Here is a 55,667-nt window from a genome sequence, read left to right as displayed (position 1 = left end):
AACCATGGTGGCGGCGTGACAGTCGATCAGCAGGCGGTCGGCCTTCATCGGCTCAGGTCCTTGGCGTGGGCGGAAGAGAAAAGCGCGACCAGATCATAGCGATCCCCTGGGAACAGCTGACGAACCCGCGTCACGCCCTGGCCGTCGCGCCAGGTCCGCCTTTCGACAGACAGACAGGCCGCGCCGGGCTTGATCTGCAGCAGACGCGCGGTCACGGCGTCGGCCTCCATGGCGCCGATCCGGTTCTCCGCCTCGGTCCAGGGCTCATAGTCCAGAAGCCAGGTTCCAGGCGGAGTAGATTGAAAATCCACCCTTATCGCTTGGGGAGCCACGGCCAGAGCGATCAGTCGATGCTCCAGGGCCAGAGGGATCGCGTCGGCGCTATGCAGACAGGTCAAGGCCAGGAGCGGACCGCCGGCGGCGAGTTCGATTTCAGCACCGCCGTCCGGATCGCGTTCCATCTGGTCCAGCAGCCTGTAGCCATAGGCCTGGCCCCGCTCCATCACCTCGGCTCGCAGATCGGGGATGGCCAGGAAGGCGGCATGGGCCTTGGGCTGGGCGACGAAGCTGCCGGCGCGCCGCCGACGTCTGACCAGCCCCCTGCCCGCCAGTTCCGACAGGGCCTTGGAGACGGTGGCGCGCGAACAGCCGTATTGGGCGGTCAATTCGTGTTCGAAGGGAATGCGTGCGCCCGGCGACAGCTCGCCCGAGAGGATGCGGCCTTCGAGGTCCGCGTAGATTCGGCGGTGCAGCGGCTCCGGCGTCATCCCAGCACCGTGTTCAGGGCCTTACGGTACCGTGCCTCGATGGCGTCGCGCGCCACATGCCGCCCGTTCCGCACCACCTGCCGCCCCGCCCGCCAGACCGAGGCGACGGCGCCCGCCGGCGCGCCGAAGATCCAGCTGTCCAGCAGGGCGTCGCCCGAACGGCCATGGAAGCCCGCGCCGCGCGTATCCAGGCAAACCAGATCGGCCGATCCGCCGATGACCAGGTCGTTCGCCGCGCCCCCGGCCTGGCGCCCGCCCGCCAGCACGCCTTCGAACAGGGCGCGTCCTGTCGAGCGATCCGCATCCGCCATGACCGAACGGCGCCTCAAGGCCAGCCGCTGGCTGTATTCCAGCATCCGCAGTTCCTCGGCCACGCCGATCTGCACATTGGAGTCGGTCCCCACGCCGAACCGCCCGCCCGCCCGCGCATAGGCGGCGGCCGGAAAGACGCCGTCGCCCAGATTGGCCTCCGTGATCGGGCACATGCCGACGACCGCGCCCCGTTCGATCACGCCCCGCCACTCCGCCTCGGTCACATGGGTCGAGTGGATCAGGCACCAGCGCGGATCGACCGGGGCGTTGGCGAGCAGCCATTCCACCGGCCGGGCGCCGGACCAGGCCAGACAGTCTTCGACCTCCTTAGTCTGTTCGGCCACATGGATATGGATGGGCCCATCGCCTGCCAGACCGGGCATGGCGGCCAGCTCAGCCGGGCTGACAGCCCGCAGGCTGTGCGGCGCGACCCCCACCACAGCGTCCGCCATATCGGCGGTCAGGCGGCGGCAACGGTCGGTCAACTCCGCGAATCCGTCCAGATCGGTGATGAACCGTCTCTGCCCCCGGGTCGGCGCCAGGCCGCCAAATCCGGCGTGGGCGTAGAAGACCGGCAGCAAGGTCAGGGCGATTCCGGTCGTCTGGGCCGCCGCGACAATCCGCGCCGCGATCTCTCCCCGGTCCGCATAGGCCGCGCCGGACGGGGCGTTGTGAAGATAGTGGAACTCGGCCACGCGGGTGAAGCCGCCCTCGAGCATTTCGGCGAAGGCCAGGGCGGTGATGGCCTCGATCTCTTCGGGCCCGCCCCGATCAAGGAAGCGGTACATCAGGTCACGCCAGGACCAGAAATCATCATCGCCGTGTTGGCCCTGGGGTCCACGCGCCTCGGTCAGACCGGCCATGGCGCGCTGGAAGGCATGGCTGTGGACATTGACGACGCCCGGCAAGGCCACGCCGTCTCCTTCGTCCGCGGGTCCGCGGGATACGCCGGTCTCGAGGCTTGAAATCCGACCCCTCGCAATGCCGATCCGCACATCCCGCGCCCAGCCGTCCGGCAAGAGGGCGGCCTCGAACCAGAGGGTGCGATCCACAGGCTGCGGCTCAAGGCTCACTGGACAGGTCCGTCTTGTTGCGATCAATATGTCTAGACATACCACGACGGATGGATTTGGCGAGGGAGGCCGAGATGACGCGTGACTGGCTGACCGTCCATGAAGGCTCGGGGCCGCTGGTGATCGGCTTGCCGCACACGGGGACCGAAATCCCGGACGCCCTGATGGCGCGGTTTCGATCCCCCTGGCTGGCGCGCAAGGACGCCGACTGGTGGGTGGACCGGCTCTATGATTTCGCCGTGGATCTGGGCGCCACTCTGGTGCGCACCGCAGTTTCTCGCAGCGTCATCGACGTGAACCGCGATCCATCCGGCGTGTCCCTGTATCCCGGCATGACCACCACGGGCCTCTGCCCGGTCGAGACCTTCGACGGCGAGCCCCTGTATCGGGCCGGCGAAGCGCCCGATGCGGCCGAGATCGCAGAGCGTCGCGCGACCTGGTTTGATCCCTATCATGCCCAGCTGAAGGCCCAGATCGACCGGCTGCACGCCCGTGGCCCCGTCGTCCTCTATGACGCCCATTCGATCCGTTCTGTCGTCCCGCGGCTGTTCGCCGGCGAGTTGCCCCAGTTCAACATCGGCGACAACGACGGGACCACCTGCGCCCCCGAACTGACCCAGGCCGTCGAGGCCGCCTGCGCGATCAGCGGCTCCAGCCTGATCGTCAACGGCCGGTTCAAGGGCGGCTGGACCACGCGTCACTACGGCCGGCCCCACGCCGGCGTTCACGCTATCCAGATGGAACTGGCGGACCGGGGCTACATGGGCGACCCGGCGAGCCCTTTGTCGCCCGACAACTGGCCCAGTCCCTATGAGCCGGAGCGGGCCGAGGCGATGCGTCGAAACCTGCACCGCGTCCTGACCGCCTGTATCGCCTTCGCCGAGAGCCAGACATGAACCAGCCCAACGCTCGCGTCATCCGAAGCCCGCGCGGATCGGAAAGGACGGCCAAGACCTGGGCGGCCGAGGCGGCCATGCGAATGTTGATGAACAACCTTGATCCCGAAGTGGCTGAACGCCCTCAGGATCTTGTCGTCTATGGGGGCATCGGCAAGGCGGCGCGCGATTGGGCCGCCTTCGACAGGATCGTGGAGACCCTGAAGACGCTGGAGGCCGACGAGACCCTGCTGGTCCAGTCTGGCAAGCCGGTCGGGGTCTTCCGCACCCATGCCGATGCGCCCCGGGTCCTGATCGCCAACTCCAACCTCGTGCCCAAATGGGCGACCTGGGAGCATTTCTCGGAACTCGATCGCAAGGGCTTGATGATGTACGGCCAGATGACGGCCGGATCCTGGATCTACATCGGCACCCAGGGCATCGTCCAAGGCACGTATGAGACCTTCATGGAGGCGGGCCGCCAGCACTACGGCGGCGACTGGTCCGGAAAAATGGATCCTGACGGCAGGCCTGGGCGGCATGGGCGGGGCCCAGACCTTGGCCGCGACCATGGCGGGGGCGTCCTGCCTGGCGGTGGAATGCCAGCAAAGCCGGATCGAGATGCGGCTGAAGACACGCTATCTTGATGTGGCGGCCCAGAGCCTGGACGAAGCCCTGGCCCTGATCGAAGACGCAAATCGGACTGGAAAACCCATATCTGTCGGCCTGTTGGGAAACGCCGCTGATATCTTGCCTGAAATGGTCAAACGCGGCGTGCGGCCGGATCTGGTGACGGACCAGACCAGCGCCCATGACCTGGTGAACGGCTATCTGCCGGCCGGCTGGACCGTCGCCGAGTGGGAAGACAAGCGGGTCAGCGAACCCGCCTCGGTCGCGGCGGCCGCCCGCCCCTCCATCGTGGCCCACGTCCGCGCCATGCTCGACTTTCAGTCGGCCGGGGTTCCTGTCGTCGATTATGGCAACAATATCCGTCAGGTCGCCTTTGACGAAGGGGTGACGAACGCCTTCGACTTTCCCGGCTTCGTCCCCGCCTATATCCGCCCCCTGTTCTGCCGCGGGATCGGACCGTTCCGATGGGCGGCCCTGACCGGTGATCCGGACGATATTCGCAAGACCGATGCGGCGATGAAGCGGCTGTTCCCGGACAACGCAGGTCTGCATCGCTGGCTCGACATGGCCGGCGAACGTATAGCCTTCCAAGGACTTCCGGCGAGAATCTGCTGGATTGGATTGGGAGAGCGCCACCGGGCGGGCCTGATGTTCAACGACATGGTGGCGTCCGGAGAACTGTCGGGACCGATCGTGATCGGCCGGGACCATCTCGACTCCGGCTCGGTCGCCAGCCCGAACCGTGAGACCGAGGCCATGATGGACGGATCAGACGCGGTTTCGGACTGGCCCCTTCTCAACGCGCTTCTGAACACAGCCTCGGGCGCCAGCTGGGTCTCGCTGCACCACGGCGGCGGGGTCGGCATGGGCTATTCCCAGCATTCGGGCGTCGTGATCGTCGCCGACGGCACGCCGGAAGCGGCGCAGCGGCTGGAGCGGGTCTTGTGGAATGATCCGGCGACGGGCGTCATGCGCCATGCCGACGCCGGTTACGACATCGCCCGCGCCGCGGCCCGCGAACACGGCCTGAACCTCCCCAGCCTGAAGGCCTGACCTCCATGACGACCCTGACCCTCGGCCGTTCGCCCCTGACCCTGGCCCAGTTGCGCAGCGTCCTGGACGGCCCCGTGACGGTCGCCGTCGCCCCTGAAGCCTGGACCGATGTGGACAGGGGCGCCGCGACCATCGCCGCCATCGTGGCCGAGGGGCGCACCGTCTATGGCGTCAACACCGGCTTCGGCCTGCTGGCCAACACCTCCATCGCGCCCGCCGACCTGGAGACCTTGCAGCGCAACCTGGTGCTCAGCCATGCGTGCGGTGTCGGCCCCTTGCTGCCGAACAGCGTGACGCGGCTGCTGATGGTGCTGAAGATCGCCTCCCTGTCACGCGGCGCCTCGGGCGTTCGGCGCGAAACCCTCCAGGCCCTGATCGCGCTCGTCAACGCCGACATCCTGCCCTGTATCCCTTCCAAGGGCTCGGTCGGGGCCTCGGGCGACCTGGCCCCTCTGGCCCATATGAGTTGCGTCCTGATCGGGGTCGGCGAGGCCCGGTGCAAAGGCCAGACTCTGGAGGCCGAGGCCGCACTTGAGCGGGCCGGGCTCAAGCCTTTGGTCCTGGGCCCCAAGGAGGGACTGGCGCTGCTGAACGGGACACAGTGTTCGACCGCCCTGGCCCTGGCGGGTCTGTTCGCAGCCGAGGCGGTCTTCGCCGCCGGCGTGGCGGCGGGGGCCCTGTCGGTCGACGCCCTGAAGGGATCGGACGCGCCGTTCGACGCCCGCATCCACGCCCTTCGGGGTCAACCCGGTCAGATCGCCGTGGCCGCACGGCTCAGGACCCTGATGGCGGGTTCGGCCATCCGTGACAGCCACCGCGACGACTGCGCCAAGGTGCAGGATCCCTATTCGCTGCGCTGCCAGCCTCAGGTCATGGGGGCGGTGCTGGACGTCCTGGCCACGGCGGCCGCGACGCTGGAGCGCGAAGCCAACGCCGTGACGGACAATCCCCTGGTCTTCATCGAGGACGGCGATGTCATATCCGGTGGAAACTTCCATGCTGAACCCGTTGCTTTTGCAGCCGATCAGATCGCCATGGCCCTGTGCGAGATCGGCAATATCTCCGAACGCCGGACCGCCATCCTGGTCGATCCGAAGATGAGCGAACTGCCGGCCTTCCTGGTCAAGGAAAGCGGCCTGAACTCGGGCTTCATGATCGCCCAGGTCACGGCGGCGGCCTTGGTGGCCGAAAACCGGATGGTGGCCCATCCGTGCAGCGTGGACACGGTTCCCACCAGCGCCAATCAGGAAGATCATGTCTCGATGGCGACCCACGGCGCTAGGCGGCTGCTGGACATGGCCGAGAATACGGCGACCGTGGTCGGAATCGAGTTGCTGGCGGCGGCCCAGGGGCTGGAATTCCATCGTCCCCTGACCAGTTCGCCCCTGCTGGAACAGGTCGTCACCGTCGTGCGTGAAGCGGCCGCGCCCTACGCCAGCGACCATTATTTCGCGCCGGATATCGCCAGGGCCACCGACGGCGTGCGCGCGGGACGGTACCGCCTCTTCGCGCACGACCTGCTGCCGTCCGCATAGGTCGCTGACCTCTATTCGTCCAGCGGCTGAAGCGGGGCCCGGCGCAGGGCTGAAAGATTAGCGGAATTCGTGCAGAAGCAGACGGTTCTCAACTGGCGCATGACCAGTTGGAAGTGGGCGACCACCGCCTCCGTGGACACCATCGCCGCCGACAGGACGCCGGCGGCCTGACCCGCGATGTCGGCCCCAAGGCGGATCGCGCGCGCGACGTCCAGACCGTCGCGCACGCCGCCCGAACCGATCACGACCGCGTCTGGACAGGCCCGGCGCACATCAACGATGGCCCGCGCGGTCGGCATGCCCCAGTCGCCAAAGGCGGCGGCGTGGGCCCTGTCGGCGGGATCCGTCGCCCGCTCGCCCTCGATGAGCGCCCAGTTCGAACCGCCCGCGCCGGCGATATCCACGGCCGCGGCGCCCATGTCGATCAGACGGCGCGCGGTTCGGCCCGACAGGCCGGCTCCGGTCTCCTTGACCACCACAGGAACCTCGACCCTGCGGATCAGAGCCTCCAGTGCGGCGCCGACGCCCCACCAGTCGCGATCGCCTTCGGGCTGACAGGCTTCCTGAAGCGGGTTCAGATGGACGATCAGGGCGTTCGCCCCGATCATGTCGATCACCCGCCGCGCCTCGTCCAGACCGAACCCCCGCGTCAGTTGCGCCGCGCCGATATTGGCCAGGATGGGGGTATCGGGCGCCCGGTGGCGCAGCCCCATGTCCAGGCCGCCGCTGGCCCCCTCTTCCAGAGCCGTGCGTTGGGACCCGACCGCCAGGGCGATTCCCAGGTGCTGGGCCGCCTCGGCCAGACGGGCGTTCACGGCCTCGGCCCGCGCCGGACCGCCGGTCATGGCGCTGATCAGCAGGGGCGCCTTCAATCGGCGCCCCAGGAAGTCGGCGCCCAGGTCGATTTTGTCGTGATCCAGATCCGGCAGGGCCTCGTGCACGAACCGGATCGCGTCGAACCCGGCGTCGCGGGCGTGCCGACCACGCCCGGACAGCACCACGTCGAGGTGCTGATCCTTGCGGCCTGGAGCGCCGGGCGAAATAGCGTCGGTCATTCGGCTCGCCTAGGACCGGATCGTGGCCCGCATGGGGCGGTCAGGGCTGGCGTTCGACGGTCAGGGCATAGGCGCCCGTCTCATTCGGACCCAACGACCGGGCTCGGACGACGAACCAGCCGTCTTCCGGCGCGGTCCAGTCCAGCTTGGCGTGGGTGTCCGAAAGACCGTCGTCGTCGGCGGCCAGGCTGGTGAAGTCCTCGCCGTCCTCGCCCAGGTCGATGAAGGCGTCGAAGGCGTTGGAGACCAGGGTGATCCGCAGTTTCTCGTCCTTCTTCGCCTGGAACCGATAGGCGTCGTAATAGGCGCCCCCGTCGATCAGGGCGTCGGAAAGGCTCAGCGTGCCGCGCGCCGTCGCGCCGACCAGAATACTGCCCGGCTTGGGCTCCGGGCCGCGATCGATCAACGCCAGCGAATAGAGCCCCTTCCCCTCGTTCGACAGCGGAGAGGCCCGCAGGATGTAGTCGCCGGACGACGGCAGGGTGAAGTTCAGACGCGAATCCGTGCCCTCGCCCAGGCCGTCGTCATCGCTCGACAGGGCGGAAAACTCGCCGTCGGCGGCGCTGATCTCGAGATAGGCGTCGAAATCGCCGGATCGCAGAACGGCCTGGACGCGCTGGCCTTCCTGGCCGGTGAATACATAGGCGTCATAGTGTTTGCCCTCGTCGTTCTGGGGCTTTTCGGGCGTGATCTCGCCTTCCACGGTCTGACCAAAGGTGATCGCAGACGGCGCAGGGGGCGGGGCGACTTCGCTGATCTTGAGGGTGAAACGGCCTTCGCCGTCATCGCCCAGGGCGCGCGCCTCGATCACATAGTCGCCGGCTGTCTCCAGCGTCTGGACGATGCGTGAATCCGTGCCCGATCCGGCGCCGTCGTCGTCCTGATCCAGGACCGAATTGTCCGACGCCTGGCGCAGGGTCAGATAGGTGTCGAAATCCTTCGACGACATCTCGATGGCGACGCGCTGGCCCGCCTCAGCCGCGAACCGATAGAATTCGGCGCGCTGGCCGTCGTCGTTCAGTCCCGTCTCATCGTTCAGATTCCCGTCAATGCTGTCGCCGACGGCGATGGGCTTGGCCGGCGGCGCAGGCGGCGCTTCCGACAGGCCCAGGGTGTAGGCGCCCTCCCCATCCCTGATGGCGGTGACTCGAGCCAGATATTCCCCAGCCGTCGGGGCGGTAAAGACGAGGCGCGAGTTCAGTCCGTCGTCGGGTCCATCGTCGTTCTGAGCCAGTTCGGCGAAGTCGGCCCCGTTCATCCGGCCGACGCGAACCAGCGGATCGAAGGCCTCGGACTCCAGGGTGACGATCACCCTCTGACCTGCAGCGGCGCGGAAGCTGTAGGCGTCGTAACGGCCGCCGTCTTCCTGTTCCGGATCACGGTCCGTCAGCGTCCCGGCTCGCTCATCACCGACGCGAAGGCCGACCGGACGCGGTGCGCGCGGGGGGGCTGGTCGTTCGCGCAGGGACAGGCTGTAGTCCCCGCCTTCCAGCCCGGCCAGGGTGCGGGCGCGCAGAACATAGGTCCCGCTGGTTTCCGGCGTGAAGCGCAGCCGGGCGTCCGTGCCTTCGCCCAGGCCGTCGTCATCTTCGGCCAGCGGTTCGTCGCCGCCTTCGGCATAGATGGCCAGATAGGCGTCGAAAGCGTCGGACCTCAGCACCGCCTCCAGCCTCTGCCCCGCACGCGCCTCGAATCGGTAGGCGTCATAACGATAGGCGTCGTCGCCGGTCGTGGCCGCGTCCGTCTCGGTCAATGCGCCATCCACCGCAGCCCCGATGCGCAGGCCCTGTACGTCCTGAGCCAAGGCGGGCGAGGCGGCCCAGACGAGGGCAAGGGCGCTGGCGGCGGCGACGAGGGACGAACGCTTCATCAAGAACACTCCGGAGTTTGTCGCGGATCATAGACGCCGAACCATGACGGCTGTAAATCGCCGCATCCTCATCCCCCCGGAGTCTTCCCCATGTCAGCCAAGCCCGCACGCGCGACCCTGATCGACGGCAAGGCCTTTTCGGTCGACCTGGTGGACCGCGTCGCCGCCGCCGCCGCGCGTCTGGAAGCCAGCCAGGGCGTCAAGCCGGGCCTGGCCGTCGTCATTGTCGGCGAGGATCCCGCCAGCCAGATCTATGTTCGCAACAAGGGCGAGACGACCCTGCGCGCGGGCATGCGGTCCGACACGCACCGTCTGGACGAGACCACGACCCAGGACGAGCTTCTGGCCCTGATCGCCCGTCTGAACGCCGACGCCGGCATCCACGGCGTCCTGGTTCAGCTGCCCCTGCCGAAACACATCGATTCATCGGTCGTGCTGGACGCCATCGATCCCGACAAGGATGTGGACGGCTTCCACGTGGTCAACGCCGGACGCCTGGCGGTCGGCCTGCCGGGCCTGGTCCCCTGCACCCCCCTGGGCAGTCTGATGCTGCTGAAGGACCAGCTGGGCGATCTGACGGGCCTGAACGCCGTCATCGTCGGCCGGTCCAACATCGTCGGCAAGCCGATGGCGCAACTGCTGCTGGGCGAAAGCTGCACTGTCACCATCGCCCATTCCAGGACCCGCGACCTGCCTGCCCTCTGCCGCACCGCCGACATCCTGGTCGCCGCCGTCGGCCGGCCGGAGATGATCAAGGGCGACTGGATCAAGCCGGGCGCGACCGTGATCGACGTCGGCATCAACCGCGTTCCCTCGGCCGACCCGGTCAAGGCGGCGGAAGGAAAGACCCGCGTCGTCGGCGACGTCGCTTTCAAGGAAGCCGTCGAGATCGCCGGACGCATCACCCCCGTCCCCGGCGGCGTCGGCCCCATGACCATCGCCTGCCTGCTGGCCAACACCTATTCGGCGGCCTGTCGCTCGATCGGCGTCGAACCGGAGCCATTGGACGCTTGAAGCGTTGCGGTCCTGAGGCGATAGTCGCCGCACCGGCGCAATCGCCGACAGGGGAAAATCCATGGCTCGCTTCAACGCTCGCGCTCTGGCTCTGACGACCGTTCTCGTCGCGGCGCCCGCCGTCACCGGCTGCGGCTACAACACTATTCCGACCAAGCAGGAACGGGCCGAGGCGGCCTGGGCCGATGTCCAGGCCCAGTACCAGCGTCGCGCCGACCTGGTGCCCAATCTGGTCGCCACCGTCCAGGGCGCGGCGATCCAGGAACGCACCACCCTGACGGACGTGATCAACGCCCGCGCCCGCGCCACCTCGGTCAATGTCTCGGCCGCCGACCTCAGCAATCCGCAGGCCTTCCAGCAATATCAGCAGGCTCAGGGCCAACTGTCCGGCGCCCTGTCGCGCCTGCTGGTCTCGGTCGAGGCCTATCCCCAGCTTCAGGCCAATCAGAATTTCCTGACTTTGCAGTCCCAGCTGGAAGGCACCGAAAACCGGATCACCATCGCGCGCCGCGACTACAATGAGGCCGTGCGCGACTACAACACCACCCTGCGCACCTTCCCGAACGTGATCTGGGCCAAGACGGTGCATAGCGGATCGCAACCGATGCAGTTGTTCACCGCCACGGCGGAGGCCCAGTCGGCGCCCCAGGTGAACTTCAACCTGAACGGCGCTCCGGCCGCCACGCCCGGCGGCGGCGCCGCGCCGGTCGCGCCGGGCTCGACCCCGCCCGCCCCGTGAGCCTTCGCCCCGTTCGGACAGGACGTCCAGCGGGCGTCGTCGCCAGTCTGTTCGGTCTGATGGCCGTCCTGCTGTTCGCCTTGCCGGCGACGGCGCAGACGAAGCTCGACTTTCCGCCCCTGTCCGGACGCGTGGTCGATCAGGCTGATCTGCTGGATACGGCGACCGAACAGGCGCTGACCGACAAGCTGGCCGCGTTGGAAGCCCGATCCAGCGACCAGTTGGTGGTGGTCACGGTCCGCAGCCTGCAGGATCAGGAGATCGAGGACTATGGCTATCAGCTGGGCCGGGCCTGGGGCATCGGACAGAAGGAGGGCGACAACGGCGCCCTGCTGATCGTCGCCCCGACCGAACGCAAGGTGCGGATCGAAGTCGGGTACGGGCTGGAGCCGATCCTGACCGACGCCTTCTCGTCCATGGTCATCCGCGACGACATCCTGCCGGCCTTCCGCGACGGCGACTATCAGACAGGCGTCGTCAGGGGCGTGGACGCCTTGATCACCCAGCTGGAGCTGGATCCGGCCGAGGCCCAGGCGCGGGCGGCCGCCGCGGCGACCGAACCAGAGGGCGCGGGCGGCGCGGTGATCCTGCCTGTTGTCATCATCGGCTTGATCTTCACCATCTTTTTGGTCGGCGTGATCGGTTCGGGCGGACGCGGGCGTCGTCATCGTCGCGACGGCGTCACCCCCATCCTGATCTGGGCGGCGTCGGAGGCTTTGAGAAACGCCGGTCGAGGGGGCGGCGGGGGCGGCTTCGGCGGCGGCGGCGGAGGATTTGGCGGCGGCGGAGCTTCGGGAGGATGGTGATGCGGTTTACCGAAGACGACCGCGCGCGGGTCGCCGACGCCATCGCCTCGGCCGAGCGCGGCACCTCGGGCGAGATATTCTGCGTCGTCTCGCGCGGGGTCTCGTCTTACGCGGATGTCAGCCTGGCCTGGGCGGCCGCCGCGGCCCTGCTGGCGCCGACCGCGCTCATCCCGCTGGGCTTCACCCTGTCCTGGCCGGTCGGAGACGGTTGGGAAGCCGCCCACGTCACGGCCCAGGCCGTCGGCGTCGGTCAAGCCCTGGCCTTCTACGCCCTGGTCCAGGCGGTGATCTTCGTCGCGGTCTTCCTGCTGACCCGCATCCCGCCGGTGCTCCGTTGGATCACGCCGCGCAGTCTGCGTCAGGCCCGTGTGCGCAAGGCGGCCCTGCAGCAGTTCCTGGCGCATGGCGTCCACGTCACGCGCGAGCGAACCGGGGTGCTGATCTTCGCCGCCCTGAAAGAACATCAGGTCGAACTGATCGCCGACGAACTGATCCACCAGAAGGTCGATGAAGGGGTGTGGGCCGACGCTGTCGCCGCCCTGACCCGTCAACTGAAGGCCGGCCGACCGGTCGCCGGGTTCGAGGCGGCCATCGACCAGTGCGGCCGGGTCCTGGCGGCCCATTTCCCGCCCCGCGCCGACAATCCCAATGAACTGCCGGATCATCTGGTCCTGCTTTGATCGTCGCACAGGGGTCGCAATCGGCGGCCAAAAGGCCTAGCCGTCCGCTGGATTCGGACACGTCCCTGGGAAATCATGCCCCGCCTTCTGACCTATAACGTCCATCGCTGCGTCGGGACGGACAAGCGTCTGGATGTCGATCGCATCGTCGCCGTGATCGGCGAGCACGAAGCCGACATCGTCTGCCTTCAGGAGCTGGACGTGGGCCGGGCCCGTACCGGCAAGGTGGATCAGGCCGAAGCCATCGCCGAAAGCCTGGCCATGACCTCGCGGTTCCATCCGGCCATGAGGGTCGAGGCCGAACTGTATGGCGACGCCATTCTGACGCCGCATCCGGACAAGCTGATCCGCGCCGACGCCCTGCCCACGGTGCGCGGCATCCCCGGCCTGGAGCCGCGCGGCGCCATCTGGTCCGAGATCCAGATCGAGGGCGTCGGGGTCAATGTGCTGACCACCCATCTGGGCCTGGTCCCGCGTGAACAACGCCTGCAGGCGGCGGCCCTTGCGGGCGACGGCTGGTTGGCCGGCTGCACCGGCCCCACCCTGCTGGCAGGCGACTTCAACGCCACTTCGATCACCCGGCCCTACCAGACGCTGGCGCGCCGATTGGGCGATTGTCAGCGCCTTTTGAACCTGAAGCCGTCGGTCAAGACCTTCCCCTCGGGCTTCCCCGCCATCCGTATCGACCATTGTTTCGTCAGCCCGGAGATCCGCATCACAGGGGTCAAGGCGGACTTCTCGCCCCTGGCTCGGGTCGCCTCGGATCACCTGCCGCTGATCATCGACTTCGAGATCGTCCAGCCGTCCCGCTAGGACGAGGCCCCTAGCCGGGGGCCTGGCCGCCTTCCGACGCGGGCCGCGTGCGGTGCGAACGGTTCAGCCTTTTCCAGGGCCGCCAGGCGTCGGTCGATGAGGTGGGGTCGCCCAGTTGCCATTCGGCGAAGATCCGCTGGATCCGCGTCGGCGGATCCGAACCCAAGGACTTGAGCCGGTCACTGCCGAAACTGCTGATGGCCGCGCCCGTCGACCCCAGCACCCCCTCCACAGCCGCAAAATCCTGAGCTGGGACGCCGATCCAGTGACCGATGGTGCGATGGCGATGATGGACGATGACCGCGCGGCCGGCCGCATCGGTCGGCTCGACCGCGACGTCGCATTCGGTGTCCAGCCCCATCGACCGGTTGTTCAGATTGGACGATCCGATCCGCAACAGCCGATCATCGATGATCGACACCTTGGCGTGAACGATGATGCGGTCGCCCTCCGCCGTCAAAGGCGCGAAGGCGAAGAACCGATTGTATTTGTCGGCCTGTTCAAGCCGGTACAGCACCTCGGCGCGGGCCGTATCCATGGTCATGCTGTCGAACCAGCTGGGGCTCTTGCCGGTAGAGACGACAACCACTTCCGGACCGTCGACCTCGGCCAGTCGCTCGGCCAGGGCGGCGGCGATGATCGGCGAGGTGAAATACTGGTTCTCGAAATAGATCAGTCGTTTCGCCCGCCGGATCGCCTCCAGGTGCAAGGCCTCGTTTTCGCGCACCTCGTGGCGGCCGCTCCACTTGGGTTCGGTGCGGGCGATGCCGACCGGCGCCTCGGTCATCTGCACCGGCACGCCGTCAGGCCAGGGATCGCTCTCCACCTCGTCCGGCACGGTCCGTTCCCAGGTCGCCTTGAACCAACGTTCGCGCGCCAGATCGCCAAGAGCGCGCGCGGCCGGCCCATCCATCACACACATCACCTCATGGCGGGCCTTGCAGATCACGCCGTTCGGCAGGGCGCGACGCGGATCTCCGTCCAGATGTTCGACGGAATCCCAACGATCCGTCGAGATGTCGCCCCCGCCGCAGAAGGCGACGCGGTCGTCAATGACGATGACCTTCTGGTGGTGACAGGCCCCGATGGGGCCAGGCGCGTCCATGCGGAACTCGACCATCCGCTTGCGGAACCAGCGCTGGGCGCGGTGGGGATAGAAGCCCTGGGACGCCGCAATCAGCAACGGGGACTTCCAGATCAGCAGCCGGACGTCCAGGTCCGGCTTGCGCTTCACCAGCATGCGCAACTGGTGGCCGATCTCATGCTGTCTTTCGCCGGGCCGGGTCTCCGGATCCAGGTGGGTGCGGGGGTCGAACTGCCAACCCAGGACGACGATCGACCGTTCAGCTTTCTGGAGGGCGGAGGACAGCGCGTCGAAATAGGTTTCGTTCTCCATCAGGATGGAAAACCTGTGCGCGATCTCGCTGCGCCAGACGCCCGCTCCGGGGGTCAGCAGACTGCCGTCATAGCTGTCGCCGTCTTGGGTCATTCAGCCTGCCTGCCCGATTCGCATGACACCGCGATGCGGACGCCCTCCTCTTCTCCGTTTCATGCACGCCACGCCCGGTCAATCTTTACGCGGCGGGATTGTGACGTTCGCCAAACAGGCGCATAAAACAATCGGCCATGGGGGCTGTTGGAGACGCCGTCTATGCAGGCGCTGGTGGAACTGATCGCTGGCTTCATCGCATTGCTGGCGGCTGCCGTACTGTCGCAGTTCGGCGTCGACATCCATTCGCCCCAGCCTGCGGAACGCGAAGTCCATCGCAGCGCAGACTGCCGTCCGGACAAGTCCGCCGCCTTCAGCGCAGATACCAGGCGCGATTGCTGATCGCGAACAGTCCACGTCTGTTGAATCTGTACGGCTTGGACCTTGGGTTTTGACCCGCTAGGGTCGAATCGGCGCGTTCTCGCGCGCCACGCGCATGAATCGAGCTCGACGCCTGATGAAATCCCGTAACCGGCCGCCGCTTAAACTGACCAACGACGAGGCCGTCCCGCCCCTCGAGATGCCGGACACGCCTGCGTCTGACGTCGAGATCGAGGTCGAGGTCGGGCCGACGCCCGAGATTGAAGCCGAGCCGCATGCGGAGTTGGAGCCCCTGCCCGTAAGGCCGCCCGAACGGCCCATGTCCGAACGCCGCCGCCGCCGTCTGGCGGAAGAGGCGCGCCAGGCCGAGGAACGCGCCGCCGCCGCTCTGAAACCCAAGCCGGAGCCCCTGCCCGAGGCCGAGCCTGCCCCGCCGCCCGTCGAATCCCTTGACGTCGTCCCGGCCGTCGCGCCGGAGATCGATCCGGAACCGACGTTTGAATCTTCCGCCGCTGTCGAGATGGCCGTGGCCGCAGGCAAGCCCCCGGCGCCGTTCGAGCTGTCGTCGCCTCAAACCCTGAGATCGAGCGTTTCCGCGCGTGCTGCAGCGACCGCGAGCGGCCGGACCGCCTATCTGATCGCCGTCCTGGCCTCGGCCCTGTGGATCGGCGGCGTCGCTTCATGGGCCGCGTATGAGTTCGGCTCCGGCGCGGCGGACCTGGATCCGTTGCGCTTCGCCATCTACGCCCTGATGGCGCTGGCGCCGGCCGGCCTCGCCATAATGCTGGCCCACGCCGTACGTCAGGGCGCCGGTCTGGCCGCCGAGACACGGCGCGCCCGCGATATGGCCGAGGCCCTGGTCGCGCCGACCGCCCTGGCCGCCCAGCAGACCGGCCAGGTGCTGAATTCCCTGCGGACCGATATCGACCACGCAGCCCTCGCGGCCGAACGCGCCCGCAACGACATGGTCCTGTTGCGCCAGGCCCTGGCCGAGGAGACGGATCGCCTGAACGCGGCCGCCGAGAACGCCGCCCGCACGGCGCGTCGCCTGACCGAAAACCTCGCTCGCGAGCGTGATCAGATGCAGACCCTGGGCGTCCATCTCGACAGCCAGGCCACAGGCGTCATCGATGCGGTCGAGCGGCAGTCGCGAATGGTCGCCGACGCCTCCGACCTGGCCCAGGCCCAGCTCCGCGAGGCCGAGGCCGCCCTGGCGGCTCGCGCCGCCGATCTGGCCGCCGCGGCCGGCGAGGCCCAGGACGCCGCCCGCGTCGCCGCCGACGACCTGGCCCGCCAGACCATCCGGCTGGAAAACGCCGGCTCCGGCGTGGCCGAACAGATCCAGTCGGTCGAACAGGGGCTGAGCCAGCAGCGGGCCGCCCTGGTCACGGCCGCCTACGCCCTGCGCACCGATCAGGAAGATTTCTCCGCCCAGGTCGAGAGCCAGCGGGCCCAGTTCGTCGAAAATCTGTCGGCGACACGCACAGCCGCCGATGAAATGGGCCGGACGTCTCAGACCTCGATCGAAAGCCTGCGCGAAATCCTGGAAGCCGCCGGCGACCAGTTCCGCGCCCTGGTGGACATGTCCCAACGCGAGGCCGACGGTTTCGACGCCGCAACCAAGGTTTCGCTGGATCGGTTCGAGGCCCTGGCCGCCGACGCCCGCGACACCCTGATGGAGGAAACCCGCCGGGCGCTGGAACAGATGCGCGCCACGGCCGAAGATTCCCGCGCCGCCGCCGCCGACGCCGCCGAACAGGCGCGACTGCGCGCCGACCGGCTTGGCGAGGCCCTGTTCGAGGCGGCCCAAAAGGCCGATCAGGCCGCCGACGCCCGTATAGAGGACGCCCGTCGCATCGTCGGCGAGACCTCGGGCCTGGTGGACGAGGCCGGCGAGCGGATGGTCAAACGGCTGGAAAACCTGGTGGACCGCCTTAACTCCGCTCTGTCCGAGATCGACACCGCCGTCGCCGATGTGGACGAACGCGCCGCGCGTCTGCCGGAACAGGCGCGCGCCCGCGTCGACGCCGTCCGCGCCAGCGTGGAGGAAGGCCTGGCCTCCCTCGCCGCCGCCTCGCGCAAGGCCGCCGAAGACACGGAGGCCCTGGATGTCGGCTTCCAGGAACGGGTCCGCCGCAACTATGACATGCTGACCGAGGCCGTGCGCCTGATGGGGGTGGTCTCGGGCGACGCCCCGACCGGCCGGATTCGCGAGCTTCCGCCTGAGCCGGAACGCCATCGGCAGCCGCGAAGCGCCACGCCGACCGAGCCCTCGCCGGAAGACAGGGCGGCCGACAGAGGCTTCGGGCTTCGCAATCGTCTGCGTCTGGCCCCGACGGAAACGCCGCGCGCTGCGCCTGCGCCGGACGCGGGCCTCGACTGGAACGATCTGGTGTCCGGCGGCCGCGACGATCCGCCTCTGGATCTGGACACGCCGACGGCCAGCCCTGCGGAAACCGCCGCCCTGTCGGACCGGGTCGCGGCCGCGATCCGCCGCATGGGCGTCGATCCCAATGCGCTCCTGCCCCGTTCACGCGTGGAAGAGGCGGCGCGTCTGCTGGGCGACGGCGACGCCGACGGCGCGCGTCGCATCGTGCGCCGTGTGGCGCCGGCTGCCGTCCGCAGCGTCTCGCGCCGTGTGCTCAGCGACCCCGAACTGCGCGCCGACGCCGAGCGTTATGTGGCCGTCTTCTCTCAGGACATATCCACCTACGCGCGCAGCGGCGACGCTCAGGCCGTGCAGAACCGCCTCGCCTCTGACGGGGGTCGCGCCTTCATGCTGTTGGACGCGGCCGTTGGAGACCTCGGTTGAGGCTTGACGGCGGACCCAAGTTCGAGCCACCTGCCTCGGTCACGAAAACGTCACGCGGTGGGCGGGGTTTAAGGTCGAAATGACGAACGAGACCGAAGGCCCCAACCGGCCTGACCGACGCCCCGGAATTGCGATCTGCACCTATGACGGCGATTCCGGCTGGGATCTGGTCGAGGATCTTTCCGGCGAAGCCTGGAGTCCCCCGGGGGCCCGCACGATCCGGGTGTCCATGGGCGATCCGGACGCCCTGGCCGACACCTTGGGCGCGGATCTGAAAGACGGGCGCTGCCGCGCCGTTCTCCTGGTCGGTCGCACGCACAAGGGCGCCGCCTTCCGCATCCAGATGCGGGCTGAAAACAGGGCCTTGGACCGAAAGGACCGTCTGTCTGTCACCGGTCCGGGCCTGGCCCGCACCACCGCTCCCGTCGCCGACATCCTGCGCGCCCTTCATGCCTCCGGCCTGCCCGCCGAGGCCTCGTCAGAGGCTGAGGACGATGCGGGCTCCTATCTGCTCTATCGCATCCTCGCCGACCTCGACGATGGACCGCACACCCCCGCCGTGGGCCTGTTGCGGTCTCCGGCGTCCGCGGATGAGACGGCGGTGAAGAAGGCGGTCAAGGCCGCCGCCTCGATCATGGCCGGCCATATGGCCCTGTCGCCTCGAACCTAGCCCGAGCAACCAGCATCGGCTTCAAGGCCATGACAGCGATCAGGCCCAATCCGGCCAGGCCGGCCATCGCCAAGTATCCGCCCGCGCCATAGGCGTCGTACAACGGACCGCTCGCCAGGGTAGCCAGACCGATCAACACCCCCGCCGACAGGGTCGAGCTCAGGGTCTGGGCCGCCGTCTGGCTGTCGCGTGGGGCCAGCCGTTCGATCAGTTCGATCCCGGCCAGATAGCTGGCCGCAAAACTGAGGGCGTGCAGCGCCTGGAGCGGCCACAGGATCCACAACGGGGGCGCCGCCGCCATCAGCCCCCAGCGCAGCACGGCCGCCGTCGCAGCGAGCGCCAGCAGCGGCCAGGCTCCAATCCCGCGCCGACGACGCCAGGGATCGACAATCCACATGAAGCCGATCTCGGCCGCCACGGCGAAGGCCCACAACAGCCCCGTCAGATGCGGTTCAATCCCCTGCCCCCGCCAGACAATCGCGGAGAAACCATAGTAGAAGGCGTGGGCTGCCTGCACCGCGCCTATGGCGACCAGGGCCGTCACCAGAACGGGATCTTTCAACAGTCGCCCCATGCCGCGAAACCGATCCCAGCCGGGGATCGGAGGGCCGTCATGCACCGGCTCGGCGGGCAGCACCCGCCAGGCCACGACCGCTATGCCCAGACAGGCCAGGATCACGCCGACGATGACCGCCTCGGGCCCCGTCGCCCGCAGGACGAACCCCACGGCGATATTGGTCGCGACAAAGGCGGCGGAGCCGAAACCGCGCGGCACGGCGAAGCTGAATCCTTCACGACGGGCCAGTCTCAGGGTGAGAACGTCCGTCAGGGGGATGATCGCCGCCGCGCCTGTCGCGCCGATGAACCAGCAGACCGCCCAGGCTGCGAATCCTTCGGACAGACCCGCCGCTCCGTATCCCAGGCCGGCCAGGGCGGCGAGAAGGGCTATGGGCGTGCGGCGATAGCGGAAGCCGTCGGCCCAGACGGCCAGGGCAGGCCCCGTGATCAGCCGTCCCAGCATGGGGGCGGCCAGAAGGACGCCGATCTCCGCCCCGCTCAGTCCCTGGGCGCGCATCCAGAGGCCGGCGTAGGGCAGGCTGACGCCCAATCCGCCGAACATCAGGACATATTGCAGCGCCGCGCGCGATCTGGATCCCAATTCCATCGCCCGCGCATAGCAGACTTCCCGGATTCGTCAGGCTAGGTTCCTTGCATGACACCGAGTCGCAATCTGATCGTCTTCGCCGCCCTGAACGGGGCTCTTGCCGTCGCCCTGGGCGCCTTTGCGGCCCACGGCGCCGGGCCGCAGGTCAAGACGCTGCTGTCCACCGGCGCCCATTATCAACTGGCCCACGCCGTCTTCGCCCTGGCCTGCACCCTGTGGACCGGCGGCGGTCGATGGGCGCGGATCGCCGGCTGGCTGGGCGCGGCGGGCGGACTTGTGTTCTCGCTCGCCCTGGCCTTCGTCGCCCTGCTCAGTCTGCCCGTCATGGGCGCCGTCGCTCCGATCGGCGGCCTGCTCATGATCGCCGGTTGGCTTTGCCTGGGCTTTGCGGCATTTCGTTCCTAACCCTCAGTACGGCCGCATACGGGCCCAATAGAAAGACCTCGCAAGCATGGCCTTCCCCACGCCCGTCGAGCCGCGTCGCGAACTCTACCCCGAGATCGAACCCTTCGCCTCAGGCTGGATGACCACCGACGGCGTCCACGAAATCTATTACGAGGAAAGCGGCAATCCGCAGGGCCGGCCGGTTCTGGTGCTGCACGGCGGACCCGGCGGCGCCGTCAATCCCGGCATGCGCCGCTATTTCGATCCGGCCCAGTATCGGATCATCATGTTCGATCAGCGCGGCTGCGGCCAATCCCGCCCCCACGCCTCGCTGGAAAACAACACCACCTGGACCCTGATCGAGGACATTGAGCGGCTGCGGGAACGGTGCGGCGTCGACAAATGGGTGGTGTTCGGCGGGTCCTGGGGCTCGACCCTGTCCATGGCCTACGCCATCACTCATCCTGAGCGCGTCCTGGCCCTGGTTCTGCGGGGCATCTTCCTGCTGACCAGGAAGGAGTTGCACTGGTTCTATCAGGACGGCGCCTCGATGATCTTCCCGGACGCCTGGGAAAGGTTCGTCGCCCCCATACCCGAAGCCGAACGGGGCGACCTGATGGGCGCCTATTACAAGCGGCTGATCGGTGACGACGTCGCCGACCGCGAACGTTGCGCGGTCGCCTGGTCCAGCTGGGAAGGCGAGACGGTCAGCGTCGAGGGCCCCAACGCCAGGCCGGACAAGTTCGCCGAACCCGAATTCGCGGTCGCCTTCGCCCGGATCGAGAACTGGTTCTTCACCAACGCGGGCTTCTTTCCGGAGGACGGCTGGATCGTGAAGAATGTGGACCGGATGCGCCACATCCCCTGCTGGATCGCCCAGGGCCGGTTCGATGTCGTCACCCCGATCGCCAGCGCCTGGTCCCTGCACCGGGCCTGGCCCGAAGCGAAGCTGGACATCGTCGCCGACGCCGGCCACGCCTCGTCGGAGCCGGGCATCGTCGACAGCCTGGTCCGCGCCACAGACTGGGCCGTCGGACTCTGATCACAGAAACGGGCGAATGACGGCGCCGGGCAGGTTCGTCCCGCCCGGCGCCGTTCGTCGTCAGGCCGCGTCCACCAGCACGACCTCGGCGTCCGAGATCGCCCTGACGGTCACGACATCCTCCTGGGCGATCGCAGCGCCGTCGCGGGCGTTCAGGCGAACGCCATTGACTTCGATCTCGCCCTTGGCCGGAACCAGATAGGCGCGGCGGTTCGATCCCAGGGCGTAGTCGGCGCTGTCGCCGGCGTTCAGGGTCGCCGCCACGATCCGGGCGTCGGTGCGGATCGACAAGGCGTCCGCATCACCTGCAAAGCCCGAGGCCAGGACCACGAACTGGCCCGAACGTTCGCCTTTGGGGAAGGGTTTGGTGCCCCAGCTGGGCGCCTCGCCACGCTTGGTCGGCTCGATCCAGATCTGGAAGATCCGGGTCAGATCGGGCTCGGCGTTGTATTCCGAGTGACGGATGCCGGTGCCCGCGCTCATCACCTGGACGTCCCCGGCCACGGTGCGGCCCTTGTTGCCCAGGCTGTCCTCATGGGTGATGGCCCCGTCGCGGACATAGGTGATGATCTCCATATCGGCGTGCGGATGGGGCGGGAAACCGGTGCCGGCGGCGATTTCATCGTCGTTCCAGACCCGCAGATTGCCCCAGCTCATCCGCTTGGGATCATAGTAGTTGGCGAAGGAGAAGTGGTGCTTGGCGTTCAGCCAGCCATGGTTGGCGCCGCCCAGCGATTCAAACGGTCTACGCTCGATCATCGGTCTATCCTCAGGCCGGGCCGTCCCGGCGTCATTGACTTGACGCCAAGATAGAGATCGACGACCGAACAGAAATAGAAACACCTGAAACTCATCGTTTCCAACGCAGAGGCCGCCATGTCCCGCCTGCCCGACCTCGAGGCCATGGCCATCTTCGCCAAGGTGGCGGAGGCCCAGTCCTTTTCCGGCGCGGCCAACGTAATGGGAATGTCCAAGGCGACCGTGTCCAAGGCGGTTACACGGCTGGAGCAGCAGCTGAAGACCACCCTGCTGCACCGGACCTCGCGCCGCTTCTCCCTGACCGACGCGGGTCGGACCCTGGCGGCGCGCGCGGGCCTGATGCTGGCCGAGGCCGAGGGGGCGGTGTCGGAGGCCCTGGACATGTCGGTAACGCCGCGCGGCCTCGTGCGGGTGGCCGCCCCCATGTCCTTTGGCATGGCCTATGTCGCCCCCGCCCTGCCCGAGTTTCTGGCCACCCATCCCGACGTCTCTGTCGACCTGCATCTGTCGGACGAGGTGATCGACCTGGTCGGCGGCGGATTCGATTGCGCCCTGCGCATCGCCACCCTGCCGGATTCCTCCCTGACGGCGCGTCGCCTGAGGCCTGTCGAGCGCCGGCTGGTGGCCTCGCCGGACTATCTGGCCCAGCGCGGCCGCCCGACCCATCCGCACGATCTGGAGCGTCATGCCTGTCTCGGATACGCCTATATGCCCACCCCCGACGTCTGGCGGTTCATCAATGACGCGGGGGAGGAAGTGTCGGTCCGACCGCGCGGCCCGCTTCGGGCCAACAACTCAGACGCCCTGACCGCCTCGCTTTGCGCGGGCCTGGGAGTCTTCCCTCAGCCGGACTTCATCTACTGGAAGGACGTCGCCGACGGTCATCTGGAGACGGTGATGAGCGAATGGCGACTGGCGCCCATTGCCCTGCACCTGGTCGCGCCGGGGGGCGGGCCGCGACCGGCGCGGGTCACGGCCCTGATGGACTATCTGGCCAGACGGTTCAGCGGCCCCCTGTGGCCCGGTGATACGGTCGGCCGCTGACGCCTCAGCCGCACTTCACCTGCTGGATCACGCCCGACGCCTCGTCATAGACGAAGTTCACCCGGTTCTCGCGATAGTCCATGGTTGCGGCGCAGGTGGTGCACAGGACCCTGAAGCTCTGCCCTTGCGGCGCGGCGGGCAGCGTCGAACGATTGCGCCCGACATAGGCTTGGTAATCCTCGACCTTGCAGGCCTTGAAGGCGGTCTCGCCGCCCGGCGCTGGGGGCGTTGCGGGCGTTTGGGCGCAGGCCGACAGCGCAAGTCCGGCGGCCATCAGGGAACTCAGGATGAAGGCGGTCTTCATGGTCGTCTCCGGGGTCCGTCACGGCCTAGCCGCAGCGGACCTGTTCGATGATGCCGGTGTCGGCGTTGTAGAAGATGTTCAGCCGATAGGCCGAATAGTCCTGGCTGACAGGACAGGTGGTGCAGGTGACGCGGCGGTTCACCACATCCACCGGCACGGGAATCTCGGTCCGGGACTTGCCGACCAGATACTGCATCTCGCCGGCCTTGCAGATGTCGGTCGTCTGGCCGGTCGGCATGCGGCTGCCGACGGGCGGGTTCAGCTGGGCGCGTTCGACTGTGCGGGGCGCCGGCTGGTCGGCGACGGGCGTCGAACAGGCCGCCAGCAGACCCAGTCCCACGAACCCGGCGATCAGGCCGCCTTTTCCCAGCGCCCTTCGTCCGTCTGACGCCAATAGGCCAGATTGGCGCCCTGTTCTTTCAACGTCTTCCAGCGTCCGCGCGCGTGTTGCAGCGCCGGCTCGTCCCGACCGTCGAAAATGATGAAGCATCGTTCAAACCCTTCCGTCACGCCCAGTTCTGCGTCGTCGACGATGAACAGCGCCTGAGCGCCGTTCAGGTTCTCTCCCGATTCGCTCAGCAGCACAGGCTGGCGATCCGCATGGGGCTGATCGGCCCGGCCATGCGGCAGGAAACTCTCATCATGAAAACTCCACAGCCGCTCGTCGACATCGTCCAGCCGATGGGCGTGCGCCGACTTGATCAGGGCGCGCCAGCCCCGCTCGAGGGTCTTCTCGAGCAGGGTCGGCAGCACCTGGTCCAGCGTGGAACGCTCCAGGTGGTAGAACCAGATTTCGGGCTTGCCGCTCATCCGGCTCTACCGTCCGGAACTCAGGCTTCGTAGGCGTCAGCCACCATGCGATCCAGCGTGCGCACGGCGAAGCCGACGCCGCCTTCCGGCACGGTGGGGCTGGGGCTCTTGTTGGCCCAGGCGGTCGGGGCGATGTCCAGGTGGGCCCACGGCACGCCGTTGGTGAAGCGCTGCAGGAACAGGGCGGCGGTGATCGAGCCGCCGGCGCGGCCGTTGCCCGTGTTCTTCACATCGGCGATCTTCGAGTCGATGTGCTGTTCATAGATGTCGGGGATCGGCATCCGCCAGAAATTCTCGCCCACCTTCTTCGACGCCGCCAGGATCGGATCGGCGACCGCGTCCGAGTTGGAAAAGACGCCGGCGTAGTCCAGGCCCAGGGCCACGATCATGGCGCCCGTCAGGGTGGCCAGGTCGATCATGAATTTCGGCTTGAAACGCTGCTGTGTGTACCAGAGGGCGTCAGCCAGGACGAGGCGGCCCTCGGCGTCGGTGTTGATCACCTCGACCGTCTGACCCGACATCGACACGACCACGTCGCCCGGACGCTGGGCGTCGCCGTCCGGCATGTTCTCGACCAGACCCAGCACGCCGACGGCGTTGACCTTGGCCTTGCGGCCGGCCAGGGCGATCATGGTTCCGGTCACGGCGGCCGCGCCGCCCATGTCCCACTTCATGTCTTCCATGCCGTCGGCCGGCTTGATCGAGATGCCGCCGGTGTCGAAGCAGACGCCCTTGCCGACGAAGGCGATCGGCTGGCCGCCGGCCTCGCCGCCGTTCCACTTCATGACCGCCAACTGGCTTTCGCGACGGCTGCCCTGGCCGACGCCCAGCAGGGTGCGCATGCCCAGCGTCTCCATCTCGGCCTCGCCGAGGATTTCGACCTCAAGACCCAGGCTTTCCAGCGCCTTGACGCGCTTGGCGAACTCGGCCGGGTACAGGACGTTGGCGGGTTCGGACACCAGGTCGCGGGCGAAGATCACGCCGTCGGCGACGGCCGACAGGGGCTCCAGCGCGGCCTCGGCGGCGCGCAGGTCCGACGTCACGACGCGGATCGCGGTGATCGACGGGATCTTGTCGGGCTTCTGGGTGGTCCGGTACTTGTCGAACCGATAGGCGGCCAGACGGGCGGCGAAGCCAACGCGGGCGGCCTGTTCCGGCGTCAGGCCCGAGGCGTCGATGGTCAGAACCTCGGCGCCCGACAGTTTCACCGCCGCATAGGCGGCGCCGCCGAAGGCCTCGACCGCCAGGTCGTCCAGCTTGTCCGCAGCCCCGGCGCCGACCAGCAGCACGCAATCGGCGTTCACACCCGACGGCGCGGCGATGCTCAGCGTCTGTCCAGACTTGCCGACGAAACGGCTCTTGGACATGGCTCTGGTCAGGGCGCCGTTGGCCTTGGCGTCCAGTTCCGGGCCTGAACCGGCGAGCGTGCGGTCCTCATGAACCGGCACGGCGAGAATTTCAGCGGCGTCCACGGCAGCGACGAACTCGATCTTCATACAGTGACTCCAGCCAGGCCCCACCCGGCGTTTACAACGGAAGAAAAAGACAAACGGCGCGTCTGCTTGTCGCGGACGCGCCCTCCTGTGCTACTAGATGCGCCTCATTATCGCCGCCTGCAACCGGGCGAAGTCCATCCGCCCATGACCCTGATTCAAAGATACCTTTTCCGCCAGATCTCGCTGCCCGTGGTTGCGGCCTGCGCTTCCTTGGCTGGAATCGGGATTCTGAGCCAAAGCCTCGACCAACTGGAAGTCATTGTCGAACGCGGCCAGAGCGTGTGGGTCATGGTGAAACTGACCCTGCTGGCCCTGCCTCAGCTGCTGGCGGTCATCCTGCCGATCGGTCTGTTCGTCGGCGCCCTCATCGCCCTGACCCGAATGCAGCGCGAGCAGGAACTGACGGCGGCCTTCGCCGGCGGAATGACGCGATGGCAGGTGATCTCGCCCGCGGCGCGACTGGCGTTCCTCGTGCTGATTCTGAATCTCGTGATGACCCTGTTCGCCCAGCCCTGGGCCCAGCGTGAAGCCCGCAACCAGGCTTTCGCCATTCGCACGGACCTGGCGGCCCTGCTGGTCGAGGAGGGCCAGTTCGTCCAGGGACCGGACGGCCTGACCGTCTATGTCCAGCAGATCGAACAGAACGGCCTTCTGAAAAACCTGTTCGTCTACCTCGATGACGGCAAGTCGACTCAGAACTGGAGCGCCGCCGAGGCGCGTTTCGGTCGTGACGCCGCCAATGAACCGGTTCTCACCATGATCGACGGTTCCTGGCAGAAATATTCGTCGCGCGGCGTCCTCGAGACCCTGTCCTTTGACAGATACGACTTCCCCCTGGGTCAGTTCTCCGGCGTGACCGAGCAGATTCGCTACAAGCCGGCCGACCTCTATCTTCGCCAGTTGTTGAACCCCTCGCCCCGCGTGCTGGAGACGGCCGGCTCGCGCGGCGAACTGCTGGCCGAGGCCCACGCCCGCATCGCCGCCCCGCTCTACGCCCTTGTCGCCATGGCCATGGCCCTGGCCGCCATCATGGGCGGATCGTTCAGCCGCACCGGCTATTCGCTGCGGATCGCCAAGGCGGCGGGCGTCTTCCTGTTGGTCCGGGTGATCGGCTACGGACTGGTGGCCGCCAGCGCCTGGAACCCGTGGATGAACATCCTGCAGTATCTGGCGCCCCTGATCGTCGTCGCAGCGGCCGTGCGGCTGCTGTTCCGCGCCCTCAAGCCCCGCAAGCGCCGAAAGTCGCCGGTCATCGACCGGCTGCGCGCGAGATTCGCATGACCATGGCCCTTCTCTCGCCTTCCCGATTGCGTCTGCCTCGGCTGGGGCGGATCGAACGCTATGTGCTGATCCAGCAGCTTCGTTCCCTGGGCGTGGCCCTGGCCGTGATCTCCGCCCTGGTTATGCTTATCGACTTCGTCGAGGTGTCGCGCGGCGTAGGTTCGGATCAGGACCTTTCCGCCCTGCGTATCCTGGGCCTCGTAGCCCTGAAGTCGCCGTCGGTGATCGTTCAGCTTCTGCCCTTCGTCTTCCTGTTCGGAACCTTGGCCGCCTATATCGGCCTGAATCGGCGCAGCGAACTGGTGGCCATGCGGGCGGCGGGCGTTTCGGCCTGGCGGTTCGTGCTGCCGGCTGCAGGCATGGCCTTGGTCCTGGGAGTTCTGACCGTGACCGTTCTGGGTCCGCTCGCTTCGGCCGGCGACGGGCTGTGGCAGCGCGAACGGGCGCGCATCTCCGGAACAGCCCCCGGCGCCAGTTCCAACGACGCCATCTGGCTGCGCGAGGGCGACGACCAGAGGCAGATGATCATTCGCGCCGGGCGGCAGGACCGCGCCAACGCCCGGCTGCTGGATGTCACCTTCTTCATCTACACGACCGATGCAGAGGGCAACCGGGACTTTTCGGAACGGATCGACGCCCGGTCCGCCGCTCTCAGCGCCGGCCGCTGGCGGTTGACCGATGCGGTGGGCGCCAGCATCGGCCAGCGCGCCGTGACCTATTCCAGCCTCGACCTCCTCTCCAGCCTGGCGGATGAAGAGGCCTTCGAGCGGTTCGCCCGCCCCCAATCGACGCCCTTCTGGTCGTTGCCGAATCAGATCCAGCGAATCGAGGACGCCGGCTTCGCCTCCACCGCCTACCGCCTGCGCTTCCAGCAGCTGCTGGTCACCCCGCTGGTGTTCGCGGCCATGTCGATCCTGGCGGCGGCGTTTTCGTTGCGGCTGATGCGCCTGGGCGACCTGGCGAAGATGAGCGTGGCGGCCGTGGTCCTGGGCTTCGCCTTCTTCTTCCTGAACCAGTTTTCGTCCGCCATGGGATCGGCCGAGGTGGTGCCCCCCTTCGTGGCGGCCTGGTTGCCGCCGATATTGACGGCGCTCGCCGCCTTCACCTTGCTGTTCTATACCGAAGACGGCTAAGCGAGCGCCTCGCTCAAGACAGACGGATGGTTCATGCAGGGTGATCGCGATCAGCGTTCGAAGGCCTTCCGGGCGCGGCTTCTGGCCGGCGCGGCCCTGTTCGTCTGCGTCCCCTTCGCCGGTGTCGCCGCAGCGCAGACGACGCCCGCCTCGGACGGCCTGCCTCAAGGCGCCGTCTATGTCGACGCCGCCAGCACCAGCCGCACCGGCGATCTTATCACCGCCGAAAGCAACGGCGGCGACCGGGTCTATCTGCGCGCAGACGGCAATGTGCTGCGTGGCGACAACCTCGCCTATGACCTGTCCAGCGGCGCCGCCTCGGCCAGCGGGCGCGTCGAAGCCGTGTCGGCGGATGGGACCATCGTCTACGCCAGCCATCTGGAAACCGATCGCGACCTGAAGGCGGCCATAGCGGTCGATTTCGCGACACGGTTCGAGAACGGCGCCAGTCTGATGGCGGCGACGGCGGTTCGGCGGAGCGAAAACGTCAATGAACTGAACTACGCCATTTTCACCCCCTGCCCGATCTGTGATGCAAACGGTCCCAAACGGCCCAGCATCTCGATCCAGGCGGAAAAGGTGGTCCAGGACGAAGCCCTGCGCGCCGTCATCTATCGCAACGCCATTTTCCGGGTCGGCGGCGTCCCGGTCTTCTACACCCCGTTCTTCGCCCACCCCGACCCTACGGTGAAACGGGCGTCTGGCTTGCTGGTGCCGATCATCAACTATGATGAAGGCCGGGGCGTCTCGATCGAGGCTCCCTATCTTCACGTCGTGTCGCCGTCCGAGGACTGGCTCATCAGTCCGCAGATCAACACGCGCGTCGCGCCGCTGCTGAACCTGCAATGGCGCCGCCGGTTCGTGAACGCTTCGATCTTTGCGCGCGGCGGCTACACCTACGAACGCAATTTCGGCGATTTCGACCTGAACGGCGACGGCGCCTATGAAAGCAACGTCCGTTTCGGCGACAAGGAACACCGCAGCTATCTGCTGTCCCACGGCGAATACGATCCTGACGGCCCCTGGCGTTTCGGCTTCACGGCGGAGCGCACGTCCGACAAGACCCTGTTCGACCGGTATGACGTGCGCAACACCTATCAGGACAACGGGCTGTATTACGGTGACCGTCGTCGGCTGATCAGCCAGATCTACGCCGAGCGTCAGACCGAGCAATCCTATGTTTCGGTCGCCGCCTTCTCCATTCAAAGCCTGCGGCTGGACCCCGCCTTCGAGGCCAACGACTTCCGCGACGCCTCCGGCTTCAAGGTGTTCGAGGAGGACGACGATCTGCCCCTGGTCGCGCCGCTGATCGATGCGCGCTGGGAACCCGCAGGCTACGTCTTCGGCGGTCGACTGCGGCTGAAGGGATCGGCGGTTTCGCTGTACCGCGATAATTTCGTCGGCACGCCGATCCTGAACCCTGACATCGTGCCGGCGGTGACGACGGGCTTGTCCGGCGTGGATAGCCGGCGAGTGACCGCCCAGGCGGAATGGCGTCGAACCTTCATCACTGGCCTGGGTCTGCGGGTCGAGCCGTTTGTCGACGCGAGGGTCGATCTCTACTCCCTGTCCGATCTGCCGCCGATGATGGGGGTCGACAGCGACGAGTCGCTCAGCCGCACGCGCTTCAGCGCCGGGGTCGATGTCAGCTATCCGTTGATCAAACGCACCCAGCGCGCGGACATCATCCTCGAGCCGGTCGTACAGGTTTCGGTTTCCAACAAGGCCGACATAGATCCCCGCATCCCGAACGAGGATTCGCAGGTCATCGAGTTGGACGAGTCATCGTTGTTCCGCATGGATCGCTTCTCCGGATACGATCTGGTCGAGGGCGGATCGCGGGTCACGGCCGGCGGTCGTGCGACGGTTCGCTGGTCCGAAGGCCGTAGCGCCAGCCTGTTCGTCGGCCGAAGCTATCGCGCCGATGACGAAGACGCCTTCCGCACCACGGTGCCGGACAGCACGACCGGCGCGCTTTACGATCCGACCGGTCTTGCGTCCTCGGCGTCGGACTGGGTGGTGCAGGGCAGTTTCTCTCCTTCCGACCGAATTCGCAGCTGGGGTCACGCCACCATTGACGGGTCCGGCGACATTCGTCGCGCCGAGGCCGCAGTAGACGGCCGCTGGGGACGCCGAAATCTCGCGTCCGTCAGCTATATCGTCGATCGATCCAATCCCTTGTCCGGCGATCAGAATCGAAACTACGAATTCGTCCAGCTTTCGGGACAACAGTTCGTCTATGGCGACTGGGGCGTCGCCGTCACGGGCATCGCCGATCTCGAACGGAACGTCATCACCCGTCAGGAGGTCGGCGTGCTGTTCGACGACGACTGTTTCCGCGTCGAGTTCGGATATCGCCGCGACAATACACGCGTGCGGGCCAGCGGACCGTCGGACGGCGTCTATATACGCCTAAACCTCGCCACTTTCGGAGGTTCAGGTTATGGACAGGGTGAAATGCGTTGAGCATGACGCTTTACGGGGCGCGACCGTCTGCCGACCTGGCAAACGGACCGCTGTGAGGAATCAGGACGACCAATGGGTTTGATGCGTTATTCGACGGGGGCTGCGCTCGCGGCGGTCCTCCTCGCCGGTTCGGCTCATGGTCAGACGGCGTCCGCTCCGGCCGCTCCGCAGGCGTCCGCCGCCGGAGCGCCGAATCCTGCGGCCGGCGACGGTCCCGCAACGGCTCGCCCCGCCCCCCAGTTCGAGATGGCCGACGGCATCGTCGCCACGGTGAACGACAAGATCATCACGGGATTCGATCTGCGTCAGCAGATGCTGATGCTGATCGCCTCGTCGCAGGTCCAGCCGACCGAGCAGAACCTGCCGGCGATCCAGCAGGCCGCCCTCAACCGGCTGATTGAGCAGCGCCTGAAGGCGCAGGAGATCACCAAGTTCGAAAGCCTGAAAGTCACCGACCAGGAGATCGACGAGGAAATCGCCCAGATGGCGCGCCAGGCCGGCGTCACCCCCGCCGCCTATATGGAGTTCCTTCAGCAGGGCGGCATCCAGCCGAACGCCTTCCGCGAGAGCCTGCGCACCGAGATCGGCTGGGGACAGCTGGTGCCCGGTCGCTTCAACAGCCGCGCGCGTCCCAGCACGCTTCAAGTCGATCAGGAAGTCCGTCGTCTCAATGACGCGGCCGCCCAGCCCCAGTATCTGATCGGCGAAATCTATATCGAGGCGGCCCGAGTCGGCGGTCAGGAAGCCGCCATGAACGGCGCCCGCCAACTGGTGCAGCAGATCATCCAGGGCGCGCCCTTCCAGGCCGTCGCCCAACAGTTCTCATCGGCGCCTTCGGCTTCGGCCCGGGTGCCCGGCGACGCCGGCTGGGTGGTCAAGGGCACGGTCCAGCCCGCGCTTCAGACCATCTTCGACCAACTCCAGCCCGGCCAGCTGTCGAACCCGATCGCCGTCGATGGCGGGGTGTACATCATCTATATGCGCGACAAGCGCGACGGCGCGGCGACCAGCCTGGTCTCTCTGCGGCAACTGATGGTCGAACTGCCCGAGACGGCGTCGGAAGCCGATCTGGCCGCCGCGACCCGCACTCTGGAAGGCCTGCGTCAGGGACTGAACTGCGACAACATCCTGTCCCAGGCGCGCGCGACCCAGGGCGTGATCGGAGCGGACCTCGGCGAATCAGATGTCGCCAACCTCGCGCCCCAGTTCCAGCAGTTCGCCCGCACCGGCGAGATCGGCTCGGTCTCCACGCCGATCCGCACCCCGCTGGGCCTGCACCTGGTCGCCGTCTGCGGTCGCCGGGTCGGCGGCCCCGAGGCCCCGAACCGTCAACAGGTCGAGGGTCGTCTGCGTTCCCAGAACCTGGCCGTGCTCGAGCGCCGCTATCTGCGCGATCTGCGTAGCGACGCCCTCATCGAGTTCAAATGACCCGGCATCTGGTCCTGACGCTGGGCGAACCCGCCGGCGTCGGGCCGGAGATCGTGGCCGCCGCCTGGAACGCCCTGAAGACCGAGCCGCTGGCCTTCGCCGTCATCGGCGACGCGGACCTGCTCCGCGCTCAGGGCGTGCTGGTGGTCGAAATCAACACCCCCGCCGATGCGCTGCAGCCTTTCGGGCGCGCCCTGCCGGTGATCCATCGCCCCTTGCCGGCCGCGGTCGAAGTCGGCCGTCCCGATCCGGCCAATGCGCCGGCCGTCGCCGACGGCATCGAAGAAGCCGTCAGTTTCGTCCTGTCCGGCGAGGCGTCGGGCCTTGTGACCGCGCCGATCGCCAAGGCCCCGATGTACGCCTCGGGTTTCCGCTTTCCGGGCCATACGGAATTCATCGCCGAACTGACTGCGGACGCCCCCTATCCAGGCACGCGGGGGCCGGTGATGATGCTGACCGCCAGGGATCTGCGGGCTTGCCTGGTCACCATCCACGTCGCCCTGGGACAGGTCGCGGAACTGATCACCGCAGACCGCGTGGCCCGCACCGCCCGCGTGGTTCACGAAAGCCTCAAGCGCGACTTCGCCATCGCCCGTCCGCGCCTGGCCATGGCCGCCCTGAACCCTCACGCCGGCGAAGGCGGCGCTCTGGGCGTGGAGGAGATCGAGACCCTGCGCCCGGTGGCTGCGCAGCTGCGGGCCGAGGGAATCGACATCACCGACCCCAGGCCCGCCGACACCCTGTTCCACGACGAGGCGCGGGCCGGCTATGACGCCGCCCTGTGCATGTACCACGATCAGGCCCTGATCCCGGTCAAGACCCTGGACTTCTGGGGCGGAGTGAACGTCTCCCTGGGCCTGCCGATCATCCGCACTTCGCCCGATCACGGCACCGGTTTCGACATCGCCGGCCAGGGGATCGCCCGCGCCGACAGCCTGATCGCCGCCGTCCGACTGGCTTCGGAGATGGCGGCGGCGCGCGCCGCGCGCTAACAGGGCCTGTGACCGACCTTCCTTCCCTCCGCGAAACCCTCGACGCCCACGGCCTGCTGGCCAAGAAGAGCTTCGGCCAGCATTTCCTGCTGGACCTCAATGTGACGCGCAAGATCGTGCGCCTCGCCGGCCCGTTCGAGGGCCGCGCCGTGATCGAGGTCGGCCCCGGCCCCGGCGGCCTGACCCGCGCCCTGCTGGAATCCGACGCCGGCCCCGTGGTCCTGGTGGAAAAGGACCCGCGCTTCATCCCCCTTCTGTCCGAACTGGACGACGGCTCCGGCCGTCTGATCATCGTCGAGGCCGATGCGCTGAAGGTGAAGGAGGCGGACCTGGTCTCCGGCCCCGCCCACATGGTCTCCAACCTGCCCTACAACGTCGGCACCGCCCTGCTGATCAAATGGCTGACCGGTCCCTGGCTGCCCCACAGTCTGACCCTGATGTTCCAGAAGGAGGTGGCCGAGCGGGTCGCCGCCGGGCCGGGCGATGACGCCTATGGCCGGCTGGCGGTCATTTCCCAGGCCGTCTGCACCGCGCGCATCGTCATGCACCTGCCCGCCGCCGCCTTCACCCCGCCGCCGAAGGTGGCCTCGGCCGTGGTCCATCTGGTCCCGCTGGACGAGCGCCCTTCGCCCGAGCGCCTGAAGAAGCTGGAACGCGTCACCGCCGCCGCCTTCGGCCAGCGCCGCAAGATGCTGCGCTCCAGCCTGAAACAACTGGGCGGCGCCGCCCTGTGCGAGGCCGCCGGCATCGAGCCGGACGTGCGGGCTGAAACCGTGGACGTGGCGGGCTTCCTGCGGCTTGCGGATGCGCTCCAATGACCGACAAAAGGCCGAAGGTGATAACGCGTCCGCGTAGAAGTCCTTGGCCCTCAGTTTTGTTCGTCCTGATAGTCGGCGTGATGCTGATTCTACAGTCGGGACTGGAAATCTTCAGTGTCGGCATGGGCCTGAGCTGCGACGTAACTGGTGCTACAGAACGTGCGCCGTGGTTCATGGGGATTTGCGCCCTCATCGTTGTTTTTGCGATGATCAGCTTCGGATTTAAGCGAGCGCTTAGGGCTGTCGGACATGCCGTCGCATTGCAGCTAGCTCTGACTGGTTGGTTGATACTGACCTTGTTTGCTTATGGCCGTTGTATTTCGCAAGAATACCCGTCGTTCATGGAGCGTCACGCTCACCCCATCGGTTGGGTCCTGTTGGGTACGGGCTTGATGATGTTGGCTGGAATGCGTGCCGTGTCCTACTTCGCTAATCGTTCCTGGACTCGACCGAAAAGATGACCGTCGAACCCTTCCGCGCAATCTCCGTCAGCCGTCTGGCGCACCAGCTGAAGGCCCAGGGCCGTTCGATCATCCACATGGAGTTCGGCCAGCCCTCGACAGGCGCCCCCGTCGCGGCTATCGCCCGCGCGCATCAGGTGCTGGACGCCGACGCCATGGGCTATTGGGAAAGCCCCGACCTGCGCGCCCGCATCGCCCGCCTGTATGACCACCGCTATGGCGTCTCGGTGGATCCCGACCGCATCCTGCTGACCTGCGGCGCCTCGCCAGCTCTGGTGCTGGCGCTCAGCACCCTGTTCAAGCCCGGCGACCGCATCGCCCTGGCCCGTCCCGGCTATGTCGCCTATCGCAACACCCTGCGCGCCCTGCACCTGGAACCCGTCGAGATCGCCTGCGGTCCCGACACCCGGTTCCAGTTGACCGCCGCTCAACTGGAAGCCCTGGATCCGGCCCCCGCCGGCGTCATCATCGCCAGCCCCGCCAATCCGACCGGCACCATCATCCCCGAGGCAGAACTCGCCGCCATCGCCGAGGTCTGCCGCACGCGCAACATCGCCATCGTCTCGGACGAGATCTACCACGGCCTGTCCTATGTCGGCCCGACGCCGTCGATGCTGCAGTTCGCGCCCGACGCCATGGTGATCAACAGCTTCTCCAAATACTGGAGCATGGCCGGCTGGCGCCTGGGCTGGCTGCTGGTTCCCGAGACCCTGATCGACGCCGCCCGCGCCTATATCGGCAACATGTTCCTGACCCCGCCCAGCCTCAGCCAGCACGCCGGCCTGGTCGCCATGGACGCGATCGACGAGCTTGAGGGCCATATCCAGACCTACGCCCGCAACCGCGACCTGATGCTGGCGGCCCTGCCGGCCCTCGGTCTGAAGAAGATCGCGCCGCCCGACGGCGCCTTCTACATCTGGGCCGACATCGGCCATCTGACGGACGACAGCGTGGCCTTCTGCGAACAACTGTTGCGCGATACCGGCGTGGCCACCGCGCCCGGCGTCGATTTCGATCCCGTCGACGGCCATCGCTTCATCCGCATCAGCTTCGCCGTTTCCACGCCCGAGGTCGAGACGGCCCTGGCGCGACTCACGCCCTGGTTCGCTGCGCGCACGCCGCTCTGATCGCATCCGCAAAACATCGACTTGGCAATCGTGGGGCGTACCTAAGCAATCGCCCCTAGATAGAAATTTACCCTCTGGAACTCCTGTTGTGGAATAAAGGGTGCAGTTGAGCAGCGCCGAAGTCGACGTCGCGTAGGACGCCCCCGCCTGGCGTGATGTCGGCGCCGCTTCTCAGCCGAAGACGACACCGCGGCGGCACTGTTCCCCCTACGCCGGCCGCGGTGTCGTTGTTCTTTCCAGGTCGATTGCCCGGATCGGGTTCTTCTCAGACCGGCTCGCGCAGCAGGGCGGCCTTGTAGTCGCCCACCCACAGATTGCGGAAACGACGCGACCGTTCGGCATGATAGATGTGCGCCAGCTCGGCGTAAGACCGGTCGAAATCCTCGTTGACGATCACATAGTCAAAGGCGTCGCAGTGTTCGATCTCGCCCTTGGCGTTGGCGACGCGGCGCTCGATGACGTCGTCCGAATCCTGCGACCGGGTGATCAGGCGACGGCGCAGTTCTTCCAGGCTGGGCGGCAGGATGAACACCCGCACCGCATCCTCGGGGCATTTCTCGGCCACGTCCCGCGCGCCCTGCCAGTCGATGTCGAACAGCACGTCGCGACCCTCGGCCAGGGCGCGGTCCACGGGGCCGCGCGGGCTGCCGTACAGATTGCCGTGCACATCGGCCCATTCCAGGAAGGCGTCGGCGTCGATCAGCTTTTGGAACCGCTCACGATCGACGAAATTATAGTCGCGCCCATCGACCTCGCCCGGCCGGATGCCGCGGGTCGTCATCGACACGGACAGCTCCAGCCCGCCGTGATCCGCCATCAACCGGCGGCACAGCGACGTCTTGCCCGCGCCCGACGGGCTGGCGACGATCAGGAGGACGCCCCGGCGGGGCGTGCGTTCATTCGACATTCTGGACCTGTTCACGCAACTGTTCGATGACGGCCTTCAGTTCGAGGCCGATTCCGGTGAGCGCGGTCGTAGCCGATTTCGAGCAGAGCGTGTTGGCCTCACGCATGAATTCCTGCATCAGAAAGTCCAGTTTCCGCCCGGCGGGCGCCGAGACCAGCAGTTGGCGCGCCGCATCGATATGGGCCGTCAGCCGATCCAGCTCCTCGCGCACATCCGCCTTGGTCGCCAGGGCCGCCGCTTCAAGGAAGATTCGGTCTTCCAGACCCGGCGCATCAGGGGCCAGTTCGGACATGCGGCGGCTGAACCGATCGCGGATGGCCGCGACCTGGGCCGTGGCCTCGCTTTCAGCCTGGGCCACCAGGGCCTCGATTCGGCGGATGAACTCTTCCAGCACCGGCGTCAGTTGCGCGCCTTCGCCCTCGCGGGACGTCTTAAGAGCGTCCAGCGCCGCTTCGACCGTTCCGGCCATGGCGGCTTCCAGGATGGCGCGGGCTTCGGGGTCGTCCACCTCTTCCGGGGCCTCGATCACCCCACGCAGGGCCAGAAGGCCATCAGCCGACGGCGGGGTCGCCCCGTCCTCGGCCAGCTCATTGGCCAGGGTCAGATAGCGGGCCAGGACCGCCGCATTGATAGTGACAGCCGCCTCGCCGGTCTCGGCCCGTTTGGCCTGAACGCCGATGGTGACCTGGCCACGCGCCAGACGCGCCTGGGCCGCCGCCTTGGCGGCGCGTTCCAGACCATCGAACCCATTGGGGCCGCGGAACCGGACCTCCAGATTGCGGCCGTTGACCGAGCGGGCCTCGACAGACCAGGTCCAGCCTTCGCCCGCCCCGTCCGCCCGGCCGAAGCCGGTCATGCCGGACAGCCGGCTCATTGCGCGCCCCGCGAGGCGCCGACGGGAAGGGTCAGGGTCGCTTGCCCGGACGTCTGAGGCGCCGGTTCGACCGGTTCCGCCATGGGGACAGCGCTGGTTCCCGGCGCGACCGGCGCCGGCGCCTCGGGCGGCAATCCGGCCTTCTGGCGCTCGATCTGACGCCAGCGGGCGACATTGCGCAGATGCTCCTCATAGGTGGCGGCGAAGGCGTGACCGCCCGATCCGTCCGCGACGAAGAACAGGGCCTGTTCAGCCGGCGGATTCAGCACGGCCTGCAGCGCCTCCTTGCCCGGATTGGCGATGGGCGTCGGCGGCAGACCATCGATCTGATAGGTGTTCCAGGGCGTCTGACGGTCCAGCTCCGACCGACGGATGCCCCGCCCCAGCGGCCGCCCCTGGGTGACGCCATAGACGATGGTCGGATCGCTCTCCAGCCGCATCCCCTGACGCAACCGGTTGGAAAACACCGCCGCCACCCGCGGACGTTCCGCCGCCAGGCCCGTCTCCTTTTCGACGATGGAGGCCAGGATCACCGCCTCCTCGGGGTTTCGCACCACGGTTCCCGGTCCGCGTTGCGCCCACAGAAGTCGAAGATTTTCGCTGGCGGCCCGCTGCATCCGGTCGATCACCGACTGGCGCGTGTCGCCGCGTGCGATCTCATAGGTGTCGGGCCACAGGCTGCCTTCCTCCGGCAGGACCTCGACCGTGCCGGTCAGCACCGGCTCCTTGTTCAGGATGTCGAGCGCCTGGGCCGAGGACCAGCCTTCCGGCAGGGTCACGAAATGGCGCACCACCCGGCCATCGACCAACAGTTTGAGCACTCCGCCCAGCGACGTGCCCGAGGGCACCTCGTATTCGCCGGCGCGCAGCTTGCGGTCCGCCCCGGTGAAGGTCGCCGCCGCCTTGAACAGGTCGGTCGAACGGATGACCCCCGCCGCCTTCAGCTGTGCGGCGATGGCCGAGACGCCCGACCCGCTGGCCAGGGTCACGACCGTGCGGTCTCCCTGACGGGCGCCAGGCCCCGGGCCGTAGTAGACGCCCCAGACAATCGCCAGGGCGGCGATCAGGAACAGGCTGAACGTCGCCGAGGCGGTCAGCAACGTCACCGTCAGACCCGAACCGCCCCGCACCCTTTCAACCCGCCCCCGTCCGAACATGTCAGTCGACCTTCTTGAAGATCACCGAGGCGTTTGTGCCCCCGAAGCCGAAACTGTTGGACATGGCGACATCGATCTTCATCGGCCTGGCCTTGTTCGGGACCAGGTCGATCGGCGTCTCCATCTCCGGATCATCCAGGTTGATCGTCGGCGGCGCCACCTGGTCCCGGATGGCCAGGACACAGAAGGCCGCTTCTATGGCCCCGGCGGCGCCCAGCAGGTGGCCGGTCATCGACTTGGTGGAACTGACGGCCAGGTTCTGGGCGTGATCGCCGACCAGACCCTCGATCCCCTTCAGCTCGATCCAGTCGGCCATGGTCGAGGTGCCGTGGGCGTTGACATAGTCGAGGTCCGACGGCTGCATTCCGGCCCGCTTCAGCGCCATCTTCATGGCCCGCACCCCGCCCTCGCCGTCCTCGGACGGGGCGGTGATGTGGTGGGCGTCGCCGCTCATGCCATAACCCACGACCTCGGCGTAGATCTTGGCCCCGCGCGCCTTGGCGTGTTCGTATTCCTCCAGCACCAGGATCCCGGCGCCCTCGCCCATGATGAAGCCGGCGTGGCCCCGGTCATAGGGACGAGACGCCTTGTCCGGCGTGTCGTTATAGGCGGTGCACAGAGCCTTGCAGGCCAGGAAGCCGGCGATGCCCAGCGGCACGACCGAGCTCTCCGCCCCGCCGGCCACCATCACGTCGGCGTCGTCCAGGGCGATCATCCGGGCCGCATCGCCGATGGCGTGAGCGCCGGTGGCGCAGGCCGTCACGACCGCATGGTTCGGTCCCTTCAGGCCGTGGCGGATCGAGATCTGCCCGCCGGCCAGATTGATCAGGGCGCTAGGGATGAAGAAGGGGCTGACGCGGCGCACCCCCTGTTCCTTCAGCACGATGGCCGTCTCGGCGATGGCGCCCAGGCCGCCGATCCCGGAGCCGACCATGACGCCGGTGCGTTCCTTGTCCTCGTCGGTCTCGGGCTTCCAGTCCGCGTCGGCCAGGGCCTCGTCCGCCGCCGCAATGGCGTACAGGATGAAGTCGTCGACGCGCTTGCGGTCCTTGACCGACATGATCTTCTCGGGGTCGAAGTCGCCTTCGCCGCCGCCGCCGCGCCCATCCACGCTCGGCACTTCGCCGGCGATGGTGCAGCCATAGCCCGTGGTGTCGAAGGCGGTGATCGGGCGGATGCCCGACCGTCCCTCGACGATGCCCTTCCAGCTCTTCTCGACACCCCAACCCAGGGGGGTCAGCAGACCGATGCCCGTAACGACGACGCGGCGCATGGTGCGTGCTCCTAAAATTCTCCAGTCCGAACCCGGAGAATCACTTCGGATTCGCATGGGTCAGAAACAGTAAAGGCCGCCGGGCGTCTCCGCTAGGAGCGCCGGGCGGCCCTGTGAACCGTCGGCCCAGCGGGCCGCCAGTCGGGGGCTGAAATCAGCCGGCCGACTTTTCGTCGATGAACTTGACCGCATCGCCGACCGTCTGGATGTGCTCGGCGGCGTCATCCGGGATCTCGATGTCGAATTCTTCTTCGAAGGCCATCACCAGCTCGACGTTGTCGAGCGAGTCGGCGCCCAGGTCGTCGATGAAGCTGGCTTTTTCCGTGACCTTGTCCGGATCGGCGTCCAGGTGGTCGATGACGATCTTGCGAACGCGCTCGAGGGTGTCGGACATGAGTGTCTCTCTGCCTGTTTGAAATCGCCGTAGAGGCGGGGGTAGCTTGTAAATCGCCGTCTCACGGCAGCGAAGGCGACGCAAGCCCGAAAGCCCGAACCGCCGTTGCGTTCTGCCCTTTAGCACAGGCTTTCGGGCAAGAAATAGTCTGTTGAATTTCGTGATCGCGATCAGATCATCGCCATGCCGCCGTTCACATGCAGGGTCTGGCCCGTGACATAGGCCGCTTCGTTCGACGAAAGATAGACGGCGGCGGCCGCGATCTCGTCGCCGGTGCCCAGCCGACCGGCCGGAATCCGGGCCAGAATGGTCTCGCGCTGCTGCTCGTTCAGCACATCGGTCATCGGCGAGGCGATGAAGCCCGGCGCGATACAGTTGACCGTAATGCCGCGCGACCCGACCTCTTGGGCCAGCGACTTGGAAAACCCGATCATCCCGGCCTTGGACGCCGAATAATTGGTCTGGCCCGGATTTCCGGTCACGCCCACGACCGAGGTCACGCCGATGATTCGGCCCGAACGCCGCTTCATCATCCCCTTCACCGCCGCGCGGGTCAGGCGGAAATAGCTCTCCAGATTGATCTGGATGACCGACTGGAAGTCCTCGTCCTTCATCCGCATCAGCAGGCCGTCCTTGGTGATGCCCGCATTGGCCACCAGGATGTCCAGCGGCGCGCCCGCGGCCGTCTCGGCCGCCGCGACCAGATTATCGACCGACTCGGGATCCGACAGGTTCGCCGTCGCGAAATGCGCCCGCTCTCCCAGTTCCTTGGCCAGATCCGCCAGCACTGCCTCGCGCGTGCCCGACAGCACCACGGTCGCGCCCTGGGCGTGCAGCGCCCGCGCCACCGCCCCGCCGATCCCGCCCGTCGCGCCGGTCACCAGCGCGGTCTTGCCTGCAAGATTGAACATCATGTCCTCCGAAGCACCGCCCCATCAGGCCGATGTCTGTCCAACAATAGAAAACCGCCGCCAACGATCAAACCGATGACGAAAGGTACGAAATGTCCGGGCTTTACGCCCGCATGGCCGCTCACGAACAGGTCCAGCGCCACGCTGACCAGAACGCCTACGACCGCCGACCACCAGCCCACGCTCCTGCGATCCAGCACCAAAAGCGCCGTTGCACAGAGCGCCAGATAGGCCTGCGAAGCCCCAGACACATAGGCTTGCGGCTGCGCCAGCGCTGACGCCAACTGCCCGCAAGCGCCCCCGATCAAGCCCAAGGCCAGTACCGAAGGCCAGTTCATCCGTCGCGTCAACGCCGCCCCGACCAGGCCGATTATGGCGGCGTTGAACAGCATATGTGGAAACTTGACGTGCAACCATTGCGACGCCAGCAGCCTCCACCCGTGCTCCACCGTTAAGGTGCGACCTTCGAAGACCCCATAAGCCGTCAAGTCAATGGAATGCTGACGAGCCCACAGCGGTTGCCCAAGATCGACCGCGACCGCGATCCAGACGAGGACAATGCTCGCCGCCCAGATCCAAAGGATCGCTGAGCCCCGTGTCACGGTTTTTAGACCAGAGCCTTCGCGAAGGCTTCCAACTCTTCCGGCGTGTTCAACGGCAGGCACTCTGCCTCCGGCGCGATCCGTTTGGCCATGCCGGTCAGCACCTTGCCCGAGCCGATCTCGACGAAGCGGGTGACCCCACCTTCGGTCGCCATCCACTCCATGCTCTCGCGCCAGCGCACCCGGCCGGTCACCTGTTCGACCAGCAGTCGGCGAATGACTTCCGGATCGCTCTCCGGCCGCGCCAGCACATTGGCCACCACGGGAACCGCCGGCGCCAGAATGGTCGCCGACGCCAGAGCCGCCGCCATCTCGTCCGCCGCCGGCTGCATCAGCGGGCAGTGGAAGGGCGCCGAGACGTTCAGCGGGATCGCCCGCGCGCCCAGTTCCTTGGCCTTCTCGATGGCCCGGTCCACTGCCGCCTTCTCGCCCGAGATGACGATATTGCCGGCGTTGTTGTCATTGGCGACCACGCAGACGCCCAGTTCGGCGCCCGCCGCCGCAGCGGCCTCGGCCAGGGCCAGGTCGGTCTTGGGTCCGATCAGCGAGGCCATCGCCCCCTGCCCCACCGGAACCGCGCGCTGCATGGCCTGGCCCCGCAGCTTCAGCAGCCGCGCCGTATCGGACAGCGAGATCGCTCCCGCCGCCGCCAGGGCCGAATATTCACCCAGCGAGTGACCGGCCACATAGGCCGCCGTCGCCACATCGAAACCGAACTCGACCTTCAACGCCCGGATCGCCGCCATCGACACCGCCATCAGGGCGGGCTGGGCGTTCTCGGTCAGGGTCAGCTGGTCCTCGGGACCTTCGCGCATCAGCACCGACAGCTTCTGGCCCAGGGCCTCGTCCACCTCGGCGAAGACCTCGCGGGCGGAGGCGAAGGCGTCGGCCAGTTGCGCGCCCATGCCGACGGCCTGGCTGCCCTGTCCCGGAAACAGAAGTGCGAGGGTCATCGACCGCTCCCTGAATCATTGATCAAGAGCGCGGACCCCTAAGGCCTGACTTCCCTCAGGGCAAGCGGCGGCGCATTCGCCGCCCTACTCCGCCCGTCGCGCCGAGACCTTGATCTGGACATCGATCATCTTCGACACCCAGTCGCCGGTGGCGTCGGATTCCATCCCCAGGTTCAGCGCCGTCCGGTCCAGCTCCAGTCGCCCCTGCACCGTGGCGACCCCGCCGGTCTCGCGAAAGCTGAAGGGCAGGACGACGCGCAGGCTCGTGGCCTTGATCCTCAGCGTGCCCCTCGCCTCATACCGATCCCCGCCCAGGGCGCGGAAACCTGTCGTCTCGAACCGGGCGGTCGGATACTGCTCGGGATCGAACCATTCAGCCCCCTGCAATGAGCCCTCCTGGGTCGCATCGCCCGTTCGAGCCGAGGCCGTCTGAACCGTGATCACCGCCTTCGAGCCCGCCAGATCGGCCGGGTCGAACCGGACCTGGCCGTCCCACCGCTCGAACCGGCCCTTGAAGGCCGCGCCCGACTGGGTTCCGCCGAAAGCGATGCTGGAGGCGTGGCGATCAATGGTCCAGGCGCCGGCCTTCACGGGTTGGGAGGTCGTCTCCTCCTCGACCGGTTCAGGCGCCGTGATTTCCGGCGCAGCGGCGATCTCGGGCGCGGACGTCGAGGCTGGAACGGACGCCTCCGTCCGAACCGGCTTCAACTCAGCTCTTGCATAGGGCCGCGCCGCTACCGCCCCGGCCATGGCCACGACCGCAATCAGGGCCACGCCCACGCCCCGTTCGACCCAGGGCGACGACGGCGGGGAAACCCGCGTCTCATGCCCCGCCTTCAGAAAAGGAACCATGTGGGCCAGCACACCGTCGCGGTCGACGAACTGATGCTTCAGCGCCGCCCCGACGTGCAGGACGACCAGGACGACTGCGCCCCAGGCCATGGCCGCATGGGCCCCCATGGCCTGGAAGGCCAATGCCCGCCGCGCGCCCGCCGCCAGTTCGGCCACGCCCGGCAGATGCGGGATCGGAAACAGGCCGAACCAGCTGGTCGCCACCTCCAGAGCCCGGTCCTGCGCCACGGCCCAGCCGGCCGAGACATACAGCCACCCCGTCAGCGGCAGGGCCAGCATCAGGGCGTAGAAGGCCACATGGGTCGTGTGGGCGGCGAAGGCCTCCCACCGCTTCATCCCGGGCGGCAGGGCCGGCCCCCGGTGCGTCAGCCGCCAGACGATCCGCACCACGGTCAGGGCCAGGATCAGGAAACCGATCGACTTGTGGATCTGAAACACCCGATAGGCCAGGGCCTGGCTGTCGGGCTGTTCGATGGCCGCAGTCATCCACCACCCCATCGGAATCATCGACAGGATGCAGACGGCGATTACCCAGTGCAGGGTGACGGCGACGGCGGAATAACGATGGGCGGCGGTCATGAGCGGTCTTCGATCAGGCGAAAAATGAGCACGGCGGCGGAGCCTGCCTCCGCCGCCATTTCGGTGGTCTCGGTGCGGACGATCAGTTCGCCGGCGCGGCCGGGGCGGCCTGCTGGATGAACTCGCCGTCGAAACGGATCGTCACCTCGTCGCCGACCGGGCCCACGGCCATGCCGAAGTCGCTGCGCTTGAAACGCCCCTCGGCGGCGAAACCGACCGCCGGGACCTGGGCGAACGGATGCCGTTCGATCTCGCCGTTGAAGGTCGCGTCCAGCGTCACCGGACGGGTCTGGCCCAGGAAGGTCAGGTCGCCCGTCACCTTGGCCGTGCGCGCCCCGGTCGGTTCGACCGAGGTCGAGACGAATTTGATCGTCGGGAAGGCCTTGGCGTTCAGGAACTTGGCGTTATTCGCCATGTCGTCGTTCCAGCTGTGGAAACCGGTTCCCGCGTGCGAGGCCTCGTAGTCGGCGGGATAGGCGGCGTCGACCGAGGTCGGATCGATGGTCGCCGTGATCCGGGAGTTCTCGAGATTGGCCGGATCCAGCGTCAGCGTCGCCTCAAGCTTGTCGAAACGGGCGGTGTAGTTCGAGATGGTGTTGTGCAGCACCGACCATTGCAGCGTCGCGTGGGTCGGATCCAGCGCATAGACGCCGGCGGGCGCCTTCAGCGCCACGGAGGCTTCGGCCTCGGCGGCAGGCGCCGTGACCGGCGCCTCGCCCGGACGGTTGCAGGCGGCCAGCAGGGCCAGAAGGGACAGGGCCGCCAGATGTTTGATCGTCATGCGAAACTCCTCGACTAAGGTTCGCCATTAGCGGCGCCATATCCATACAGCAACTGAAACTGTGTCTTATGTTTGGCTTGTTGCGAACGACATGCAGAACAAATGTTCTTGCTCTGTTCTCTTTTCTGATCCATCCTCCGTCTCATGAAATCCGCCAAGGGAAGAGGCGCGCGTTCGAATGCGACAGGCCGTTACGAGCCCGAACAGCATGAGTCGTTCGACGATGGCTGGACGAACGACGACGCCCAGGCCGCGCCGCTGCGCACCACTCTCACGCCCGAACACGCCCGCACCATCATCGCCCGGAACGACAGTCCCGACATCGGCTTCGACCGCTCCATCAACCCGTACAAAGGTTGCGAACATGGCTGTATCTACTGCTACGCCCGTCCGTCCCATGCCTGGATGGGCCTATCCCCGGGCCTGGATTTCGAGAGCCGGATCTTCTTCAAGCCCGAAGGCGCACGTCTGCTGGAACAGGCCTTCCTCGCCCCCCGATACCGGTGCAAGCGCATCCACATAGGCGGCAACACCGACCCCTATCAGCCGGTCGAACGTGATCTGAAATCGACCCGCTCGATCCTCGAGGTCATGCGCCGGTTCAACCACCCGTTCAGCATCATCACCAAGTCGGTGCTGATCGCGCGCGACGCCGACATACTGGGGCCGATGGGCCAGGCCGGCCTGGCCTCGGCCTTCGTCTCCATCACCACCCTGGACCGGGGCCTGGCCCGCGCCATGGAGCCCCGCGCCTCGACCCCGGCCAAACGGCTGGAGGCGATCAGCCGCCTCGCCGATGCGGGCTGTCCGGTCGGCGTCGGATTCGCCCCGGTCATTCCCGGCCTGAACGACCACGAACTGGAATCCGTGCTTGAGGCGGCGGCCAAGGCCGGGGCCACGCGGGCCATGTATGTCACCCTGCGCCTGCCGCTGGAGATCAAGGATCTGTTTCGCGAATGGCTGGCCGACGCCCGCCCCGATCGCGCCGCCCGCGTCATGTCGCTGATCCGCCAGACCCGCGGGGGCAAGGACTATGACGCCGACTGGTCCCAGCGGATGAAGGGGACCGGCCCCGTCGCCGAACTGATCGGCGCCCGCTTCAAGGCCGCCGTCAAACGCTGCGGCCTGGATACGCCGCTGCGACTGCTGGACGAAACCCAGTTCCGCGTCCCCGCCGACGCCCGGCCACAGTTGGAGCTGTTCGGTTAATCGGCGTCCGCCGCCGACGGATCGACGGCCCGCGTCACCAGATCGCGCCAGGTCGGGTCCGTGTCGTCGACCAGATCGACGTCCTCCATCAGGGCCACCGCCCCCTCCCCGTCCGGCAGGATCAGGCCCAGGATCTCCATCTCCTCGCCGTCCGGCCCCAGATGGCTCTCGGCCTGGACCGCGACCGCCGCCTGTTCGCCGTCCTCCTCCCACCAGATCACCGGCTGGGGCAGGTCCATGGCGATCGGGCGCGGATCGTCGGTCTCGCCCAGGGCGAAGACGGCCCGGCGCGCCTGGACGTCGTCCAGCGTCGCCACCGCCCCGACGAAGGGCTTCAGCCGGCTCCAGTCGTCGGCGTCGAACCCGCCGCCGTCGTCTTCAAGCCCGTCTTGCAGATCGTCGTCCATATTCACGGCCTACCGCTTGAAAACACTGACCAGTTCGACATGGGCCGACCACAGGAACTGGTCCACCGGCGTGACCCGCTCCAGCCGGAACCCGGCGTCGATCAGCACCCGTGCATCGCGGGCGAAGGTCTGCGGATTGCACGACACCCCGACCACCACCCCGGCCTTGGTCCCGGCGATCTGGGCCGTCTGGTCGATGGCCCCTGCACGCGGCGGGTCGAACACGATGGCGTCGCAGCCCTTCAGGTCATAGGGGGTCAGGGGCCGCCGGAACAGGTCGCGCGCCTCGGCCGTAATCGCCTTCATCCCCTTGGCTGAGCCCACGCCCGCCTTCAGCGCCTCGATCCCCGCCTTGGACGCGTCGGCCGCAATCACCGGCGCCACCGTCGCCAGCGGGAAGGTGAAGGTCCCGGCGCCGCAGAACAGGTCGGCGATCTTCCTGGCCCCCTTCACCGCCGCCACGGCCCGCTCGACCATGGCCGCCTCGGCCTGGGGCACGGCCTGCAGGAAGCCCCCCGCCGGCAGGGGCACGGTGGCGGGGCCGAAGCCGATCTTCGGCTGGCGCGCCATCACCAGGGTGTCGCCGGCCAGGCTCAGCCGCGCCAAATCCGCCCGGTGCGCCGCCGCAATGGCCCGCATCTGGGCGTCGGCCGACAGCCCGCCGCCCGAGCGCCGCTCGACCCCCGTCACATCCACGTCCAGCCCCGACAGGGTCCAGGTCACGTGCAGGGTCGGCGCCGACTTGGGATGCTCCAGAAAGGCCGCCGCCACCTCGGTCAGGGCCGGCATGGCGCGGATGATCCGGGGATCGGCCACCGGGCATTCCCGCACCTCGACCAGCCGCCACGACCGCCGCGCCTTGAAGCCCAGCACGACCCGACCGTCCTGGGTCCGGCGTGCGTGCAGGGCTGCGCGACGCCGCGTCCCGGCCGGGCTCGCCACCGTCGCCTCGACCTCGGTCTCGATTCCCTCGCGCGCCAGGGCCAGCCGGACCTGCTCGCGCTTCCACTCCAGATAAGGCCTGTCCGCCCAGTGTTGCAGCGAGCACCCGCCGCAGTCGCCGTACTGGGGCGACACCGGCGCGATCCGGTCCGGACTGGGGGTCACGATCTCGACCTGCTCCAGCCGCCCGTCCACGACCTCGCCCCGCACCGTCTCCCCCGGAAGGGTCAGGCCGGCGAAGACCGGCCCCTGCGGCGTCTCGGCGACGCCGTCGCCCTGTCCGCCGACGCGGCTGATCGTAAAGGTCTGCATCGCCGGGCTTCTAGCCCCGCCGCCCCGCCGCGCCAAGCCACGGCCAACTAACACGGCCTCAAGCAGCGCCAAGCGCGATAGGCCAACAAAGATGTCGCGAAGCGCGATAGGCCCTTCAAACATGAACGAAAATGAACGGATCGCTCAAAAGCCGTTCAGCTTCACTCCCCTAAACCCCAATGCAACAGACAGCCGGTCCACCCGTTCAGCCCTCGTCACTGAACGTCCGACCATAAGGGGTTGAAGATGCGTCTTTCCACCAAGTCCCTCGCCGCCGTCGCGGCCTTCACCCTCGGCGCCGTCGCCGCGCCCATGGCCGCCTCGGCCCAGAGTTACGGCTACAGCCAGAACTACGGCACTGGCGCCTACGCTCCCTCTTACGCCTACGGCAATGGCTACCAGCAACGGCAATACGACCCCTGCGCCCGTGAGCGTCAGGGCCGCACGGGCGCCGGAGCCGTCGTCGGCGGCGGCGCTGGCGCGGTCATCGGTTCGCAGCTGGCCGCGCGCGGCCGCCGTACCGAGGGCAGCATCCTGGGCGGGGTTCTGGGCGCCGTGATCGGGTCTCAGGTCGGCCGCTCCAGCTCCGACGCCTGCCGCTCGTACCAGAGCAGCTACGGTCAGCAGGGCTACTACAACCAGAACGGCTATGCCCAGAACGGCTACAGCCAGCCGAGCTATTACGACAACCGCTACAGCGGCGATCAGGGCTATCGCTACGACGATTATGACCGTCGCGGCGACTATGTCCAGGATCGCGGCTACTACGACGACCGGTCGCGCCCGGTCGATTCCTATCAGAATTCAGATGGATGCCGTCTGGCCGAAAGCCAGATCCGTCTGCCCGATGGTCGCACGGACACCCGTTACGTCCGCACCTGCCCCGACCAGTACGGCCGCTATCGCGTCGTCGATTAATTTTCAGCCCCCCTGTCGATCGACGACGTGACGGAAGCCGCCGGAGGAGAAATCCTCCGGCGGCTTCTTATTTTTAAGGGGGCTATCGGCCTTCGGCCTGCTTGAGCCCGTCTCCTCCCCACTTGTAGGGAGGGGGATCGCGCGAAGCGTGGTGGAGGGATTGCCGGCTCAGACCCGCCTGGCCCACAGCAGGAATTCGATATTGCCGTCTCCGCCGGTGATGGGGCTCTCGGTCGTCGCCTGCACCGCCCAACCCAGGGCCTCCAGCCAGTCGGCGACGCGCGCCACGGCGGAGGCATGGGCCACGGGATCCTTGACCACCCCCTTCTTGCCGACCCCGCCGGGTCCGTCAGCCTCGAACTGCGGCTTGACCAGGGTGATCAGGTCCGCCTCATCGGCCGCCAGATCGAGCGCAACCGGCAGAACCTTGATCAGGCTGATGAAGCTGGCGTCGCACACGATCAGCGAAGGCCGCTCCGGGATCAGATCCGGCGTCAGGTCGCGCGCATCGGTCCGCTCAAGGCTGACCACCCGCGGATCGGCCGCCACCCGCTCGTGCATCTGGCCGAAGCCGACATCGACCGCGAACACCTTGGTCGCCCCGCGATCCAGACAGACCTCAGTGAAGCCGCCGGTCGACGCGCCGACATCCAGCACCACCCGCCCCTCGACCGCCACCGGCCAGACGGTCAGGGCGTGATCCAGCTTCAACGCCCCGCGCCCGACCCAGCGGTGGGCGTCGGCATAGCCGATCTCGGCGTTCGCACCGACGGTCTGGGAGCCGGACTTGGCCGGCGCGCCGTCCACGGTGACGCCGCCGGCCTCGATGGCCGCCTTCGCCCTGGCCCGGCTTTCCGCCAGGCCGCGCGTGACGAGAAGCTGGTCCAGCCTCATCCGATCTCGCTCAGCCGCGCCAGCGCCGCCTGCAGCTTGGCCTTGCCGGCCTCGGCCTCGGCCAGTTTGGCCCGCTGTTCGTCCACGACTTCCGGCGCGGCCCGCGACACGAAGTTGGGATTGCCCAGCTTCTTGTTCACATGGCCGATATCGTTCTCGAAGACGGCGATCTCCTTCTCCAACCGCGCCCGTTCGGCGGTCAGGTCGATGATCCCCGCCAGCGAGAGGGCGACCGTCGATCCGCCCGAAACAAAGGTCACGGCCCCCGTCGGCGCGGCCTCCGCCGATCCGACCTCGGACACACGGCCCAGGGTCAGGATCAGGTCGCGATGGCGTGCGATCCGCTCGGCCGTGACCGCGTCCGGCGCGACAAAGGCCAGCGGCGGCTTGGCCGCCGGCGGCACGTTCATCTCCGCCCGCAGCCCTCGGATTTCGCCGACCAGATCGACCAGCCAGCCGATCTCGGCCTCGGCCGAGGCGTCGATCAAGGCGTCCGGCAGGACCGGCCATTCGGCGCCGATCAGCAGCCCTTCCCGCGCTGGACCCTCCTTGCCCAGTTCGGCCCACAGCTCCTCGGTGATGAAGGGCATGACCGGGTGCAGCAGCTTCAGCGTCTGATCCAGGGTCCAGGCGGTCATGGCCCGCGTCTCGGCCTTGGCGGCTTCATCGGCGCCGTTGAACACCGGCTTGGCCAGTTCCAGATACCAGTCGCAGAAGACGTTCCAGACGAACCGATACAGCGCGCCCGCCGCATCATCGAACCACCCGCCCTCGATGGCCTCGGACACGGCCCGCTCGGCCTTGGTCAGTTCGCCCCGAATCCAGCGGTTGATCGTCTGTTCGACCGTCGCCGGATCGAAGCCCTCGACGCGCCGCGCCTCGTTCATCTGGCTGAAGCGGGCGGCGTTCCACAGCTTGGTGCCGAAGTTGCGGTATCCCTCGATCCGCTGCTTCGACAGTTTGATGTCGCGCGTGCCCGACAGGATGGCCATGGTGAAGCGCAGCGGGTCGGCGCCCAGTTCGTCGATGATGCCCAGGGGGTCGATGACGTTCCCCTTGGACTTGCTCATCTTCTGGCCCTTCTCGTCGCGGACCAGGCCGTTGATGATGACTCGTTTGAACGGGACCTCGCCCATGAAGTGCTGGCCCATCATCATCATCCGGGCGACCCAGAAGAAGATGATGTCCGCCGCCGTGACCAGGTCGCTGGTCGGATAGAACCGCTCCAGATCCTCGGTCTTCTCGGGCCAACCCATGGTCGAGAACGGCCACAGGGCCGAGCTGAACCAGGTGTCCAGAACGTCCTCGTCCTGGGTCAGGGCGACCTCGGAATCATAGTCCGCCATCGCCAGTTCGCGGGCGTCCTCTTCCGTCTCGGCGACATAGATTTCACCTTCCGGACCGTACCAGGCCGGGATGCGGTGACCCCACCACAGCTGGCGGCTGATGCACCAGGGTTCGATGTTCCTCAGCCATTCGAAATAGATCTTCTCGTACGACTTCGGCTCGAACACCGTCTCGCCCTGCTCCACCGCCTTCAGCGCGGGCTGGGCCAGGACCTTGGCGTCGACGTACCACTGGTCCGTCAGCCACGGCTCGATGACGACGCCGGAACGGTCGCCGTGCGGGACGACATGCTTGGTCTTCTCGATCTCGCGCAGCCAGCCCTCTTCTTCGGCGCGGGCGACGATGGCCTTGCGCGCAGCGAAGCGGTCGATGCCGACGTATTCCGACGGCACGTCCGGCGTATCGACATCTGTGATCCGGCCGAAGGCGTCGAGGATGTTCAGCGACGGCAGGCCCGCCCGCTTGCCCACGCCGAAGTCGTTGAAGTCATGCGCCGGCGTGATCTTGACCGCGCCCGACCCCTTGGTCGGGTCGGCGTAGTCGTCGGCGACGATGGGGATGCGCCGGCCGACGATGGGCAGGGTCACGAACTTGCCGACCAGCCCCTTATACCGCTCATCCTCCGGATGCACGGCCACGCCGGTGTCGCCCAGCATCGTTTCAGGCCGCGTCGTGGCGACCACGATGAAGTCGCGCGTCTCGAACTCGGTCGCCTTGCCCTCGTCGTCAAAGGCGACCGGGTGTTCATAGGTCACGCCGTCCGCCAGCGGATAGGCGAAATGCCAATAGGCGCCGTCCACCTCGCGCTGCTCGACCTCCAGGTCCGAGATGGCGGTCTGGAAATGCGGATCCCAGTTCACCAGCCGCTTGTCGCGATAGATCAGGCCTTCCTTGTGCAGTTGCACGAAGACCTTGCGCACGGCGGCGTTCAGCCCCTCATCCAGGGTGAAGCGTTCGCGCGACCAGTCGCACGACGCCCCCAGGCGGCGCAGCTGGCGCACGATGGTCCCGCCGCTCTCGGCCTTCCATTCCCAGACCTTTTCGATGAAGGCGTCGCGGCCCATGTCGCGCCGCCCGACGTTCCCGGCGGCGGCCAGTTGGCGCTCGACCACCATCTGGGTGGCGATGCCCGCGTGGTCCGTGCCCGGCAGCCACAGCACCGCCTTGCCCTTCATCCGGTGATAGCGGGCCAGGATGTCCTGAAGAGTGTTGTTCAGGGCATGGCCGATGTGCAGGCTGCCCGTCACGTTCGGCGGCGGAATGACGATCGAATAGGCGCCCTGCGCCCCTTCCGTGCGGGGCGCGAACAGGCCGCTCTCTTCCCACTGGGCGTACAGGCGGGGTTCGGCGGCCTGGGGTTCGAAGGTCTTCTCGAGCATGGGACTTCTTTGATCGTTGTCGTGCGGCCGAACGGCGGCCTGGAATGACAAAGGGCGGCCCCTGCAGGAGCCGCCCCTCGATTAGTCTGCGGTGAAGCGAAGGGCTAGGCGCTGCGCGCGATGCGTTCGACTTCCCTTTGCACCGCCGCCTCGACGATGGCGGGCAGGTTGTTGTCCAACCAGTCCTTCAGCATCGGACGCAGCATCTCGGCGACCATGGCCTCGACGGTGTTGCCGCTGACGAAGGGCATTTCCGTCGAAGAGGCCGCAGCGGGCTCGGGTTTCTTGAACGAGGCGGCCAGACCGGCGAAAGCCGAAGCGGCGCTGGCGGCGGCGCTTTCGCCGACCAGCGCATCATAGGCCGGGGCGGGCGTTTCGGCCGGCTCGGGCGCGGAAACGACCGGCTCGGGCGCGGCCTCGACGATGTCCAGATCGCCGATGGTTTCCGATGCGGGCGCTTCATAGAGTTCGGTCAGCTCGAGGACATCGTCATCGGCGACCTCGGGTTCCGGTTGCGGCTCCGGCTCGGCGGGCGCGGCGAAAATACTCTCGGCCGCCGCAGGCTCGGGCTCAGGCTCCGGCGTGGGTTCGGGCGCTGGCTCCGGCGCGGGAGCCGGCTCGGGCGCGGCCGCAACCGGCGGCGTCTCGGCGGGCGCGTCGTCTTCGGAGATGATCCGGCGAATCGACGCCAGGATCTCCTCCATGGTGGGTTCCGGGGCGGACTGGTCGGTCATGAATTAACCCTGGGAGAGGCCTGGAATGAAACTGGGGGCGTGGAGGTCGCCCCCAAACGCCATGCACGGGTCCGGGACCGGAAGACCAAGCCTTCTCGACCCCAGGATATTGTCGTCGCATCAACGCCCGCCGGAATCAACGGGCGTTTTGCCCCTCGTTCGTCAGGCCGACGTCATGCGCCAGGCGCAGTGCGGATCACATCGCCCTTGAGTTGAGTGTCGATCGGCGCATCCCGCGCGTCGTCGGCGTCGACGACCGGCGGCGAGGCGACCCGGTCCAGGGCCTCGATCACGCCGTCCCAAGGCAGGCCGCCGCGATTGCGGACGCGGTCATAGTTGGTCTTGGCGTCATAGACGTCCAGATTGGCGTTCAGGTTCGGCCCTTCGAGCTGGCCCATCGCCGACAGCAGCGAGGCGCGGGCCACATATTCGGCGGCGCGGGCGGCGGCCAAAGAGGTCTGCGACGCCCGCAGGGTCACTTCCTGGTTCAGCACGTCCAGCGTGGTGCGCAGGCCGACCTGCGCCTCCTGCCGCACGCCCTCGGCGGCCACCGAGGCGGCCCGCACGGCCTCTTCGCCGGCGGCGACGTTCGACCGGGTCGACAGGACCTGGGCATAGGCCGAGCTGACGTTCTGCAGCACAGTGCGGCGCTCGCCCTCGACGGCGATCTGGGCGGCGTTGGCCCGTTCCAGGGCCTGGGCGACGCGCGACCGGTTCAGGCCGCCGGTGAACAGCGGCACCGACAGCGTGGCGCCGGCGGTGAAGCTGCGGCGGTCGGCCAGTTCACTCAGATTGCCCAGATCGTTCGCCGTGCCGCCGTAGGAGGCGGTGGCGCGAACGGAAGGCAGATATTCGGCCCGCGCGGCGGCGACGGCGGCTTCGGCGGCCTGCAAGGAATAGGTCGCCGAAAGCACGCCCGGATTACGCGCCAGGGCGACTTCCATGGCGGCGTCGAAATCGTTCGGAACGGTCGGCAGGACCGGGGCCGCCTCAAGGTCGCTGGGCGACTGGCCCACGACGGCGGCATAGGCGGCGCGGGTGGTCGACAGCTGGGCCTGGGCGTTGGCCAGATCGGCTTCGGACTGGGCCAAGGAGGCCTCGGCCTGGGCCACGTCGGTCCGAGTGATCTCGCCGACCTCGAATCGGGCGCTGGTCTCTTCCAGCTGGCGTTGCAGCACGGCGAGGTTTTCCTGGCGGATGCGCAGGATTTCCATGTCGCGGGTGACGTTCACATAGGCCTGGATGACCGACAGCATGACCGACTGTTCGATCTCGCGCAGATTCTCACGCCCCGCCATCACGCTGGCCCGGGCCTGGTCGATGGCCAGGGTGGTGCGGCCGGCGGTCCAGATGTTCTGCGACAGGCTGACGCCCACGGTGGCGCCGTCGCGCTCGGACGATGAACTGGACACCTGGGTGTCCGCCACGCCGTCGTTGTTCGTGTCGACGAACTGGGTGAGCGTCGGGAAATCGCTGCGGGTGTAATCGACCCCGGCCGAGGCGCTCAGCGTCGGGCGCAGGCCCGATCGCGCCTGGACCACGGTTTCGTCCAGCGCGCGCTGATTCGCCCGCTGGGCCAGCAGGCTGGGATTGGTCTGATAGGCCAGGGCGATCGCTTCCTGCAGCGTCTCGGCCCAGGCGGGCGCGCCAAGCCCTGTCACCAGAGCCACCACAGCGGCCGAAGCCAGCACACGCGAGCGTTTCAACATTGTCCGTCCTTGCCTGACGCCCCCGAGGAGCGCCCGAATGTCATCAAGCGTAACTGCGGCCTCAGTCGACCTGACGCCAGTTAAGTTTTTTTCACGCTTCCCGCGAGCGCTGCCGACTACGTCAGAATGCGAATGTAGGCGCCGGCGTCAGTTCCGCGAGGAGGGCCGGGGATGAATCGAACAGTTCGCGACGCGACAGGCCTTCGCGGCCCTTAACATAGAGGGCGGCCTTGCCGATGGCGCCACGCCGCTCGACCACAACCAGACGGCCGCCGGTCCGCAGGGCCTGCCCCCAGGCTTCCGGCAAGGCCGCCACGCCGCCTTCGCAGACGATCAGGTCCCAGCCCTCGCCCACCGGCGCATCCAGAGGCGCGACCGCTGTCGTCACCCCGTCCTCCGCCAGGGCCTCGCCCACGACCTCGAACACGGCCGCGTCAGACTCTTGCGCCGTGACCGTCAGACCCATGCGCGCCAGCACCGCAGCGGCATAGGGGGCGGCGATGGCCAGGGCCTTCTCCCCTTCCCGCGCATCGGCGGCCTGCAACAGCTTGGAGACGTCGCGCGCCGGCATCAGCTTGCGGTCGCCCGCAATCTCGACCGATGCGTCCGAATAGGCGGCGAAGATGCGGTCCGGCGCACAGTAGCGTTCACGCGGAACCGCCATCATGGCCATGTGGATCTCGTGATTGGTCACATCGTTCACGCGGACCTGCGAGTCGACCATGGCCTTGCGCTCGGCGGTGAAATCCATCTTTGGGCAGCCTTCAATCGGTAGTCAGGGAGGAAATCTTGCGCGCTTATAGTTCCGCGCGTTGCAGCGGACAATCCGATCTGATAGCGAACGCCCCTCGCGATGACCGCCCCCGAGAAATCGGGGACAAAGCGGCCTGATGGCGGAGTGGTGACGCAGAGGACTGCAAATCCTTGCACCCGGGTTCGATTCCCGGTCAGGCCTCCATCGCGACAAACGAACAAAAGGCGCGGATCCTGGGATCCGCGCCTTTTTCGTCTCTATCGCCCCTGAAGGATCAGCTGATCGGCGCAGTCACCCAGCCGATCAGGCCCGCCGCGCCCAGACCGGCGACCCCGGCGGCGATGAAGATCGCCGCCCGGACGTTTCGGTTCAAAAAATACAGAATGTTCATTGCGCGCCCCCACACCAACGAGAACGATGGTCGCCACAGTTTCGGCCCCCGCGCAAGGTGTACAGAACCTTAACGACCAAAAATCCTGGTGAACGCCGGCGTCAGCCTGCGGGCCGCCCGCTGGTCACATGATGAAGCGCCAGGGCGCTGGTCACGGCGACATT

At 67.4% G+C, this 55,667-nt stretch carries 53 protein-coding genes, 1 tRNA gene and 1 pseudogene (2 of these 55 only partly in view); 25 read left to right on the top strand and 30 right to left on the bottom strand.

The window, feature by feature from the left end; translation table 11 throughout:
- The 3 genes in view from hutI to AC07NC_RS04575 are tightly spaced (each overlapping or abutting the next) and all read right to left on the bottom strand, a layout consistent with a single transcriptional unit that may run on beyond the window.
- On the bottom strand, nt 1-48 hold the start of the coding sequence (gene hutI / locus AC07NC_RS04585) for an imidazolonepropionase (protein WP_494568726.1). 1,203 nt of this gene lie to the left of the window's left edge; 48 of the gene's 1,251 nt are visible here — the first part of the coding sequence; the start codon lies at nt 46-48; its stop codon lies beyond the left edge, outside the window.
- A complete protein-coding gene (gene hutC, locus AC07NC_RS04580; protein WP_494568725.1) occupies nt 45-767 on the bottom strand; it encodes a histidine utilization transcriptional repressor HutC in 723 nt (240 codons plus the stop codon). Before hutC ends, hutI begins: the two co-directional genes overlap by 4 nt.
- Nucleotides 764-2,152 (bottom strand): formimidoylglutamate deiminase, encoded by a 1,389-nt coding sequence (locus tag AC07NC_RS04575; protein WP_494568724.1) that lies wholly within the window; start codon nt 2,150-2,152, stop codon nt 764-766. The genes hutC and AC07NC_RS04575 overlap by 4 nt, the downstream gene beginning before the upstream one ends.
- Before the next feature lie 74 nt (nt 2,153-2,226).
- Here AC07NC_RS04575 and hutG point away from each other — a divergent pair, with 74 nt between their 5' ends.
- From hutG to hutH, 3 genes and pseudogenes are all read left to right on the top strand, one after another.
- Nucleotides 2,227-3,048 carry an N-formylglutamate deformylase gene (hutG, locus tag AC07NC_RS04570; RefSeq protein ID WP_494568723.1) on the top strand — a complete coding sequence of 274 codons (822 nt, stop codon included), beginning with the start codon at nt 2,227-2,229 and terminating at the stop codon, nt 3,046-3,048.
- Nucleotides 3,045-4,710, top strand: a pseudogene (hutU, locus tag AC07NC_RS04565) (urocanate hydratase). The gene hutG and the pseudogene hutU overlap by 4 nt, the downstream one beginning before the upstream one ends.
- Nucleotides 4,711-4,715: 5 nt before the next feature.
- The gene (gene hutH, locus AC07NC_RS04560) at nt 4,716-6,245 is read left to right on the top strand and encodes a histidine ammonia-lyase (protein WP_494568722.1); all 1,530 of its coding nucleotides are present in this window, start codon (nt 4,716-4,718) and stop codon (nt 6,243-6,245) included.
- An 11-nt stretch (nt 6,246-6,256) separates the two neighbouring features.
- Here the strand turns inward: hutH and fni are convergent, their stop codons facing one another.
- Entirely contained in the window at nt 6,257-7,300 is a 1,044-nt protein-coding gene (gene fni, locus AC07NC_RS04555; protein ID WP_494568721.1) for a type 2 isopentenyl-diphosphate Delta-isomerase, read from the bottom strand.
- A gap of 40 nt (nt 7,301-7,340) precedes the next feature.
- The gene (locus AC07NC_RS04550) at nt 7,341-9,170 is read right to left on the bottom strand and encodes a PPC domain-containing protein (protein WP_494568720.1); all 1,830 of its coding nucleotides are present in this window, start codon (nt 9,168-9,170) and stop codon (nt 7,341-7,343) included.
- 90 nt (nt 9,171-9,260) lie between these two features.
- Here AC07NC_RS04550 and AC07NC_RS04545 point away from each other — a divergent pair, with 90 nt between their 5' ends.
- The 5 genes from AC07NC_RS04545 to AC07NC_RS04525 all read left to right on the top strand — a co-directional run bounded on the left by AC07NC_RS04545 (nt 9,261) and on the right by AC07NC_RS04525 (nt 13,222).
- Nucleotides 9,261-10,184, top strand: coding sequence for a bifunctional methylenetetrahydrofolate dehydrogenase/methenyltetrahydrofolate cyclohydrolase (locus AC07NC_RS04545; RefSeq protein ID WP_494568719.1), 924 nt, complete (start codon nt 9,261-9,263; stop codon nt 10,182-10,184).
- A 61-nt stretch (nt 10,185-10,245) separates the two neighbouring features.
- Complete coding sequence (locus AC07NC_RS04540) at nt 10,246-10,923, top strand: LemA family protein (RefSeq protein ID WP_154726525.1); 678 nt, start codon at nt 10,246-10,248, stop codon at nt 10,921-10,923.
- On the top strand, nt 10,920-11,729 hold the full coding sequence (locus tag AC07NC_RS04535) for a TPM domain-containing protein (protein WP_494568718.1): 810 nt from the start codon (nt 10,920-10,922) through the stop codon (nt 11,727-11,729). Before AC07NC_RS04540 ends, AC07NC_RS04535 begins: the two co-directional genes overlap by 4 nt.
- Nucleotides 11,729-12,409, top strand: coding sequence for a TPM domain-containing protein (locus tag AC07NC_RS04530; RefSeq protein WP_494568717.1), 681 nt, complete (start codon nt 11,729-11,731; stop codon nt 12,407-12,409). The genes AC07NC_RS04535 and AC07NC_RS04530 overlap by 1 nt, the downstream gene beginning before the upstream one ends.
- Nucleotides 12,410-12,484: 75 nt before the next feature.
- Nucleotides 12,485-13,222 carry an endonuclease/exonuclease/phosphatase family protein gene (locus AC07NC_RS04525; RefSeq protein ID WP_494568716.1) on the top strand — a complete coding sequence of 246 codons (738 nt, stop codon included), beginning with the start codon at nt 12,485-12,487 and terminating at the stop codon, nt 13,220-13,222.
- Between the two features lie 10 nt (nt 13,223-13,232).
- Here AC07NC_RS04525 and AC07NC_RS04520 read toward each other — a convergent pair whose 3' ends face one another.
- Nucleotides 13,233-14,711, bottom strand: coding sequence for a phospholipase D-like domain-containing protein (locus tag AC07NC_RS04520; RefSeq protein WP_008262671.1), 1,479 nt, complete (start codon nt 14,709-14,711; stop codon nt 13,233-13,235).
- Nucleotides 14,712-14,873: 162 nt separating this feature from the next.
- Between AC07NC_RS04520 and AC07NC_RS04515 the strand changes: the two genes are divergently transcribed.
- From AC07NC_RS04515 to AC07NC_RS04505, 3 genes are all read left to right on the top strand, one after another.
- Nucleotides 14,874-15,053, top strand: coding sequence for a hypothetical protein (locus AC07NC_RS04515; protein ID WP_494568715.1), 180 nt, complete (start codon nt 14,874-14,876; stop codon nt 15,051-15,053).
- A gap of 115 nt (nt 15,054-15,168) precedes the next feature.
- Nucleotides 15,169-17,844, top strand: coding sequence for a tipN (locus AC07NC_RS04510; RefSeq protein WP_494568714.1), 2,676 nt, complete (start codon nt 15,169-15,171; stop codon nt 17,842-17,844).
- Between the two features lie 79 nt (nt 17,845-17,923).
- Nucleotides 17,924-18,514: a C15 family peptidase gene (locus tag AC07NC_RS04505; RefSeq protein WP_008261987.1), complete on the top strand. Its 591-nt coding sequence runs from the start codon at nt 17,924-17,926 to the stop codon at nt 18,512-18,514.
- Here AC07NC_RS04505 and AC07NC_RS04500 read toward each other — a convergent pair.
- Entirely contained in the window at nt 18,477-19,679 is a 1,203-nt protein-coding gene (locus AC07NC_RS04500) for an MFS transporter (protein ID WP_372704500.1), read from the bottom strand. The two genes, AC07NC_RS04505 and AC07NC_RS04500, sit on opposite strands and share 38 nt — an antisense overlap.
- Before the next feature lie 48 nt (nt 19,680-19,727).
- On the opposite strand from AC07NC_RS04500, the gene AC07NC_RS04495 reads away from it, so the two are divergent.
- Both AC07NC_RS04495 and pip read left to right on the top strand, forming a co-directional pair.
- Nucleotides 19,728-20,084: a DUF423 domain-containing protein gene (locus AC07NC_RS04495; RefSeq protein ID WP_494568713.1), complete on the top strand. Its 357-nt coding sequence runs from the start codon at nt 19,728-19,730 to the stop codon at nt 20,082-20,084.
- 46 nt (nt 20,085-20,130) lie between these two features.
- The gene (gene pip / locus AC07NC_RS04490) at nt 20,131-21,105 is read left to right on the top strand and encodes a prolyl aminopeptidase (RefSeq protein ID WP_494568712.1); all 975 of its coding nucleotides are present in this window, start codon (nt 20,131-20,133) and stop codon (nt 21,103-21,105) included.
- Nucleotides 21,106-21,165: 60 nt separating this feature from the next.
- Here pip and AC07NC_RS04485 read toward each other — a convergent pair whose 3' ends face one another.
- Nucleotides 21,166-21,864, bottom strand: a complete 699-nt coding sequence (locus tag AC07NC_RS04485; RefSeq protein WP_154725398.1) for a pirin family protein — start codon at nt 21,862-21,864, stop codon at nt 21,166-21,168.
- Between the two features lie 117 nt (nt 21,865-21,981).
- On the opposite strand from AC07NC_RS04485, the gene AC07NC_RS04480 reads away from it, so the two are divergent.
- Nucleotides 21,982-22,908 (top strand): LysR family transcriptional regulator, encoded by a 927-nt coding sequence (locus tag AC07NC_RS04480; RefSeq protein ID WP_494568711.1) that lies wholly within the window; start codon nt 21,982-21,984, stop codon nt 22,906-22,908.
- Between the two features lie 4 nt (nt 22,909-22,912).
- Here the strand turns inward: AC07NC_RS04480 and AC07NC_RS04475 are convergent, their stop codons facing one another.
- Genes AC07NC_RS04475 through AC07NC_RS04460 form a run of 4 tightly spaced genes read right to left on the bottom strand, consistent with a single transcriptional unit; the run spans nt 22,913 to nt 25,518 of the window.
- On the bottom strand, nt 22,913-23,212 hold the full coding sequence (locus AC07NC_RS04475) for a hemolysin (protein WP_292147706.1): 300 nt from the start codon (nt 23,210-23,212) through the stop codon (nt 22,913-22,915).
- Between the two features lie 25 nt (nt 23,213-23,237).
- Entirely contained in the window at nt 23,238-23,552 is a 315-nt protein-coding gene (locus AC07NC_RS04470; RefSeq protein WP_008259400.1) for a hypothetical protein, read from the bottom strand.
- A gap of 11 nt (nt 23,553-23,563) precedes the next feature.
- On the bottom strand, nt 23,564-24,022 hold the full coding sequence (locus AC07NC_RS04465; RefSeq protein ID WP_035308464.1) for a DNA polymerase III subunit chi: 459 nt from the start codon (nt 24,020-24,022) through the stop codon (nt 23,564-23,566).
- A gap of 20 nt (nt 24,023-24,042) precedes the next feature.
- Nucleotides 24,043-25,518 carry a leucyl aminopeptidase gene (locus AC07NC_RS04460; protein WP_154725400.1) on the bottom strand — a complete coding sequence of 492 codons (1,476 nt, stop codon included), beginning with the start codon at nt 25,516-25,518 and terminating at the stop codon, nt 24,043-24,045.
- A gap of 144 nt (nt 25,519-25,662) precedes the next feature.
- On the opposite strand from AC07NC_RS04460, the gene AC07NC_RS04455 reads away from it, so the two are divergent.
- From AC07NC_RS04455 to AC07NC_RS04420, 8 genes are all read left to right on the top strand, one after another.
- Nucleotides 25,663-26,799, top strand: a complete 1,137-nt coding sequence (locus AC07NC_RS04455; protein ID WP_035308460.1) for an LptF/LptG family permease — start codon at nt 25,663-25,665, stop codon at nt 26,797-26,799.
- Complete coding sequence (lptG, locus tag AC07NC_RS04450) at nt 26,796-27,932, top strand: LPS export ABC transporter permease LptG (protein WP_494568710.1); 1,137 nt, start codon at nt 26,796-26,798, stop codon at nt 27,930-27,932. Before AC07NC_RS04455 ends, lptG begins: the two co-directional genes overlap by 4 nt.
- A 33-nt stretch (nt 27,933-27,965) precedes the next feature.
- Nucleotides 27,966-30,398, top strand: coding sequence for an LPS-assembly protein LptD (locus AC07NC_RS04445; RefSeq protein WP_426025934.1), 2,433 nt, complete (start codon nt 27,966-27,968; stop codon nt 30,396-30,398).
- Nucleotides 30,399-30,470: 72 nt separating this feature from the next.
- Nucleotides 30,471-31,826: a peptidylprolyl isomerase gene (locus AC07NC_RS04440; RefSeq protein WP_230307514.1), complete on the top strand. Its 1,356-nt coding sequence runs from the start codon at nt 30,471-30,473 to the stop codon at nt 31,824-31,826.
- The gene (gene pdxA / locus AC07NC_RS04435; protein ID WP_494568709.1) at nt 31,823-32,818 is read left to right on the top strand and encodes a 4-hydroxythreonine-4-phosphate dehydrogenase PdxA; all 996 of its coding nucleotides are present in this window, start codon (nt 31,823-31,825) and stop codon (nt 32,816-32,818) included. Before AC07NC_RS04440 ends, pdxA begins: the two co-directional genes overlap by 4 nt.
- Nucleotides 32,819-32,826: 8 nt before the next feature.
- Nucleotides 32,827-33,636: a 16S rRNA (adenine(1518)-N(6)/adenine(1519)-N(6))-dimethyltransferase RsmA gene (rsmA, locus tag AC07NC_RS04430; RefSeq protein ID WP_494568708.1), complete on the top strand. Its 810-nt coding sequence runs from the start codon at nt 32,827-32,829 to the stop codon at nt 33,634-33,636.
- A 77-nt stretch (nt 33,637-33,713) separates the two neighbouring features.
- On the top strand, nt 33,714-34,097 hold the full coding sequence (locus AC07NC_RS04425; protein ID WP_494568707.1) for a hypothetical protein: 384 nt from the start codon (nt 33,714-33,716) through the stop codon (nt 34,095-34,097).
- On the top strand, nt 34,094-35,224 hold the full coding sequence (locus AC07NC_RS04420) for a pyridoxal phosphate-dependent aminotransferase (RefSeq protein WP_494568706.1): 1,131 nt from the start codon (nt 34,094-34,096) through the stop codon (nt 35,222-35,224). The genes AC07NC_RS04425 and AC07NC_RS04420 overlap by 4 nt, the downstream gene beginning before the upstream one ends.
- 265 nt (nt 35,225-35,489) lie before the next feature.
- Here the strand turns inward: AC07NC_RS04420 and gmk are convergent, their stop codons facing one another.
- The 10 genes from gmk to AC07NC_RS04370 form a co-directional block, all read right to left on the bottom strand.
- Nucleotides 35,490-36,131, bottom strand: coding sequence for a guanylate kinase (gene gmk / locus AC07NC_RS04415; RefSeq protein ID WP_008262586.1), 642 nt, complete (start codon nt 36,129-36,131; stop codon nt 35,490-35,492).
- Nucleotides 36,121-37,005, bottom strand: coding sequence for a YicC/YloC family endoribonuclease (locus AC07NC_RS04410; protein ID WP_494568705.1), 885 nt, complete (start codon nt 37,003-37,005; stop codon nt 36,121-36,123). Before AC07NC_RS04410 ends, gmk begins: the two co-directional genes overlap by 11 nt.
- Nucleotides 37,002-38,162 (bottom strand): endolytic transglycosylase MltG, encoded by a 1,161-nt coding sequence (mltG, locus tag AC07NC_RS04405; protein WP_494568704.1) that lies wholly within the window; start codon nt 38,160-38,162, stop codon nt 37,002-37,004. The genes AC07NC_RS04410 and mltG overlap by 4 nt, the downstream gene beginning before the upstream one ends.
- Nucleotide 38,163: 1 nt before the next feature.
- A complete protein-coding gene (gene fabF, locus AC07NC_RS04400; protein WP_008261779.1) occupies nt 38,164-39,435 on the bottom strand; it encodes a beta-ketoacyl-ACP synthase II in 1,272 nt (423 codons plus the stop codon).
- Nucleotides 39,436-39,589: 154 nt separating this feature from the next.
- On the bottom strand, nt 39,590-39,829 hold the full coding sequence (locus AC07NC_RS04395) for an acyl carrier protein (protein WP_008264317.1): 240 nt from the start codon (nt 39,827-39,829) through the stop codon (nt 39,590-39,592).
- A 170-nt stretch (nt 39,830-39,999) separates the two neighbouring features.
- On the bottom strand, nt 40,000-40,740 hold the full coding sequence (gene fabG / locus AC07NC_RS04390) for a 3-oxoacyl-[acyl-carrier-protein] reductase (RefSeq protein ID WP_372704490.1): 741 nt from the start codon (nt 40,738-40,740) through the stop codon (nt 40,000-40,002).
- A complete protein-coding gene (locus AC07NC_RS04385; RefSeq protein WP_494568785.1) occupies nt 40,740-41,189 on the bottom strand; it encodes a rhomboid family intramembrane serine protease in 450 nt (149 codons plus the stop codon). Before AC07NC_RS04385 ends, fabG begins: the two co-directional genes overlap by 1 nt.
- Nucleotides 41,190-41,347: 158 nt before the next feature.
- Nucleotides 41,348-42,295, bottom strand: coding sequence for an ACP S-malonyltransferase (gene fabD, locus AC07NC_RS04380; RefSeq protein ID WP_494568703.1), 948 nt, complete (start codon nt 42,293-42,295; stop codon nt 41,348-41,350).
- 84 nt (nt 42,296-42,379) lie between these two features.
- Nucleotides 42,380-43,726 (bottom strand): cytochrome b/b6 domain-containing protein, encoded by a 1,347-nt coding sequence (locus AC07NC_RS04375; RefSeq protein ID WP_494568702.1) that lies wholly within the window; start codon nt 43,724-43,726, stop codon nt 42,380-42,382.
- Between the two features lie 82 nt (nt 43,727-43,808).
- A complete protein-coding gene (locus AC07NC_RS04370) occupies nt 43,809-44,507 on the bottom strand; it encodes a YceI family protein (RefSeq protein ID WP_494568701.1) in 699 nt (232 codons plus the stop codon).
- A 144-nt stretch (nt 44,508-44,651) separates the two neighbouring features.
- On the opposite strand from AC07NC_RS04370, the gene AC07NC_RS04365 reads away from it, so the two are divergent.
- The gene (locus AC07NC_RS04365) at nt 44,652-45,716 is read left to right on the top strand and encodes a PA0069 family radical SAM protein (protein ID WP_494568700.1); all 1,065 of its coding nucleotides are present in this window, start codon (nt 44,652-44,654) and stop codon (nt 45,714-45,716) included.
- On the opposite strand, the gene AC07NC_RS04360 is transcribed toward AC07NC_RS04365, so the two are convergent.
- Together AC07NC_RS04360 and AC07NC_RS04355 are read right to left on the bottom strand one after the other, a co-directional pair.
- On the bottom strand, nt 45,713-46,123 hold the full coding sequence (locus AC07NC_RS04360) for a hypothetical protein (RefSeq protein ID WP_035308614.1): 411 nt from the start codon (nt 46,121-46,123) through the stop codon (nt 45,713-45,715). The two genes, AC07NC_RS04365 and AC07NC_RS04360, sit on opposite strands and share 4 nt — an antisense overlap.
- A 9-nt stretch (nt 46,124-46,132) precedes the next feature.
- A complete protein-coding gene (locus AC07NC_RS04355; protein ID WP_494568699.1) occupies nt 46,133-47,377 on the bottom strand; it encodes a class I SAM-dependent RNA methyltransferase in 1,245 nt (414 codons plus the stop codon).
- A 246-nt stretch (nt 47,378-47,623) separates the two neighbouring features.
- Between AC07NC_RS04355 and AC07NC_RS04350 the strand changes: the two genes are divergently transcribed.
- Nucleotides 47,624-48,295: a glycine zipper 2TM domain-containing protein gene (locus AC07NC_RS04350; protein ID WP_154725404.1), complete on the top strand. Its 672-nt coding sequence runs from the start codon at nt 47,624-47,626 to the stop codon at nt 48,293-48,295.
- Between the two features lie 168 nt (nt 48,296-48,463).
- On the opposite strand, the gene AC07NC_RS04345 is transcribed toward AC07NC_RS04350, so the two are convergent.
- The 5 genes from AC07NC_RS04345 to AC07NC_RS04325 all read right to left on the bottom strand — a co-directional run bounded on the left by AC07NC_RS04345 (nt 48,464) and on the right by AC07NC_RS04325 (nt 55,109).
- Complete coding sequence (locus AC07NC_RS04345; protein ID WP_494568698.1) at nt 48,464-49,189, bottom strand: TlyA family RNA methyltransferase; 726 nt, start codon at nt 49,187-49,189, stop codon at nt 48,464-48,466.
- Nucleotides 49,186-51,915, bottom strand: coding sequence for a valine--tRNA ligase (locus AC07NC_RS04340; protein WP_494568697.1), 2,730 nt, complete (start codon nt 51,913-51,915; stop codon nt 49,186-49,188). The genes AC07NC_RS04345 and AC07NC_RS04340 overlap by 4 nt, the downstream gene beginning before the upstream one ends.
- A gap of 104 nt (nt 51,916-52,019) precedes the next feature.
- Nucleotides 52,020-52,649, bottom strand: coding sequence for a DUF2497 domain-containing protein (locus tag AC07NC_RS04335; protein WP_154725407.1), 630 nt, complete (start codon nt 52,647-52,649; stop codon nt 52,020-52,022).
- A 173-nt stretch (nt 52,650-52,822) separates the two neighbouring features.
- Nucleotides 52,823-54,358 (bottom strand): TolC family outer membrane protein, encoded by a 1,536-nt coding sequence (locus AC07NC_RS04330; protein WP_494568696.1) that lies wholly within the window; start codon nt 54,356-54,358, stop codon nt 52,823-52,825.
- 121 nt (nt 54,359-54,479) lie between these two features.
- The gene (locus AC07NC_RS04325) at nt 54,480-55,109 is read right to left on the bottom strand and encodes a protein-L-isoaspartate O-methyltransferase family protein (RefSeq protein WP_035308624.1); all 630 of its coding nucleotides are present in this window, start codon (nt 55,107-55,109) and stop codon (nt 54,480-54,482) included.
- A 133-nt stretch (nt 55,110-55,242) separates the two neighbouring features.
- Here AC07NC_RS04325 and AC07NC_RS04320 point away from each other — a divergent pair.
- A tRNA-Cys gene (locus AC07NC_RS04320) sits at nt 55,243-55,316 on the top strand.
- 288 nt (nt 55,317-55,604) lie between these two features.
- On the opposite strand, the gene AC07NC_RS04315 is transcribed toward AC07NC_RS04320, so the two are convergent.
- On the bottom strand, nt 55,605-55,667 hold the final stretch of the coding sequence (locus AC07NC_RS04315) for a TrmH family RNA methyltransferase (RefSeq protein ID WP_494568695.1). 750 nt of this gene lie beyond the right edge of the window; the window shows 63 of its 813 coding nt (coding positions 751-813); its start codon lies off the right edge, out of view; its stop codon occupies nt 55,605-55,607.

The organism is Brevundimonas sp. GW821-FHT10A07 (assembly GCF_059415785.1).
This window is presented reverse-complemented; position numbering and strand designations above follow the sequence as displayed.

Excerpts from the sequence above, each read along its gene's own strand:
- hutC (WP_494568725.1), bottom strand. The coding sequence starts at position 767 with ATGACGCCGGAGCCGCTGCACCGCCGAATCTACGCGGACCTCGAAGGC.
- hutG (WP_494568723.1), top strand. The coding sequence starts at position 2,227 with ATGACGCGTGACTGGCTGACCGTCCATGAAGGCTCGGGGCCGCTGGTG.
- hutH (WP_494568722.1), top strand. The coding sequence starts at position 4,716 with ATGACGACCCTGACCCTCGGCCGTTCGCCCCTGACCCTGGCCCAGTTG.
- fni (WP_494568721.1), bottom strand. The coding sequence starts at position 7,300 with ATGACCGACGCTATTTCGCCCGGCGCTCCAGGCCGCAAGGATCAGCAC.
- AC07NC_RS04550 (WP_494568720.1), bottom strand. The coding sequence starts at position 9,170 with ATGAAGCGTTCGTCCCTCGTCGCCGCCGCCAGCGCCCTTGCCCTCGTC.
- AC07NC_RS04545 (WP_494568719.1), top strand. The coding sequence starts at position 9,261 with ATGTCAGCCAAGCCCGCACGCGCGACCCTGATCGACGGCAAGGCCTTT.
- AC07NC_RS04540 (WP_154726525.1), top strand. The coding sequence starts at position 10,246 with ATGGCTCGCTTCAACGCTCGCGCTCTGGCTCTGACGACCGTTCTCGTC.
- AC07NC_RS04530 (WP_494568717.1), top strand. The coding sequence starts at position 11,729 with ATGCGGTTTACCGAAGACGACCGCGCGCGGGTCGCCGACGCCATCGCC.
- AC07NC_RS04525 (WP_494568716.1), top strand. The coding sequence starts at position 12,485 with ATGCCCCGCCTTCTGACCTATAACGTCCATCGCTGCGTCGGGACGGAC.
- AC07NC_RS04520 (WP_008262671.1), bottom strand. The coding sequence starts at position 14,711 with ATGACCCAAGACGGCGACAGCTATGACGGCAGTCTGCTGACCCCCGGA.
- AC07NC_RS04515 (WP_494568715.1), top strand. The coding sequence starts at position 14,874 with ATGCAGGCGCTGGTGGAACTGATCGCTGGCTTCATCGCATTGCTGGCG.
- AC07NC_RS04510 (WP_494568714.1), top strand. The coding sequence starts at position 15,169 with ATGAAATCCCGTAACCGGCCGCCGCTTAAACTGACCAACGACGAGGCC.
- AC07NC_RS04505 (WP_008261987.1), top strand. The coding sequence starts at position 17,924 with ATGACGAACGAGACCGAAGGCCCCAACCGGCCTGACCGACGCCCCGGA.
- AC07NC_RS04500 (WP_372704500.1), bottom strand. The coding sequence starts at position 19,679 with ATGGAATTGGGATCCAGATCGCGCGCGGCGCTGCAATATGTCCTGATG.
- AC07NC_RS04495 (WP_494568713.1), top strand. The coding sequence starts at position 19,728 with ATGACACCGAGTCGCAATCTGATCGTCTTCGCCGCCCTGAACGGGGCT.
- pip (WP_494568712.1), top strand. The coding sequence starts at position 20,131 with ATGGCCTTCCCCACGCCCGTCGAGCCGCGTCGCGAACTCTACCCCGAG.
- AC07NC_RS04485 (WP_154725398.1), bottom strand. The coding sequence starts at position 21,864 with ATGATCGAGCGTAGACCGTTTGAATCGCTGGGCGGCGCCAACCATGGC.
- AC07NC_RS04480 (WP_494568711.1), top strand. The coding sequence starts at position 21,982 with ATGTCCCGCCTGCCCGACCTCGAGGCCATGGCCATCTTCGCCAAGGTG.
- AC07NC_RS04475 (WP_292147706.1), bottom strand. The coding sequence starts at position 23,212 with ATGAAGACCGCCTTCATCCTGAGTTCCCTGATGGCCGCCGGACTTGCG.
- AC07NC_RS04465 (WP_035308464.1), bottom strand. The coding sequence starts at position 24,022 with ATGAGCGGCAAGCCCGAAATCTGGTTCTACCACCTGGAGCGTTCCACG.
- AC07NC_RS04460 (WP_154725400.1), bottom strand. The coding sequence starts at position 25,518 with ATGAAGATCGAGTTCGTCGCTGCCGTGGACGCCGCTGAAATTCTCGCC.
- AC07NC_RS04455 (WP_035308460.1), top strand. The coding sequence starts at position 25,663 with ATGACCCTGATTCAAAGATACCTTTTCCGCCAGATCTCGCTGCCCGTG.
- lptG (WP_494568710.1), top strand. The coding sequence starts at position 26,796 with ATGACCATGGCCCTTCTCTCGCCTTCCCGATTGCGTCTGCCTCGGCTG.
- AC07NC_RS04445 (WP_426025934.1), top strand. The coding sequence starts at position 27,966 with ATGCAGGGTGATCGCGATCAGCGTTCGAAGGCCTTCCGGGCGCGGCTT.
- AC07NC_RS04440 (WP_230307514.1), top strand. The coding sequence starts at position 30,471 with ATGGGTTTGATGCGTTATTCGACGGGGGCTGCGCTCGCGGCGGTCCTC.
- pdxA (WP_494568709.1), top strand. The coding sequence starts at position 31,823 with ATGACCCGGCATCTGGTCCTGACGCTGGGCGAACCCGCCGGCGTCGGG.
- AC07NC_RS04420 (WP_494568706.1), top strand. The coding sequence starts at position 34,094 with ATGACCGTCGAACCCTTCCGCGCAATCTCCGTCAGCCGTCTGGCGCAC.
- gmk (WP_008262586.1), bottom strand. The coding sequence starts at position 36,131 with ATGTCGAATGAACGCACGCCCCGCCGGGGCGTCCTCCTGATCGTCGCC.
- AC07NC_RS04410 (WP_494568705.1), bottom strand. The coding sequence starts at position 37,005 with ATGAGCCGGCTGTCCGGCATGACCGGCTTCGGCCGGGCGGACGGGGCG.
- mltG (WP_494568704.1), bottom strand. The coding sequence starts at position 38,162 with ATGTTCGGACGGGGGCGGGTTGAAAGGGTGCGGGGCGGTTCGGGTCTG.
- fabF (WP_008261779.1), bottom strand. The coding sequence starts at position 39,435 with ATGCGCCGCGTCGTCGTTACGGGCATCGGTCTGCTGACCCCCCTGGGT.
- AC07NC_RS04395 (WP_008264317.1), bottom strand. The coding sequence starts at position 39,829 with ATGTCCGACACCCTCGAGCGCGTTCGCAAGATCGTCATCGACCACCTG.
- fabG (WP_372704490.1), bottom strand. The coding sequence starts at position 40,740 with ATGTTCAATCTTGCAGGCAAGACCGCGCTGGTGACCGGCGCGACGGGC.
- fabD (WP_494568703.1), bottom strand. The coding sequence starts at position 42,295 with ATGACCCTCGCACTTCTGTTTCCGGGACAGGGCAGCCAGGCCGTCGGC.
- AC07NC_RS04375 (WP_494568702.1), bottom strand. The coding sequence starts at position 43,726 with ATGACCGCCGCCCATCGTTATTCCGCCGTCGCCGTCACCCTGCACTGG.
- AC07NC_RS04370 (WP_494568701.1), bottom strand. The coding sequence starts at position 44,507 with ATGACGATCAAACATCTGGCGGCCCTGTCCCTTCTGGCCCTGCTGGCC.
- AC07NC_RS04365 (WP_494568700.1), top strand. The coding sequence starts at position 44,652 with ATGAAATCCGCCAAGGGAAGAGGCGCGCGTTCGAATGCGACAGGCCGT.
- AC07NC_RS04360 (WP_035308614.1), bottom strand. The coding sequence starts at position 46,123 with ATGGACGACGATCTGCAAGACGGGCTTGAAGACGACGGCGGCGGGTTC.
- AC07NC_RS04355 (WP_494568699.1), bottom strand. The coding sequence starts at position 47,377 with ATGCAGACCTTTACGATCAGCCGCGTCGGCGGACAGGGCGACGGCGTC.
- AC07NC_RS04350 (WP_154725404.1), top strand. The coding sequence starts at position 47,624 with ATGCGTCTTTCCACCAAGTCCCTCGCCGCCGTCGCGGCCTTCACCCTC.
- AC07NC_RS04345 (WP_494568698.1), bottom strand. The coding sequence starts at position 49,189 with ATGAGGCTGGACCAGCTTCTCGTCACGCGCGGCCTGGCGGAAAGCCGG.
- AC07NC_RS04340 (WP_494568697.1), bottom strand. The coding sequence starts at position 51,915 with ATGCTCGAGAAGACCTTCGAACCCCAGGCCGCCGAACCCCGCCTGTAC.
- AC07NC_RS04335 (WP_154725407.1), bottom strand. The coding sequence starts at position 52,649 with ATGACCGACCAGTCCGCCCCGGAACCCACCATGGAGGAGATCCTGGCG.
- AC07NC_RS04330 (WP_494568696.1), bottom strand. The coding sequence starts at position 54,358 with ATGTTGAAACGCTCGCGTGTGCTGGCTTCGGCCGCTGTGGTGGCTCTG.
- AC07NC_RS04325 (WP_035308624.1), bottom strand. The coding sequence starts at position 55,109 with ATGGATTTCACCGCCGAGCGCAAGGCCATGGTCGACTCGCAGGTCCGC.